Here is a 57,671-nt window from a genome sequence, read left to right as displayed (position 1 = left end):
CGCATAAAGACGCACCAGCTATTGAAAGTATTGTTCAACAATGGAGAAGTACATTACGTCTTAAACAACTTGAAAAACATGCTACCGATGAAGAACTACGTTTATTGCTCGATGACACTACACGCAAAATTGTTGAACAGCTCGAAGGACTATTCCCAATTCGTGAGCCCTTCAGCTTACTGATTTTAAAACATTTACTGCATCATCCTTCTGCTTCAGTACAAGATATTGAACAAGAAGTTTTCAAAGAATTCGCCTTATCGACGAATCACTCTTTTTCAAAGCGACCTATTATTCATCATCTTTTTAAACGCTGGTCTACTGCGTTTAAAAATGATCGTATTCAATTGCTAGATGCTGTATCAGAAGAGCGCTATCGCTTTTCAAATACTGTCGTCCAAGCACTTCAACAATCAACTGAATTACGTTCATATATGATGCATTTTATCCAAGCAGGTCTACTTGCATTTCATCAACTACCAGATCGAATTAATTGGTTGATCGAAGACCAGGCGTTTCTATTACATCAAACATACAATCGTTCTGTTATTCAACGTCTTCTCTGTTCACCAAGTCAGGAAGGTTCTTGGCGTGAAGGCGTAGCTCAAGCTGGTGACGACTACATTTTATTCGTGAATTTACACAAAGATGAAGCCATTGATGAGCAACTAAAATATAACGATTATTTCTTAGATCAATATCGTTTCCACTGGCAGTCTCAAAGTAATGCAACTGCTACAGGTAAAGCGGGTACTTTATATCAAAACCATGAGAGCGAAGGAATTCGTATTCATTTGTTTATGCGTAAAGCAGATAAAGAACAAGGAAAAGCGCTACCGTTCACATACTTTGGCCAGTTAAAGCATCTTCAAAGTACAGGTTCTAAACCGATTAGTGTGACTTGGTCACTTCATTCTCCACTATCAATTGAACTGTTTAAGGAGTGGCAAACTCTTTCTTAATGTACTCAACTGCAGGAATATCGGCAGGAGCCCAATCAAGCTGATCAAGGTCTGAAACAGACACCCAGCGAAGCTCTGCATGTTCTACGGCAATCGGTTCTCCTGTTACGATTTCAGCTTCAAACGTATGCAATGTAACAATAATAGCATCGTACTCGTAAGTCGTTTTTTCGATTGGTTGTTTGACCTTAATATTACATTTTAATTCTTCATTGATCTCGCGAACTAAAGACTGTGAAGGCGTTTCATGTAGCTCAATTTTCCCACCAGGAAACTCCCATAAGTTGGGTAATGACATTTGGCTACTACGAAGTGCACACAATATTTCATTATGATCATTGCGAATGACAGCCCCTACGACTTGAATATGTTTTTTCATTTTTATGTTTCACTCCAAATCATTATAGATTTTTCAGTTCTCTGCTTATCATAACAAAAACCGTTATTCCTTTGACTTATACAAAGAATAGCGGTTTTATTTATATCCAGTTATCCACATGTGGATAACCCCATTTATGGTATACTTATGGCACTTATCCACAAGTAGAAATGAGGAAATTAACATGCCCCGTGAACTTTATCCAGTTGTCGTCAAACCAGAATGGATTGAATCGATTCAAAGCGGGTATCCCGCGTTACGCAAGGAAATGTTCGAAGCTTTGCACCATGTCAAAGAGGCAGGCGGACTGCTTCATCTGATGACAGAACATAAAGAATACCTCGCGACCGGTTATTTTGGCAAGCAGGAAAAAGGTGTCGGTTGGACTCTCTCAATGGACGAGCAAGAAGCGATTGATGTCGCCTTCTTCAAACAACTTTTTGAAAAAGCGTTAGACAAACGAAATGAATTTTTTGAAGAGTATTCAGAAGCCTTCCGTATCTTTAACGGTGCTGGGGATGGTATTGGTGGTTTGACGATCGACTGTTATGATCATCATTACCTCATTACATTCGAAAATGAAGGCATCTATACATTCCGCCCACTGATTCTTGAGGCTCTTGAATCACTACTGAATTATAGAAGCATTTATGAAAAACGAGATTTCCTCGTCGATCTTCAACCGGTCAAAGGCGACGACTTTTTGAAGGGGGAACGAGGCGATTTTCCTGAAGTCGCACAAGAATATGGTGTGTTGTATGAGTATGACTTGGATGCTGGCATGCGGACTGGTTTTGAAATTGCCCAACGTGAACTACGCCGAATCCTTCTCGATTCCGTCGAACGAAAGACCGTACTTAACCTCTTTTCCGATACAGGAACGTTAACGGTAGCTGCCCTTTATGGTGAAGCTGCCCGAACGACAAGCGTTGATTTCTCGACACGTAGTCGAAATAAGACAAAAGATAATCTGATGTTGAACAGTTTTACTCCCGAAAAACAGAAGATTATAGTTCAGGATGCGTTCGACTACATCGAACAAGCGGATAAGAAGACTCGTTTTGACGTCGTCTTATTCCATCCGCCCGTACAAGTTAATACACGGACGCGTCAGTTTCGGACGGAACAGGATCTCGCCCTTTGGATCCAAAAAGTCATTCATCTGACGAATCGTGGAGGACTGCTTGCGATTACGACAGATAGTCCTGCTCTTGATGCCTCACAATTGAAAAAAGCTGTCGAGCAGGCATTCAACAAGTTGCGTCAAAAATTCGAAGTCGTATGGGAGCAACCGGAGCAGAAAGATTTCCCGACTCCTCCTTCCATGCCACAACTCGCTCCAAAAAACATTCTTGTTCGCCGTAAATGATCTGTTATATAAAAAATCCGCTACCGAATTTTTCAGTAGCGGATTTTTCATATTTTTAACAGGAAATGTAAAATGAATGGAGAATCATTTTTTAGGGGTTGGATATACACTCACCTTACCAAAATGTGATGTTTGATCAAATCGTTGATAGAGATCGTTTAACGCATCGCGTTCATAAGGAATCTGCTCTTCAATCCGAATCTCGATGACACCCTCTTCCACTAAATGAACGAGTTCTGATAAGTGACGTTGCTGTTGTTTCATCTCCTCTACTTTTCCTTTCAGTAACGGAAGCGCGACGAACACAGCTTCAAGGGACAAGGCTTTACTATGCATCATCGTTAAATCTTGTGTCGTCCGTGTCGCGATCGAAATGATACGTCCCCGCTCTTTTGCGAGTATGAACGATTCTTGTAAATGGTCACCACCGACTGTATCAATGATGACGTCGAATCCGTCCAGATCCAGTCGGTTTAATAACGCTTCAGCTGATTCTTTCTTGTACCGATGAACGCGAATCCCTTTCGCTTCTAGCCAAGCTGCCTTCTCGTCAGAAGAGGCGCTCGCTGTGACGTCGCATCCATAATGACGAGCAAGTTGCACGGTAAGATGTCCTACTCCACCCGTTCCACCTGCTACATATACACGAATGCCTGGAGTAATCGCGATTCGCTCTTTTAATATTTCCATCGCGGTCAACCCAATCACCGGTAAGCAACCAGCAACCTCAGCCGAGACCCCTTCCGGTCGGAAGACTGCCATCTGTTCAGGCACAAGCATTTCTTCCGCTAGCGCACCGGCACGTGTTCCAAGTCCACCGCCGAATGCGACGATGCGATCGCCGATAGAAAAAGACGTCACACTATCCCCAATCCCAATGACTTTCCCCGTTACATCCCCCTGGAGAATTCCAGTCGTCGAAGCCGCCGCCACATGTCCGAAGAACATCTTCGTATCAAGTGGATTGATGCTCGACCCCTCGATTTGAACCCGTAATTCGTGTTTCCCCGCTTTTTCAGGTGTGACGTCTTTTTCTGTAAGTGATGCGTCTTTTCCATACTGATCGACTACGAATGCTCTCATGAAAAATTCCCCCTTTTTCATTATTAGTCTATCATGATTCAGAATTCTCTCACATTATGCGTTCATGCTATGATGAAGGTATCTTATGACGAGAAGGGACGTTTTTGATTTGAAACAAGAATTGATTGATCGTCTAACTACATACGTGAAAGTCGATACACAGTCGAACTATGAGAGTACGACTGTTCCAACAACTGAAGGGCAATGGACACTAGCTCGTTTGCTCGTAGAAGAATTAAAGACCATTGGCATGGAAGAGGTCACGGTCGATGACAATGGTTATGTCATGGCGACGTTACCCGCTAATACAGATGCAGACATTCCGACAATTGGTTTTCTTGCTCACCTGGATACAGCAACGGACTTTACAGGTACGAATGTTCGTCCGCAACTCGTGGAAGCCTATGATGGAAATCCGATCACGTTAAGTGAAGTACCGTCCGTCATCCTGTCGCCAACTGATTTTCCGGCACTACACAACTATGTTGGTCATACCTTAATGACAACGGATGGTACGACATTACTCGGTGCCGATAATAAAGCCGGAATCGCAGAAATCATGACAGCCATGCATCATCTGATTTCACATCCAGAAATCAAGCATGGTCGCATTCGTGTTGCCTTTACGCCAGACGAAGAAATCGGTCGTGGACCACATCACTTCAATGTCGAAGCATTCGATGCCACGTATGCTTATACGGTTGACGGCGGTCCGCTGGGTGAACTCGAATACGAAAGCTTTAATGCGGCTGCAGCCAAAATCGTCTTCCACGGAACAAATGTCCATCCGGGAACAGCAAAAGATAAGATGGTCAATTCGCAGAAACATGCGATGGCATTCCACGATCGTCTTCCTGGAGAAGAGTCTCCTGAATTCACGGATGGTTTCGAAGGCTTCTTTCACCTGATTTCGTTTGATGGTTCTGTCGAAAAAACGACGCTCGACTATATCATTCGTGATTTTGATCGTGAGGCGTTCGAAGGACGGAAACACTTCTTATCTGCCCTTGTCGATGAGTGGAACAAAAAGTATGGCGCCGGCAGTGTCGAAATCGATTTACACGATCAGTACTACAACATGCGCGAAAAAATCGAACCCCATATGCACATCGTCGATATCGCTCATGCAGCGATGGAGTCGCTTGACATCACACCGATCATTAAACCAATTCGTGGTGGGACGGATGGATCACAACTTTCATACATGGGTCTTCCAACACCGAACATCTTTACCGGTGGCGAGAACTACCATGGCAAGTTTGAATTCATTTCGGTCAATAATATGGTCAAAGCAACACAAGTGATCATTACCATCGCTCAAGGATTTGAACAAGCTTCGCGCTAATCAAAAGCAGATTCTCAGCGCTGAGAATCTGCTTTTTTTCATGTCTGGCGTTGTTGTTTTTTCAAACGATAGATGTAACCAATCAGCAAAAAGATAATCAACGTCGAGGCAATCATGAGTTCCTTCGACCATTCACCGACGAAGGAGTTGGAATTTTCCTCAATCTCTCGCTCAGGCATCTGTTCTTTCATCTGGTCTGCTTGGCGCTTCGTGATTTTAAAGCTGTCTTTCCACTTCCACGTCTTTTCTTTTCCTTCAACACGGATATTAATTTGATACGTACCTGGTTCTAAGATTCCTGTCGTTTCAATCGGTGTTCTCATATAAATCGACGGAGCAAATCGAACTTCCGTCGCTTTCCGAACGACGACATTTTTGCCTTGCGTGACGACGGCTTCGAACTTCATAGGCTGACTGATCGTCGGTACCTGATTGGCTAGCTTAACAAAGACAGTCGGTCTAGAAAAAGACGACTTTGCCTCTACCCCTTCGTACGTAATCTCGGGCGCCAGGTCTTTAATCGAAGATCGGACTTTCAAACCGATGATGTAAGAGTGACGATTTTGAATACCGATTGTATTTTTTTCAGCTGTTTCTTTTTCTGGTTTCTTCTCGACCCGAACACCAGCTAACAAGGTACCGTCTAAATCGTTCACGATCTCAAGTGGTAAAGAAACGACTTTTGATTCGCCTCCCTTGATGAACGTCGATGTCGCGTTCGGTTGAATGAGATCCGTCAACGAAGTCGGAGCTAACGGGACCGGTTTCTTTTGATCGTAAACGATCAAACCATTATCGTTCGTCGTTGCATTCCGGATTGATGTCAAAAACGTATGATCATCAGGTCCGTGATTGAAAATCCGAACTTGAATGTTTGTCTTTTGTTTTGCCGTCATACGTAAGTCAAAGTACGAGACACCAGAATCCACTTGGTAGGCATTCGGAACGGCTTCAATCGAAAAATTGACGCGATCTTCTGCAAAACTAGTCGAAGGTATGACGCAGAATAACAATACATAAAGTAGTATAGCAAGACAACTGGCTCCCCATCGTTTCATCTTTGTCTTCACCTGCTTTCCAATCAATTCACGACATCCGTAAGCGTCCAGTCGAGTGTTGCGGTGTGTGTGCCTTGCACTTGAGAATTGATTGGTACATTGAGTTTGATGTAATCGTTATCGGTTCCATTACCCTTCCAGTAAATTTGCCAAGTTGAGAACGTTCCTTCTGGGGATGTTAATATCGTTTGCGCATCTCCTGCATTTCCTGGTGTCAATGTTATATCTCCTGTCGTAGGTGCCGCGAATCCTGATACATTCACTAATGTTTGAACAGTACCGGCATCAATGGATAACGTCGAACCTATTAACGAGGGCTTTCCACCTTCATCTATAAAGTCTCCCAACTTCACAGTTACTTCCCATTCTGTCCGATTAACCCGTCGATCCGTTACTTGGAGAAATGGTTTTTGATCAGTCGCCTTAAACTCAGCTTTATTGGAAAGCAATTCGTTTGATCCAAAATCAAAGTTAGGCGCATAGTCGAGTGTCAATGCTCCTGTATTTCCTGTAGGTGTATTTCCGCCGTTTTTGTCTGGTTCATATGGATTGTTCGGGTCCCGATCATCTGGATCCACGATGACCGGTGCTTCATTCGTCGTGAACGTAATTTTTGCCGTCGACTCGCCCGTAGAAGTCGCCGCCCATGCAGTGGTTGTTCCTAAAACCAAAGCTGTGCTCATCAATACCGTCGAAACAGCGAAACGTTTCTTCATTTCTGTTCTCTCCTTTTCATGGTGCATTGATTAAACTCCATTGAATGTCTGCGCTATACGATGAAGGTTTTGGATATTTGCCAGTTAAGTCGAGAATGATCCCTTCGTTTTCTGCGTAGGTTAACGGTGTCTGATTCGAGCTTGCCGACATCGTCCCTGTTGCGATTTCAATAGCAGTCGTTTGTAACAATTGGGTTTTCGAAGTGGTCTTAAAATAAAGAACATCGCTCAACACGTCATTGTCTGTACTCGTCAAAGGACGACTGAGACTTGCTTGTAACTTCCAGCTGTAACCTGTTGCATTTTCGTGCGAAATAGAAATCGTCATTGGGGACAAGCGAGGGATTATTTTCTCACGTCCTGTCAACTCATGACTTCCGAAATCTAGCGTATCCGGAACACTTAAGTTGAATGTAGGTCCGATTCCAAGTGTTGCTGTAGCCGTACCACTACTTAAAACATTCAAATCAACTAACCCATCTGCTAAAACACTCCGGAATGTATAGACTTTATCGACTCCGACTGGTAATTTTCCGACTTTGAAAGATAAGGTGAATCGATCGCTACTTAGAAGAGATAGCTTTAATAAAGAGCTAACATCAGCATAAATTTGGTTATTCGTTCGATCGATTATTGCTGTCGCATCTCTCGTTTGCGATCCAATCCCAAGTAATCCATTATAGCGATATTGAAGTTTGACGGAACTCGTTTCAATACTTTGCATCACTTCTGGTGGTAATCGAAAAATAATATATCCACTTGATAAATTTAAGCCCAACAATCCAGAAACAGTATTTTCTAATGTGATCGTTTTAGTCGTTCCATTATAAGAAGCATCTAAGCTTGATGTTCCGAGCAGTGCTACTCCAGCAAGCATCGGTACAACCGCTTGTTGCTTCTCTTGTCTTGGTTTAGGTGACGTTAGGACAGGAGTTTCGATTTCGTTCGGTGATTCTGCTTTACCAGAATCAGGTTGGTCGGGAATTTTGTTTTCCTCTTCATCAGTAGGTGCTGTCTCAGGTGTCAGTGGATCGTCATTCTCGGTTGGAGATGTCTCTGGTGTTGATGGGTCTTCACTTTCAGTTGGGGGTATCTCTGGTGTTGATGGATCTTCATTCTCAGTTGGAGGTATCTCGGGTGTTGGTGGATCTTCGCTCTCGGCTGGTACTGTCTCAGATGTTGGTGGGTCTTCGTTCTCAGTTGGAGGTGTCTCAGGTGTGGATGGGTCTTCGTTCTCAGTTGGAGGTGTCTCAGGTGTGGATGGGTCTTCGTTCTCAGTTGGAGGTGTCTCAGGTGTGGATGGGTCTTTACTCTCGGTTTGGGGTGTCTCGGGTGTTGGTGGGTCTTCACTCTCGGTTGATGGTGTCTTCTCTACTTCTACGAGTTCTTCGCATTGTTCAATTTCCTCTTTTTCCAACAAGTCCTTTTTCTTTGGATCATTCAACGTCTCTTCACAAAACGATGACGTCAAAGGGTCTGGAATCTCGAATTCCTCAGTCGTCGCATGACTGTGCGGAATCGGAAAGCTTGTTGCCAGTAAGATCATTAAGATGATAAAAAGATTTGGTGATCGATTTCGATACAATAAAATTCCTCCTTCAATTGGAACAATTCATTGACCTAGTTGATCTAAATGACTTTTCTTTACATCTTTTTCCTTCTAAATAAGTTAATTAAACCATTAATTTGGGATTTAAAAGATATAAAATATATCATTATTTATTGGTATATTAAAATTTAATGCCATAAGAGCATTAGTACAGTCATTTTATTATGATGAAATAAAAAAATGTGCTTGTCTCCAAGCACATCGAGATTTAATTCTTTTCTTCTGTCGTATCGTTTGGAATCGGTAATTGAACCATACTACCCGACCCACTGACGAGTGGTGACTTTCCGTCCCATTTCTTGACAGCTTCGTATTGAATCATCTCTTCTGTCAATGTCTTCTGTAGTTCTTTTTGAGCTTTTGCCAACCCTTGAGCTTCGATCAAACGGGCATCAGCTGCTCCTTTTGCCTCTACGCGAAGACGCTCTGCTTCTGCTTTAGCGATTTCAAGATCCGTCTTCTTTTTATCGAGTTCCTGCGACGCTTTGACACGCGCATCGATTGCTTCCTGTGTCTTCTCATCTGGTTTCGGCGCACCGAGTGCAACATCCTCGATGATGAAACCGATATCTTTGACGTCTTCTGCAAACTGCGTCTGAATGCTCGTTGAGACATTCCCTGATTTTTCACCGAATAGTTCAAGAACGGTGACTTTTGAGATTTGCTCACGCGATGCATCATAAAGTCGTTGTTTTAAATAACCTTTTGCGATCTCATCGATTTCGATCGGTCCGAACTTATTGAAGACTTTCGTCACCTTATCCGGTGAGACGGAGAAGCTGTATGTAAAGTCGACGACGATGTTCTTTCCATCCTTGGTCGCAAGCGTCATGTTTTCAAGCGCTTTTGTCTGTGTCCGAATCGGATACTCTGTCACCCGTGTAATCGGTGAAACGACATGCCAACCTTGCGATAACGTCTCATCTTTGACACCGCTTGATGGTGTATAGACGACACCAACTTGTCCAGGTTCGATTTGTTCAACGATGAACGGTGTTGTTGCAAGCAACGCTAGTACGAGCACACCAGCGATGATCATCGATGGGCGAATTTTTTTCTTCGGTTTGATTTCTCTCATTCTGAATCTCCTTTATCGATCTTTTCTTGGATATAACGGTAGAGTTCCATGCCAAGCAAAACGATGAGGGCGAAAAACAATAATGTGAAAAAGATGGCCATCTAACCCCTCCTCTAACGAATTCCTTACTTTCTTCTACGTATCTATCTGGAAAATGTTTCATTTTTTTAAATGTCTGGTTGCTTATTTTTAATTTCTGTCCTAATATGGAGGGAACTTTGCCTGCTCTACGACAGATCACGATTTGTGGTACACTCGAATGAGCACATCACTTACTAGAAACGAGGGTTCATCTCTATATGATTACAGTACAAAACGTCGGTCTTCGCTTTGCAGACCGAAAATTATTCGAAGACGTCAACATCAAGTTCACACCAGGTAACTGTTACGGTCTGATTGGTGCAAACGGTGCCGGTAAATCGACATTCCTGAAAATTCTCGCTGGTGACATCGAAGCACAACAAGGCGATGTCATCATCACACCAGGCGAACGTTTAGGCGTTCTCCGTCAGAACCATTACGAATACGAAGAATTCCAAGTCATCGAAACGGTCATGATGGGACACAAACGTCTCTATGAAGTCATGAAAGAAAAAGATGCGATCTATATGAAAGAAGATTTCTCGGACGAAGACGGCATGCGCGCTGCTGAACTCGAAGGTGAATTCGCTGAGATGAACGGTTGGGAAGCAGAGTCGGAAGCCGCAATGCTTCTTCAAGGACTCGGCATCAAAGAAGACCTTCACTCGAAAACGATGGCTGAGCTGACAGGATCGGAAAAGGTCAAAGTCTTGCTTGCACAAGCGTTGTTCGGCAAACCAGACATTCTCTTACTCGATGAGCCGACGAACGGACTTGATTTGAAAGCCGTCAAATGGCTCGAAGAATTCTTGATCGGATTCGAGAACACGGTCATCGTCATTTCCCACGACCGTCACTTCTTGAACAACGTCTGTACGCACATGGCGGATCTCGATTACGGTAAGATTCAATTGTATATCGGAAACTATGATTTCTGGTACGAGTCAAGTCAGCTTGCTTCGCGCATGGCAAGTGACCAAAACAAGAAAAAAGAAGAGAAAATCAAAGAACTTCAAGCCTTCATCGCGCGTTTCAGCTCAAACGCTTCAAAAGCGAAACAAGCGACGTCGCGGAAGAAATTGCTTGATAAAATCACACTCGACGACATTCGTCCATCGTCACGCCGTTATCCGTTCGTCGGTTTCACACCGGAACGCGAAATCGGAAATGACCTCTTGATGGTTGACGGTATCTCGAAGACGATTGATGGTGTCAAAGTCCTTGATAACGTCCGCTTCTCGTTGAACAAGACGGATAAAGTCGCGTTCATCAGTCAGAGCGATATCGCGATCACGACTCTCTTCAAGATCCTTATGGGTGAGATGGAACCGGATAGCGGTACGTTCAAATGGGGCGTCACGACTTCACAGTCGTACTTGCCAAAAGATAACTCGGAATTCTTCGAAGGCTCGGACAAGACGATCCTCGATTGGCTCCGTCAGTACTCACCGGCAGATGAGAGTGATACGTTCCTCCGTGGATTCCTCGGTCGGATGCTCTTCTCAGGAGAAGAAGTTATGAAAAAAGCCTCTGTCTTATCTGGGGGCGAAAAAGTCCGTTGTATGCTTTCAAAAGCAATGCTCAGCGGTGCTAACGTTCTCGTCCTCGACGATCCAACGAACCACTTGGATCTCGAATCGATCACAGCACTCAACGATGGCTTGATCGCTTACAAAGGTGCGATGCTCTTCAGCTCGCATGACCATCAGTTCGTCGAAACGATTGCGAACCGTATCATCGAGTTGACGCCAAACGGTATCGTCGATAAAGAAACGACATACGATGAGTACTTGAACAATGATACGATCCAACAGCAATTAACAGCGTTATACGCACAATGATGTCAAAAGAGACCGGAACTGTCGTTTCGGTCTCTTTTTTGAACACTTTGAAGGAGGAATGCGATATGCGTCATCGCGTATGTGCCGCGCTGATTGAAGAGCAACAGATCTTAATGGTTGAATTACACACGCCTTCCCGGACATTTTGGACGTTACCGGGCGGAGGTGTCGAGCGTGGTGAAACAAAAGAACAAGCCGTCGTGCGCGAAGTATTAGAGGAGACGCATCTTCACATCACAATCGAACGACAACTCTACGAGATTTCAATCGATCAGGGAATCGAGACATGTTTTCTCGTTCAACGCACCTCAGGTAGTTCTTCTGCACCTCGACTCGGGATTGATCCCGAACTTCCGCTTAATAAACAGGAATTACGAACCGTCCGTTTCCGACCACTAAAGGACCTTCAAGATGATTCACAGATTACTCGTTTGCTGAACTTACTGTAAAGGAAAGATTAACTAACTGAGATATAACTAACCAGGTTTCTTTACACTCCCTACATAATCGACTGAGTGAACTACTCACCACTTGTTTGCTTCGCAAATTGAAGTAGGAGCCTCTTGGGAAGACCGTACTTTTACAAGCTACGATTATTGACCAAGCTCATCGGGTGGTCCCCACCCTGAAGAATTTTCAGTATGCTAACATCAACAAGTTGATGCTCGCGTTGATGTCTCGATCATGAAGAGCACCACAAATACAGCTCCACTCGCGCACATCCATGGCTTTCTTCTTGCTTTTTATTCCGCAAGAAGAACAAATCTGTGTAGAGGCATACCATTGATCCGCTTTGATAAGTGTTCGCCCGTAGAATTTGCATTTGTATGCTAGCTGACGAACAAACTCATACCAACTGACATCCCCGATCGATTTGGCGATCTTATGGTTTTTCATCATGTTCTTCGACTTAAGTGTCTCAACGACTATGACTTGGTTATCGTCAACGATTCGTTTCGACAGCTTATGAAGAAAATCTTGACGTTGATTCGCAATCTTTTCATGCTTCTTGGAAAGGATCATCCTCGCCTTCTCTCGGTTCTTACTCCCAATTTTCTTGCGTGACAAGCCACGTTGCGCCTTCTTTATCTTATCTTCAGACTTTCGAAGAAAGCGCGGATTGGCAACTTTCTCAGAAAAATGTTTATCGTTTGTCAGGATGGCGAAGTGCTCCAAACCAAGATCAATCCCTACTTTATGTTTGGCGGGAATCCATTGCTCTTCGGCTTGATCGACGAGGATCGAGATGAAGAATTTTCGGGTCCTCGTCATCGAGATCGTCGCGGACTTGATCACACCTGTAAACGGACGATGTTGTTTCAACTTCACAAAACCAATCTTAGGAAGCTTCACCTGACATGCCTCGATTCGGATGCTTCCCTTCAGATTGTTCGTCGTGTAAGAGGCGCGGTCGTTGTGCTTCGATTTGAACTTGGGGAACCCAACAGACTTATCCCGAAAAAAGTTCTGGTATGCCTTATTCAAGTCCATCTGAGCGTTCGCTAGGGAAAGACTATCGACTTCTTTTAGGAAAGGGAATTCAGGTTTGTACTTTGCTGGGGTTGGGAGCTTCTGCTTCACGTCAGGGTCGAGCTTAGACTCTTTATACAATCGGATACGCTCTTCGAGCATCTTATTGTAAACGAAACGGACACAACCGAACGTCTTCACGAAATACTCTTGTTGGAACTTCGTCGGATAAAGTCGAAACTTGTACGCCTTCAGCAAGGAAATCACTCCTCTCCTTTTTTTCGATGTAGTGTCTGATGACATCGATCGTCGCATTTCCGGTCCTCACTAGACAATAACTTCGGGACCAAAACATTTCTTTTCAAAGTTGTGTTTTGACATGTGGAAAATCGTGGTTGATCAATCGACTACTGGTACTCTTATAAGCGTTCAGAAACTTGGACATTTCCGCGTTTGGGTGCGCTTTAAACAACACATCGATATAATCGTTGTCATGGTTCCACTCGATCAGTGTAATACGATATGACGTGCCTATTCGTTCGAACATCTGTCTCGCAAACGTCGAGATGGCGTCATCAATCACTTGTCTCCTGTATTTCACTACGAGGATAAGATCGTAATTCAGAAGAAAGACTGAATGCTTATCTGTGTTAAATTTTGTTTGTGTATCAATTCCTTTTATTGGTTGCACTGATTTCATCAAATGATTATAGTCTTATCGAAACGGGTGATTCATCTCCTACCTACGCTACACTTAGAGGTGGGAGTATTCTCGCCTGATTTTGATAAATCGTATACGAAGCGACAGGATACAAAAACGCGGGAATCCGTTTTTTCATGCGTTATTCTTCTTTTGTTTCGCCGCTTCTTCTTCGACACGTTGCAACAGCCCATGAACGATTTTCTCATTCTCTCGCTCTCCTCCAAGCGACAACAGACTCTTTCCAACAAAGTTCGCTCCCTCATTTTTTCCCGTATAGATCAACAGACAACGGTCATGGTCGATCGGTTTAAGTGTAAACGTCATCTCGATCTTGAATATTTTAGCCAATGTGAATCCAATCGTATTTTGTTTGAAGTCAGGCTCGTTCGTATAGGCTAAATCGGTCACGATATAGGTTTCAAGTCGATTACCCTGCATGTATGTTTGACGATACGTCGAACCGACGACACCCGGTTTTCGTTCAATCACCTCGTGCTGGACGACGTTTGGAATCAAACGCTGCAATCGCGTGTGATCAAACAAGTGCCATGCTTCCTCAATCGGAATATCGAGCTGTCGTTCTTCTCTCCACGTAATCATAGATCCGCCCCCTTTTCTATACAAATACCCTGTCATCCGGTCTTGTAACGTCCGGTGACAGGGCGAGAGCAGATTCTTATTTTACTGTGCTTGTTTCAAGGGCTGCACCGAGGAACTTCGCTAGTTCGAGCATACCGTAGCGTCCTGCAGCTGCCTCGGCATCCGAATTATAGTTCGTATTCGTATTGACGTCATACGTATAGATCGTACCTGACGCATCCTTAATGAACTCGATGCCTGCGACCGCGATTTGGTTCGCTTGGAGGAATGCTTCATACTTTTGGATGATCGGGTCATCGAAGCCTTCAACGATTTGGAACTTCATCGGTGTTTGCGGTGCTTCTTCACCGACTGGGCAGAACAAGTCGTCGATCACGCATGCATCCGCTGGGCAAAGCTCGAACCCTTCTGATGTATCGACTCGAACCGCGTAGACGAACTTTCCACCTACGAACTCACAACGTGTGATGTACGGTTCTGGTGCTTGAATATACTCTTGAATCAACGTGATGCCATCGACTGGTTCGTCGAATGTCGGACCGTCGAGATAAGCTTCAAGTGCTTCAATCGAGTGGAACAGCTGGACGCCGAGACCTTTTCCGGCACGGTTGTGTTTCGTGATGAATGACGAAACACCGATTTCTTTTGCTGCTTGTACGATTTGATCACGTCCGACGGCAGCCGTCGTCTTCGGTACACGAATCCCAGCCTTCCGCAACGCCGTATATTGATTGACTTTGCTGACTTCAAGACGGAGCGCACGCGTTCCGTTAAAGACGGTCCGGTCATGCTCTTCTAACCAAGCGAGGACCCCTTCCGTCAACTCCGGCGCGTAACGATGTCCCCGCGTATGCGAAGAAGCACTCATCCGGCTGTAAAAGACGCCTTCTGGCGGCAGTTCATCCAGCGGAACGATTCCTTCATTCAAGTGCCACTGTTCATACGGTAATTCGAGTTCTTCGAGACGTTTGATGAGATGGTCCGTCCATTCTTGGTTTTCGTGGAGAATATGAATTTTTGTCATGATTGTTGACCTACCTTTCGTTTCGCTTCGACCAGTGGCATTACGTCACGAGCAAAGCGTTCCATTTCTTCAAGTTGTGGTGAGAATTGTAACAAAAGTAACGTGACACCGACGGCTTCGAACGCTAGAATCCGTTCAGCGATTTGTTCTGGTGTCCCGATTAAATTCGGACGTAGACCACGGTTCGAGACAGAATAATCGTTCCGCTCGACCTGTTGCTCCAGTTGCGATTTACTAATGAAATCCTGATAACCGGCATAACCGGCGCTGTCTTCCTTGACGTCCGTGATCCGTTGCCATTCAAGAAGTGCTTCTTCTTCCGTATCCCGACAAATGATGTAGGCAGCAAGACCGAAGCTTTCGAGCGGCTTTTGTCCCGTCGCTTCCCGGCGTACTTTCATGTCGTCGATTTTATGGGCTACTTCTTCAACAGTGCCCCCGTGCATGACATAAGCGTCACAGTGTTCGACGATCGTTCGCTTTCCAGCTTCACTCTCTCCACCAGCGTAGAGCTTGATGCCTGGACGCTGGACTGGCTTCGGATGGAGTTCTGCTTGCTCGATCGTGTAGTGATGACCGGAGAAGCTATACGGTGACGCATCTGCCCACAGTCCCTTCATGACCGTGACGAACTCTTCCGTCCGAGCATAGCGTTCATCGTGCGCTGTGAAGATACCGTTGTATTGTTTCGCTTCCTCTGCCCACCACGCTGAAACGACGTTGAGCGTAAAGCGTCCACCACTCAACTGATCGATGTTTGCCGCCATCTTCGCCGTCGTCGCTGGATTATGGAACCCGGGACGAACCGCTGTCATGATCTCAAGGCGTTCTGTCGTTGCAGCAATCGCTGCTGCCGTCGTCCATGCCTCAAGACTCGGTTCCTTGATGCCTTTGATATCATTCAAGTTCAATTCCGCAATCAACGTCGTCGAGAAGCCGATTCGTTCTGCTGTTTGTGCGACTTGTTTCGCATAATCGAAGGTCGGTGGCATCTGTTCATCCTCGACGTTACGTAACCATCCCCCAAAAATCGGTAACCAAAAACCATACTCCACTCCATCGTCCCCCTTATCATAAAAAAACGCTCTTTTCGAAGTTCGAAAAGAGCGACGGTATCTTGTCCTGTCCGCTCTTATCTTCGGAAGGTATCCCTTCCTGGAAGTAGCACCTTCCGCCGTAGCGGGGTTGCTGAAGTGTCTTCGGGCCAGTCCCTCGACTTCTCTAGATAAGATGTGTTGCATTCATCGTACAAAATTCACTGAACTAAAGCAACCATTAAACCGTCTTTTCCAATCGGAATTATTTCACGCATAAAAAAATCCCGACGTCGTGTCGGGATTCGGTATTAATATGGTGCGACGAAATCTGATGTTGGCTCTGGCGCTTGTTCACCACGCACACGATCATAGAATTTTGCCATTGTGACGCTGAAGTATGGTCCAACCCATAAGACAGCAAGACCAAGTGTAACGATCACGAGTAATGCCCAACCAATGAATGATAGGAAGAGTAAGAATGCTTCCATTTTATGACCATCCATGAGTTGACGTGAACGTGTGATCGCCTCGAGGATACCGACCGATGGTTCATCTCGAAGGATGTAGAACGTCAACAGGTAAGAGAACGACTTGATGATCCCTGGAATGATCAAGAGTAATGTCCATAAGAATAAGAAGACCGCTTGCACAATCGAGACGCCGATGACTTTGCCGAAGATTTTATACGGCTCGAACAAATCAGCTACTTTGACTTCTTCATTGCGTGCGAACGACATCGCGACCCACGTCCAACCCGCTGCGATTGGGATCAATAAAATCGAAAGAATGATACTGACCGCACTCATCGCATTTAGATCTTCGTTAGGATCTGGTCCGATGAACGTCGGAACGCTCTGGATGATAGAAAACAGTACGAACATGAGGATGGCAAATCCCCAACGACCGCTGAGCGACTCCTTCGCTGCTTTTTTTAATTGAGATGACATGAGTAAGGTCCTCCTTGAAAAATAAGTTCTCACCTTACTTTACGGTCGAATTCTTCTAATGTTTCACTCTTTTTTCAATAATTTCCCGTCTCGTTGCTGGTTGAGCCAAGCACGCTCAAGTTGTCGTTCACACGCCGTGTATAACGATCGTCGACCGTCGAGCCGTTCCATCGCGAATGGAATACCATGCTTTTTCGCCTGCGCGATGACATGTGCACTCGCTGCATGAGAAACGCGACTCGTCACGACGACGATCGCGTCCGTCTTTTTGGCGAGACAGGCAATCTTTTTCGCGGACTGTGCGTCCCCTGCAAGATGAATCAATTCGATTCCCGTCGGCGCAAAGAACTCGCGATAGACAGCGGTCTGTTGTTCATTTCCGACGATGACGAGACGCATTCCTGTGAAGCGCGTGAAATCAAGTGGTGTCTTATCAACGAAATCCATCAATTGTCCAGGTACGGCTGTCGTCACGATCGGTTCAATCGTTCGCTCTTTTGGCATACGGACGCGACGCTGTGCTTTTTTAGCTTTCGGAACCGGTTGTCGTTTCATTTTTCGTGCATACCGATTTGACTTTTTCGTTGTCACAGACGTCTTCACTACCGGTTGCTCTACCTCTGATGGGCGGTTAGATGATGCGTTGATGATCGGCTCTTTATACGTGAATGGATGCTTCCAAGCAATCGTCAGTGTATCCTTCCGTTCCCGCCACATGACGAGATCGACGAGTTGACCTGCTTCTAGTCGGAAATAGCGCATGTCTTCTACCGGAACGACATAATAGAACGATCTGCCCGACTCATCTTGCAGTGGACCATTCACCGTTTCCTCAATGATTCCATGCGCCTTGACGATTGCTTGTTCAAACACGACACGTTCTGGATTCTCTCTCATTCGCTCCGTCGAGACGACGGCTTCGATACGGCATATCGTTTTTTGATCATCCTGACGATCGACACGGACACGGACTTCCATGCCGTGCTCGAGATTCCAATCGCGGACGTCTCGTTCAGAAATATGACTGCCCGACCATTCTAGTAAAGTACCACCTTTTAACCCCCGCTGAAACGTATAGGCATAACGTTGCTTGCGTACTGGCTCGATCGGTACTTGCGGTGGCATGACGATAGTCTGTTTCTCTAACTCCATCACTTCATCGATGACCGGTGTTTCTTGAACGTCGCGCGGTGCATAATACGCTGACATTTTGACCCATTCATCGATTCCGTTCACTTCGTCGAGCCAGAGTTGCCAATCTTCATACTGCTCCACGACCGCTAATTTCATCTGTACCAATTCAGTTGCTCGTTCCAACACCTGTTGCATCATCCGTAACCACTTCCTTTGCGTTTTTTTCACTATAGCAACGAAAAAACGCGGAAGTAGTCCAAAAAAATAACCAGGTTATTTTTTTGTTCAGGTACGTTGCTGAATTTCCACAGCCGGATCCTGACGCTTGTATTTCGCAACGATGACGATCAAAACCGTGATGATCACAAGCAGGAACCAAGAAGACAATTTTCCAAGATCAACGACTACCCAGCCTCCTTCCTGATGCGGATAGACCCAGCCTTTAAAGAACGTTACGATGTTCTCCGCGATCCAAATGAAAAAGGCAATCAGTAAAAAGGATAGAACGAGCGGCATCCGGTAGATCGTCTGCTCGATCGTAAAATGAACCCATGACTTATAGAAAACGAGGACGACGAGGACCATCAATAGCCAGCGTGCATCGAAGATCCAGTGGTGGGTGAAGAAGTTGAGATAGACGAGGCTGCCGACGCTGATCGCAAGCCAGGGGGGTGGAAATGCTATGAATCGTAAATGAAATCGCCGAAACGCCTGGCAGACATAACTCGCGACGCTTGCGTACATGAATCCTGCATACAAGGGAACACCAGCCACTTTCGTCAAAGCGTCTTCCGGATAACTCCAAGACCCGACGTTCACCTTGAACAGTTCAAGTGCTAGACCGATGACGTGAAACAATAAGATCAGTTTGAATTCCTCCATCGTTTCATACCGCGTGACGAGTAAGACGATTTGGACGAGAATACACCAGAGCAACAGGAGATCGTATCGTGCGATCGGTTCAGTAGGAAGATAACGTGAAAGAGCAAGCGCAGCGAAAATCATCACGGGAAAGACGCAACAGATCGCTTCTATATATGTAAAACGAATTAGGTGCCGGATCGCTTTCATTCGGTCATCTCCTTTTTCTTCAGTATACGTTTCTCTTTTGACCTTCCCCTCCTTCTTAAGATGGAAAAAACGGAAAATTTCGTCTTTCTTCTTCCACTTTCCTCATGATACAGTTAACGAATCAATTATTTTAAGAAATGAGGTGACAGACATGACGCGTCATCGCGCTTCCTGGTTGTTACGCGCTACGTTAAAGTGGGGACTCTTCCTGCTCGGTTTATTTTTACTCGCTCTTGGCTCATCGATGATGATCACGGCTGAACTCGGTGTCTCGACGTGGGATGTATTGCATCTTGGTCTCCAAAAGAAGACGCCACTATCCGTCGGAACGATCATCTTGCTTGTTGGTCTATTACTCGTTTTCGTTAAGTACGCATTAGACCGCGTCACACCGCAAATCGGAACGCTCGTCAACGCGATTTTCGTTGGTGTCTTCATGAATCTTGTGCTTGGTTCTCATCTCTTACCCTCTTTTGAATCGATCTGGTTGAATACGCTCTGGCTGATTTTCGGTATCTTCATCATTGGGATGGGCGCTGGTCTGTATGTCGCTGTCGGATACGGGGCTGGTCCACGAGATGGGTTAACGCTGACACTTGCAGAGCGCTTCGGAACGTCGATTCGTCTGATGCGGACGATCATGGAAGTCACGGCATGCGGCATCGGTTGGTTGCTTGGGGGACCTGTTTTCTTCGGTACGATCCTCTCGATTTTCCTGATTGGACCGTTTCTGCAATTTTGGTTGTTCTATTTCCGCCGGATCATTGCAGCGATTGATGCAAAAGGAATTCCAGCGTCTGAACGCCAAATTAGCTAAGTCGCCTGACTCGATATCATTCTGCGTGAATGATATCTTTTTTTATGTCAGAAGCAGATAAGTTGCGCCATCAAAATAAACACGTTATATTCGTTTACATATCAATCTTTGATACGTCAAAGGTTTCTTCGAACGAAGGGAAGGATGTGATGGATTGAGTATTTCCTGCACCGAAAAAGGACGTTTGATCTATGCACTCGTCTCCGTCAATAAGACGATTGCTCAAAAATTCGATCTCTGTACGGATGGTTTCAGTCAGACGCGAATGGACCTACTTGCTCAACTACAGGTCGATCAAACGATCAGTCAAAAAGAATTGCAAAAACGCGTCAATGTCGATCACGCGGCGGTGACCCGTCACCTCAAACACCTGGAATCGACAGGGATGATTGCTCGCGAACGGTCAGCCGCTGACAATCGGGTGATTCTTGTTTCCTTAACGGAACAAGGGGCGACGCGCATTGCACGATTACGCGAACAAAAAGATGAGTTCCTCGAGAACTTACTCGAAGGATTCTCTGCTGAAGAACAACGGACGTTAGCTGAGATGATTCAACGCATCGAAGCGAACGCCGACACATTACCTAAATTAAAAGAGGAGTCGATTTAATATGGCAACGCAAACTCAAACAGACTTCATGGAAATCGTCAAAGGACGCCGTTCGATCCGTAATTACGATACAGACGTGAAGATCTCAAAAGAAGAAATGACACAAATTCTTGAAGAAGCAACACTCGCACCTTCTTCTGTCAACATGCAACCATGGCGTTTCCTCGTCATCGATAGCGAAGAAGGCAAAGCGACACTCGCACCACTCGCGAAATTCAACCAAGTCCAAGTCGAGACATCTTCTGCTGTCATCGCGGTCTTCGGTGACATGAACGCTGTTGATCAACTCGAGAACATCTACGATACAGCTGTCGCAAAAGGGCTTATGCCACAAGAAGTACGCGATCGCCAAGTACCAGCGATTCAAGGTATGTACAGCAGCGTATCAGCAAACGACTTGAAAGACAGCATCTTGATTGACTCGGGTCTCGTCTCGATGCAATTGATGCTCGTCGCTCGTGCACACGGTTATGATACAAACCCAATCGGTGGTTACGAGAAAGATCAAATCGCGGAAGCATTCGGTCTTGAAAAAGATCGTTATGTACCGGTCATGTTGCTATCGATCGGTAAAGCGGTGGACGCTGGATATCCATCAGTTCGCCTACCAATCAACGACATCGCAGACTGGAAATAAGTTTTTTTACACTATAAAAAAAGAAAACACACACAAGGGAGATTGAATAATTATGACTACTCAAACAACAACGGACTTCATGGAAATCGTCAAAGGACGCCGCTCGATTCGTAACTACGACACAAACGTAAAAATTTCAAAAGAAGAAATGACACAAATCCTTGAAGAAGCAACACTTGCACCATCTTCAGTTAACATGCAACCATGGCGTTTCCTCGTCATCGATAGCGAAGAAGGTAAAGCGACACTCGCACCACTCGCAAAATTCAACCAAGTTCAAGTCGAGACATCTTCTGCTGTCATCGCTGTCTTCGGTGACATGAACGCGGTCGACAGCATCGAGACAATTTACGACATGGCTGTTGAAAAAGGTCTTATGCCACAAGAAGTACGTGATCGCCAAGTACCAGCCATCAAAGGTTTCTACCGTCCAGAAGACGTTGAAACATTACGTGATAGCATCTTGATCGACTCAGGTCTCGTTTCGATGCAATTGATGCTCGTCGCTCGTGCACACGGTTACGATACAAACCCAATCGGTGGTTACGAAAAAGACCAAATCGCAGAAGCATTCGGTCTTGAAAAAGAGCGTTACCTCCCAGTCATGTTGCTTTCAATCGGTAAAGCAGTGGACGCAGGATACCCATCGGTTCGTCTACCAATCGCTGACATCGCAGAGTGGAAATAAGCGATTTCACTCAGTCCGGATTCCTTTCATAGGAATCCGGCTTTTTTGTATACTCAAAGAAAAGGAGGCGTCAGTAATGTATGATGTGACGATTATCGGAGCCGGTGTGGCAGGAATTTTCCTCGCCCATCAGCTTGTTGAAGACGGGCAACGCGTCTTACTGCTCGATGCCGGAAAAACGATTCGCGAGCGCAAGGCAGAAGATGCGTATCTTGGATTTGCGGGGCTTGGCAAATCAGAAGGAAAGTTCAATTATGCGACAGGATTCGGCGGGGAACTCGTCTCAAAAATCGGTGAAGAGACGACACGACGACTGTTCCAAGAAGTCGATGATCTTTTATGTACATATGGTGGAGGTACAGTTGAGACCTATTCCACGCATTCCTCTACTGTAGCGTCTCGTGCCCGTCGCGCCGGTCTACATTCGGTCGAGACGACCGTCCGTCATTTAGGCACAGTACGGACAGCTGCTGTCTTCACGGCGTTTGAGGACGCCTTATTACCACGTCTCGATGCCCGATTCGAAACGACAATCGAGCAGATCACAAAATCAGAGCCGTTTACGATCAAAACAACGGACGAGATCTTCGTCAGTCAACGGATTGTGTTTGCGACAGGTCGTTCAGGTGCAGACTTTACGTTGCACCAATTAGCGACGCTTGGTGTCACCCCACAGCGGACCCGACTTGATCTCGGGGTGCGAATTGAGACGGATGAGGCGCTATTTCGGACATTGTTACAGGAGACGTTCGAGACGAAGCTCGGTTACGACTCGCCTTACGGTCAAGCCGTCACCTATTGCATGAATCCGCGCGGACGGATCATCCGCAAATATCAAGAAGGACTCGTCATGCCGGACGGTCAAAATGTCCACGAGACAGCAGACGGCTCGACGAATCTGAACTTTACACTATTTCTCCCGCGTTATTTTTCGACGCTAGCGAAAGCGAATGCGTATGCCACGCGCATCATTGGCGGAATCAACCAAGGTGGTGATCGCATTCTCGTTCAGCGACTCAGTGATTTCCGAGCATCGCGAGCGACGACACACGATCAATTGAGTCGTAACACCATTGTCCCTTCCCTAACCGCGTCCCCCGGTAATTTGCATGCAGAAGTACCTGCAGAAGACATGCTTGTCTTAGAAGGGTTTTTAGAGCGCCTTGAGCAACTCCTTGAAGTGGAACTTCCGGGAGATACGTTGCTTTACGGATTAGATGGCAAGTTTTACGCACCGATGCTTGAGACGTCAGAGACGTTTGAGACGACATGTCCCGGTGTCTATGCGATCGGGGATTGTTCCGGTGCCACACACTCGCTTGCCCAGGCAGCCGCTAGCGGACTCCATCTTGGGCATGCCTTGACGCAAAACAGCCGATCCCTCTTCGCTTAAGCGGAGAATGACCGGCTTGTCTTATTTCTTGAATGCTTCGTACACTTTCAATTGTTTCCCTTTGACCTTCGTCGTCTTCATCGCCCGGAGGACAAGCGGACCTTTCCCGTTGAGGATATCGACATACGTCAACGTATCCTGAATCGAGATGATGCCGATGTCGTCTGCTGTGACGCCTTCAATCTTCGCAATCGTTCCAACGAAGTCGACGGCACGGAGTTTTTTCTTTTTCCCGCCGTTAAAGAACAATTTCATGATGTCCGCATCAAGCTGCTCCGTTTTCGAAGAACGCGTATCTTCCGTCGCCATCTTCTCCTCAAATGCATCCGCTGTTCGCATCAAGTCCTTTTCCGTCGGTGCTTGGCGACGTGTCAGTTTCCCGTGATACTGCTCGATTTCCTTCAGGCGACGTTCGTCTGCCGGCGTGACGAGGCTGATTGCTTGTCCTGCTGCTCCTGCACGCCCCGTCCGACCGGTCCGGTGAACGTAGCTTTCTCGTTCGACAGGGAGATCATACTGGATGACGTGCGTGATGTTCTCGATATCGATCCCACGTGCCGCGACATCTGTTGCGACAAGAATTCGGAACTTCCCGGCACGGAAGGCTTTCATCGCATCGAGTCGATCGTCTTGTTCCATCCCACCATGGATCGCTTCAACCGGATAGTCATGTGCGCGTAGACCATTCGCGACGAAATCAACGTGTTCTTTCGTCCGACAGAAGATCATGCAGCGATCCGGGTTTTCAGCGACCAGGACATCTTTCAAAATCGCGAACTTCGTCTTGTCCGTCACCGGAATATAACTATGCGTAATCGTTGAGACGACGGTTTCACCCACTTCGATCCGTTTTGGTGCCTCCATGTAACGGTCACTCAACTGTTCGATGTCTTCTGGGAAGGTCGCAGAGAACAATAGTGTCATCCGCTCCTTCGGTAACTCAGACAAGATGGCATCGACTTGATCGAGGAAGCCCATGTTCAGCATTTCATCCGCTTCATCTAAAACGACGTAACGTACTTTCTCAAGTGATAACGTGCCCCGCTCGATATGATCGCGTACGCGTCCCGGTGTTCCGACGACGACGTGTGTCTTTTGTTTGAGCTCCGTGACTTGCCCGCGGAACGGTTGCTTGCCGAAGACGGCTGTCGCTTTGATCCGCTTATAGCGTCCGATGTTCATGATATCTTCTTTGACCTGTAAGGCAAGCTCACGTGTTGGCGTCAAGACTAAGACTTGTGGTTTATTTTCTTCCCACTCGACGAGTTCACACAGTGGAATCGCAAACGATGCCGTCTTTCCGCTCCCCGTCCGTGATTTGACGATGACGTCTTTTCCGGATAATACGACGGGGATGACCGATTGTTGGACTTCGGTTGGTGTCGTGTAACCGAGTTGCTCGATCGAATCGAGAATCGGTGTGCTTAAGTTAAAATCATTGAATCGTGTACGTGTCATAGAATGTCCTCATTTCTTATCGTAAAAAAAGCTTCCCACCGAAACGATGAGAAGCCCAACGAATTATTTGGATGCTACTTTATCTTTTTTGATTTGCTTACTACGTAATTGACCACACGCTGCATCGATGTCTGTTCCGTGCTCAAGACGAACACCACAGTTCAAGCCGTTCTTTTTCAACGTATCGTAGAACGTCGTGATATCTTCAGACGTACTACGCTGATATTGACCATGCTCATCGACCGGGTTGTACGGAATCAAGTTGACATACGTTAAGTGACGTTTGTCTTCGAACAGTTTTGCGAGTTCGACTGCGTGTTCCTTTTGGTCGTTGACGCCACGAAGCAAGATGTACTCGATCGTGATTTTACGATTCGTCGTTTGAACGTAATAATCGATCGCTGGCATCAATTTCTCAAGCGGGATCGCCCGGTTGATTTTCATGATTTGCGTACGCAATTCATTGTTTGGTGCGTGAAGCGAGATGGCTAAGTTGACTTGGAGTTTCAAGTCAGCGAACTTGTAGATCTTGTCTGCCAAACCACTTGTTGAAACTGTGATGTGACGTGCACCGATCGCAAGACCATTGTGGTCCTTGATGACGTTCAAGAAGTCAACCATGTTGTCGAAGTTATCGAACGGTTCACCGATACCCATGACGACGACGTGGCTGACACGTTCTTCGTTACCGACTGCATCGAGGTGATGTTGAACGTTCATGATCTGCTCAACGATTTCGCCTGCTGACAAGTCGCGGCTCTTCTTGATAAGACCACTTGCACAGAAGCTACAGCCGATGTTACAGCCGACCTGTGTCGTAACACAGACAGAAAGACCGTATTTATGACGCATCAAAACCGTTTCAATCAAGTTGCCATCATATAATTTGAAAAGGAACTTGATTGTTCCGTCTGCTGATTCTTGCTTGACCGCTTCTGTCATCGAGTCAATCGTAAAACTCTGATCTAACAACTCAAGGCAATCCTTGTTGACATTCGTCATTTCCGCGAAAGTCGTGACACGTTTACGGTAGAGCCAATCCCATACTTGTTTGGCACGGAATGGTTTGTGCCCTTGATTCGATAACCATTCTGTCATCTGCTCAAGCGTTAATCCATAAATGGATGGTTTATTCATTTCGAAAGACCTCATTTCTTTTTCCAGAACTACAACATTCCTTTATCTTAGTAAAAATCAGCGCGTGACGCAACGTTCAAATCCTAAATGTTCACTTTCTGTAAAGTTTTTGCGCCACTTTCGATCAAATCGACAGACTCCGACGTCCGAATTGAACGACTGCTCCGGTCAAGAACACGAGACAGAGGACGAGTAAAAGAATGGAATGAAGAAGAAAATGATCCGTTCCTTCTAGTAATTGCGTCGTATTGAATAAGGAGAAGACAGATAGATAACGAAGCCACTCCGTCTTGTCACTTAGTTCCGACAGAATCGTCAAGACGATCGATAGGACAAGCACACTACCAGCAAGCGAAAAAGCACGACGTTCTTCGTCAAATAACGTCGCAACGAATAACGTAAAGGCACCGATCGCCAAGAGTAACAATAGCGCATTGAGTTGAATCCGCCATAAGATGACGTCATTGATCGAAATATCTGTCATCCACCAGTCGGATACCATCAAGACGAGTCCATTCAGTCCTACGAGAACCATACTTGCGATACCCATGACGATCGCGACAGCAAACGTATACGCATTCCGTGTAATCGGGGCTGCAAGATAGACGATCAGCTCTCCGTTGTCGATCGGTCGCGCAACGAGGCGCGCTGCTAATGAGAGCAGGAATAGACTCGCAATGACTTGAAAGATCAGTCCATAATAGTTCCCCCCCAGCAGATCCAGTACATTCTCGAACCCTGTCACCTTATCGTATTGAAATGCTTTTAAGACTTCCGGAGGTAACGCTTCTAGCTTTGCTTCTAGTAAACCTGTCTTCATCATCGATGGATAAAGCAACGCAAGCATCAATAAGTAGAGACTCGTTCCAATCGCATAAGCAAGCACGGGCTTTCTAACCTGCTTGAATAAAGAGCGGATCAGCAATATCACGACGATTCCTCCTCTCCATAATAATGCAAGAAGACCTGTTCTAAATCATCTGCTGACGGACGAATCAGCCGCACATCATATTGGGTTAAATAAGCAATCGCCTGATTTAAGCTCAGCGTCTCGTCCGTTTGAAAACTGACTTCCAGCCGCTTCGGTTCAACACCGACTTGCATCGCGAACTGTGCTGCCTCCACCTCAGTTCGGAAGACGATCGTGTACGTCTTTCGACTCGATCGAACCAACTCATGAATATCCGATTCGACGATGATGCGCCCTGCTTTGATTAAAGCCGCTCGATCGCACGATTTTTCCATCTCCGGAAAGTGATGCGAACTCATCAGAATCGCTTTTCCAGCATGCTTCTCCTGTTCAATCCACTCTAAAAAACGCTCTTGCATCAAAGGATCGAGTCCACTGGTCGGCTCATCAAGTAGATAGACGGGTGCATCCTTCATGAAGCAACCGACAAGTGCCAATTTTTGTTTCATCCCTTTTGACATCTTGCGGATTTTCGTCTTCGTCTCAAAAGGAAATCGTTTCAACAACAGTTGTCGCCGTGCCGGATCGCTACCGTGTAGTCGTTGCATCAAATCCAGCATGTCTGCTCCCGTCATGTCTCCAGGTAAACTAATCTCCCCCGGCAAATAACCGACCAATTTCTTCACTTCTTTACTTTGCTTCCAGCAATCAAAACCACCGATCGTCGCCTTTCCACCATCCGCAGCCAATAGTCCCATCAAATGTCGGAGTGTCGTTGATTTTCCAGATCCGTTTGGTCCGATGAAACCGAATATCGTTCCCGGATCAACTGTAAAACTGACATCGAATATTCCACGCCCCGGTGCAAACTCTTTCGTGACATGCTCTAAACGGATCATCATCCGACCTCCTTATCTTTTATTTCTTTCCTCACTGTATTCATACCCGTTTTGAAGCAGTTTGTTCGGATCAAAGCGATAGATGACGAACCGCTCGTCATGATTTTTTTCATAGAGGTCTCGTAATCGAATCTCATCGACTTGCTCGAATACGGTATGGCGCTCCAAGTACTCCCGGTATTCATCGGTCGGGTAATACAAGATGAGATCAACCGAACGCGGGGAACGTTCGACCGAACTTAAAATGTGATCGATCACTTTCATGAAAATTTGTGAAGAGAATGGATTGAAGAAATAAAACTTATTCGTCTCATCCGGAATGGCATACTGCTCGGCATACGTCTGTTCAAATCGCAAACTTCCGGAACGCCGCTTCCGTCGACTTTGGTAGTTCGCCATATTCCGGAGTGCGTCCTCGTAAAATTGTCCGTTCATCTCGATTCCGATGACGGAACAATCGAATCGGTCGTGTAAGTAAAAGTTCAAACGCCCTTTCCCACACCCGAAATCAATGACCGTGTCCTGTTTTTGAAACAAATACGTTTCGCATAATTCGTCTAGTGCCGTATAAGGCGTTGGTTCATATCGATTGTAGTGACTAAACACACCATAAAGATGTTGCATCTCAATGGTCTCGATTCGTAATCGTTGATCGTATTCCTGTTCATTCATTGTCGTTTGTTCCTTCTTTCCGGCATTCTTGCCTTCATCGTACTATACTGAAGAAGTACGTTACTCGTTTTTTGAAAGGGGATTTTATGATGATCGTCGTTACGAACCGGATTAAAGTCAAAAAAGGGATGGCTGCAGCTCTCGCTCCTCGTTTTACGCGTCCAAGTGGACTTGATACGATGGACGGATTCATCCGCGTCGAGGTCTTATTGACGCAAAACATCGAAGAACATGATGAAATGAACGTCAACATGTATTGGGAAGACATGAAGAGTTTTCAAGCATGGCGGGAGAGTGACGATTTCAAAGCGTCACATAGTCGACCTGCGAGTAGTGAGGCAGGAGAATCGCCAATGCTCGGCAGCGAGATTCTGACATATGAAGTCGCTTCGGTCAAAGAACGCGCATGATGTACGAAAAGGACTCGTATCGAGTCCTTTTTTATATACCTATACACAAATAGTGAAAGGGTCGAATTGTCACAAATGGTATTATTTGTTATCATAATGCCATTACAGAGAGAGAGGGTCCTTCATGAATTCATTAACTATATTTGAACAAGCCATTCGTAGCTTACCTGACGATCGTACGTTACGACGTGATGAATTATGGACGGACGATTTTTTATTGCAACAGGAGAACGAGCTGACCGTCTATTACTCTCCGATTGGCGAATACGTCAATACTGAAGCAAAAGTCGTCATTATCGGGATCACACCAGGTTTTGAACAGATGCGAATCGCTTTCGAAGAAGCGACAGATGCCCTTCACCATGGTGTTTCATTAGAAGAGACGGCACGCCTCGTCAAATATACAGCAAGCTTTGCTGGAACGATGCGACGTAACCTCGTCCAGATGCTTGATACACTCGAACTTCCAGCATTGCTCGGAATCGAGACGACGGCTAGCTTATTTCATCAACATCAGAAATTATTGCATCCAACGTCACTGTTAAAGCAACCCGTCTTTTATCGCGAAAAGAATTACTCGGGTCATCAACCGAAGATCAATCGTAGCCCTTTATTAAGGCACTACGCGGAAGAACACTTCGTCGCTGAGATCAATCAGTTACAAAAACCAGCGTTATTAATTCCACTCGGTCGGGTCGTCGAGACGCAAGTCCGTGGATTGATTCATGATGGACGAATCGAACAGCATCAGCTTCTTTCCGGATTCCCCCACCCATCTGGCGCGAACGGTCATCGAAAAAAACAATTCGAGGAAAACCAAGCCTATTTGATGAAACAGCTCATTCAACATTTTGCTGAATAAACAACTTTATCTTAAATTATCAGAATATATGGTTGAATCGCTTCTGAAATACATGATAAAGTGTCCATAAGAACAGAATATGACTATTCTATCGATGAGGTAGAGGCGCGATTTCAATCAGTACTTGGTCCGAGGATGACAACGAAGACGACTACAGGAAAGGTGACATCGCCGAAATGACAGTATGTGTCGAGCATATCGTCGTTGGTCGATTCGGGAAACACCCGATCGATTGCCATACATAACAATTGTATGGAGCGCTCCAATTCGGCTAAGAAAGACGCATCCAGCGAGGGTGTCGGCTTTGTTGCCGGTGCCCTTGCTTTTTTTGTGCCGCGGGGTCTCATCTTTAAGCCATTTATTAAAGAGGAGGATATTTTTCATGGTCAACTATTCAGATTCCATCATTGCCCTTGTACCTGCTTTACTAGCTATCTTATTAGCCATCTTTACCCGAAAGGTCGTTCTTTCGTTAGGTGTCGGTATTCTCGTCGGTGCCCTGTTACTTCACCGTTTTAACCCGATCGATACGGTAACCTATCTCGGCAAGAACATCTTCAGCCTCTTTTGGGCAGACGGTGCCTTGAACGAGTGGAACGTCTTATTGCTTGTCTTCTTGTTATTGCTCGGCGTCCTTTCCACGCTCATTCAGACATCAGGTGGCGCTCGTGCCTTCGGTGAATGGGCTTCTACTCACGTCAAGACAGCGCGTGGTGCACGCTTAGTTGCCTTCGGACTCGGTATCTTGATTTTCATCGATGATTACTTCAACAGTCTCGCTGTCGGCAACGTCAGTCGTCCGTTAACGGATCGCCGTGGTGTCTCACGTGCAAAGCTTGCCTATTTGATTGACTCAACAGCTGCGCCTGTTTGTGTCATCAGTCCGCTTTCGAGTTGGGGCGCATTCATCATCTCCATCATCGCCGGTATCTTAACGACGCACTCGATTACGGATTACTCAGCGTTTAGTGCTTTCATGATGATCGTTCCAATGAACTTCTATGCGATTTTCGCGTTACTTTTAACACTTTACATCGCTTATTCTGGCGTCTCTGTCGGACCGATGAAACAGCATGAACGCCGTGCCGCGAATGGTGAACTTTTTGATGCGTCAAAAGGAACACCGATGGGGATGGCAAAAGAGGTCAACGAACATACGAACGGAAAAGTCCGGGATCTCGTCGTTCCGATCGTCGTTCTTGTCATTGCTACAATCAGTGCGTTACTCGGGACAGGTGCTCAGGCACTTGCAGCCGACAATCGCCCGTTTACTTTAATTGGAGCATTTGAGGCAACAGACGTCACACGTTCACTCGTCGCAGGTGTCGTCATCAGTTTAATCGTCGCTTTCCTGATGCTGATCGGACGAAAAATTCCGGGCCGCGATTACCGTGCAAGCATCGTTGCTGGTATGCGTTCGATGTGGCCAGCAGTCGTGATTCTGTTATTCGCTTGGACGATCATTGCTGTCATCGGTGATATGAAAACCGGTGATTATCTCGCGAGCTTCGTTAGCAACTCGATTTCTGCGTCGTACTTGCCGTTCTTGTTATTCTTGATTGCCGGCTTGATGGCATTCTCGACAGGAACAAGTTGGGGTACATTCGGGATCATGTTGCCAATCGGTGCGGATCTCGTCATGGCTGTCGATGCCTCACTCTTGTTACCGACACTTGCTGCTGTTCTTGCTGGATCTGTCTTCGGTGACCATTGTTCACCGATTTCCGATACGACAATCTTAAGTTCGACAGGGGCTGGATCCCATCATATCGATCACGTTACGACACAGTTACCGTATGCGCTAGTCGGTGCCGTCACTGCGGCAGTCGGTTATTTAGTCATCGGTTTCACGGAGTCTTCGGTATTCGGTTTCATCGGAGCTCTTGTCACATTCGTACTCTTCGTCGTCGTCTTGAACGTTCTCTCGAAAAAAGGCGAAACCGCTTCGGATTTACAAACGGATTGATGAAACACTTTATGAAAAAGGCATTGGATGCGCGCATCCAATGCCTTTTTCATATCTATTCGTTTCACACCATCAATAAACACACATCATTCGCGAACGCTACCGGATCCTCAAGTGGAAGCCCTTCGACAAGTAATGCTTGTTGATACATCAGTTTGGTATAGCGCTCGAATTTTGAACGATCGTTTTGATACGCCGTTTCAAGAGACTCGAACACTGCGTGTGACGGATTCAATTCAAGAATCTTGACCGCTTCTATCCCTTCGTTATTCGGCATCGCCTTCAGGATTTTCTCCATCTCGATCGAGACGGCGCCGTCCGTCGCAAAACAGACGGGATGCGATTTGAGACGCGTTGAGGCTTTGACTTCCTTGACTTGTCCACTTAGGACTTCCTGCATAGCTTGGAACATCTCTGCTTGTGCGTCCGTCGTCTCCGCTTCTGCTGCTTCAATCCCTAAATCGCTGCTTGTGACCGACTTGAACGTCTTCTCGTTATACGTCACGAGCATCTGAATCGCGAACTCATCGATCTCTTCCGTGAAGTACAAGATATCATACCCTTTATCACGAACGAGCTCGGATTGTGGTAATTTATCCAGACGATTCGTACTCTCACCAGCAGCGTAATAGATATGTGCCTGATCTTCCGGCATCGCTGCGACGTATTCTGCGAGTGTGATCAACTTCTTCTCCTTGGCTGAGTAGAAGAGGACGAGGTCCTGCACCTGTTCTTTATGCATGCCGTAATCATTATACATACCGAACTTCAGCTGACGTCCGAACGCTTGATAGAACGTTTCGTACTTCGTACGATCCTCGCGCAGAAGTGCTTCAAGTTGTGTCTTGATCTTACTTTGGATGTTTTTCGCGATCAATTTCAATTGACGATCGTGCTGCAGTAACTCACGCGAGATGTTGAGCGATAAGTCTTCCGAGTCGACCATCCCTTTGACGAAACTGAAGTGATCCGGCAACAAGTCGCTGCATTTTTCCATGATCAAGACACCGTTGGCATAGAGTTCAAGACCCTTTTCAAATTCCTTCGAATAATAATCGTACGGCGCTTGCTCCGGAATGAATAAGATCGATTGATAACGAACAGCGCCGTCGACACTGATATGAATGTGTTTCGCCGGTGTGTCGAAACCATACCGCTTCTCTTGGTAGAAGTTCGTATAGTCTTCGTCTGTCAGTTCCCGTTTGTTCTTCCGCCAGATCGGCACCATGCTGTTGATCGTCTTGACGACTTCGACCTCTTCCGTCTCGTCACTGCCTTCGATCGGCTGACGTTCGAGTTCCTTCATCTCGATCGGATAACGGATGAAATCCGAGTATTTTTTGATGATGCTACGTAGACGATATGTCTCGAGGTATTCGTCATACGATTCTTCTTCATCGTTCGCCTTGATGTGGAGTGTAATCTCCGTTCCGACGGTTTCCTTGTCGACTTCCTCGATCGTATAACCTTCGACACCACGCGATTCCCATTTATAAGCGACTGCACTGCCGAACGGTTTCGTAACGACGGTGACGACGTCTGCGACCATGAATGCAGAATAGAATCCGACACCGAATTGTCCGATGATATCATGACCATCTTGTGCTTCATTCTCTGCCTTGAAGGCAAGCGATCCACTCTTCGCGATCGTACCGAGATTCTCTTCTAGCTCGTCTTTCGTCATTCCGATTCCCGTATCACGAATGATCAGTTGACGTGCTTCTTTATTTGGTTCGATCGTAATTTTGTAGTGTTCCTTCTCGAACGAAATCGTCTCGTCCGTCAATGCTTTATAGTACATCTTATCCATGGCGTCACTTGCATTCGAGACCAATTCGCGCAGGAAAATCTCCTTATGCGTATAGATGGAATGAATCATCATCTCCAGCAATCGTTTTGATTCCGCCTTAAATTGTTTCGTTTCCATGCTCATTCTGCCTCCCCTTTTTTAGCACTCATTCATATAGAGTGCTAATTCATCTCCTATTATTAGGGAGTTCGAAATATCTGTCAATCTCCTTTTTCACTGTGTGTCGTGACTTTTTCAAGGACAATCATTCCAATTTGACGTAAGTGTTCTGCTGACCCGTAGGTGCCATGGCTAACGCCGTTTTCATCCTTTCGATTACCGAGACCGATGAACTGCTCACTCGGTTTGAAGTGGAGTCCGACGACGGGTACCTGAAATCGTGACGAGAAGCCAACTTGAAAAATCGCGTCTGGATAATCCGTTGGTCGATAGGTTGTCCAATCGATATCTGGTTCGAGCTTCGCAAATCGTTCCGTGTGTTCCTTACCGAGCAGGATGATTCCTTTTATCGAAAACAGTTCAAGCAGGCGTAACAAAAATGTCTGACCGAACGGACTATCTTCCAACACGCTGCGTTCTTTGATCGCTCCCATGTAATGGTGTGTCGGAAACGGGAAAAAATCCAAATGAATGACTGGATCAAACGTCTTTTCGTAAAACGACGCACCGAGTCCGTTCAAGAATCCTTCGAGCTTCCCCCCACCTGGTCGACCGAACCAGGTCCGGTACACATTTGGTTGTTTGAAGTAACGATTGAAGCGTCGGATCGAATCCGTCAGCGTTTTCTCCTGCAGATAATCCTCCCATGCCATCGACTTCGGACGTATGAAAAGCGGACCATGCTCGTCAAATCGTAATGTACCTGTTCGGTCTAAAAACTGCGATCGAGATGGGTTCGTCGCGATCGTCACCCAACTGCTACGTGTCGCATCACCAAACCAGAGGACCGGTGTCGTTTGGTCGATCAATTCCCTTGCGAATGCACTCTTCTCGAGTGTTATTTGGTACTGGACGGCTTCGTGTAATAATTTTTTGGCAAGTTGCCATTGATTGGATGTCAGCGTTCTCATCTCCCTCTATACAGCGATTGTGCTGTTGTAGATGTACCCCCTATCCTCTATTACTAGACGCATCGATGGGTTTAATCTCCATTTCTCCGGGAATGTTTCATAAGGTGAACGATACGACTTAGGAGGGATTTAACAATGGGTAGACTCGATCAAAAAGTAGCTGTCATTACCGGCTCGGCAACAGGGATTGGACAAGCGACTGCACTTGTCTTCGCAGAACAGGGAGCAACGGTCGTCTGTGCCGATGTCTCACTTGAAAAAGCACAACAAACAGTAGAACAGATTACACAACAAGGTGGGAAAGCAGAAGCCGTCCATGTCGATGTCTCAGACGTCGAGAGTGTCGAGCAACTTGCGAAGCACGTCAAAGAGACATACGGTACGATCGATGTCCTCTTCAACAATGCCGGAATCGATGAACAAGGCGGGAAAGTCCACGAGTATCCAATCGATCTCTTCGACCGGATCATCGCGGTCGACTTGCGCGGTACATTCCTCGTCAGTAAATTCTTGATTCCACTCATGCTTGATAACGGTGGTTCAATCATCAATACGTCATCGATGTCTGGTCGCGCAGCTGACTTGAACCGGTCCGGTTATAACGCAGCAAAAGGCGGGATCGCGAACTTCACGCGCGCGATGGCAATCGATTACGCGCGTCACGGCATTCGTGTCAACTCATTATCACCAGGAACGATCGAAACACCACTCATCGATACACTTGTCGGTGAAAAAGAAAAAGAGCAAGGCAAACAGTTCCGCGATGCGAACGCTTGGATCACACCACTCGGACGACTCGGTAAACCACGCGAGATGGCAACGGTCGCCCTCTTCCTTGCTTCTGACGACAGCTCATATGTTACAGGTGAGGATATCACAGCAGACGGTGGCATCATGGCTTATACATGGCCGGGAGAGATGTTAATCGATTCGAAGTGGAAAGACGAAGCAGAAAAAAGTGAATGAGCAAGGTACGGTGTAACCCTCTGGTTGCACCGTTTTCTTTTATCTCAAGACGTTCAGCTCCGTAAATTATTTTCCGAATTCGTTTACCTCCCTGAAGTATTTTTATCAGGGTACAGGATAGGTAAGGGGGGAAATACTTATGCAAACAGCAATTACTTACTTACAACGATGTCTTCAAATTCCAAGCGTTAATCCGACGGACGGAGAGGAAGCCGTCGCACGTTATGTGTACGATGTACTGATTGATCATCACATCTCGACAGAATGGATCGAAGTCTCACCGAAACGGATTTGTCTCGTCGCGACCGTTCCTGCGAGTGAAGAGGTTTCACGCCCTTCCGTACTCGGGCTATCTGGTCATCTCGATACGGTTCCTGTGCAAGGATACGGCTGGACGAAAGATCCATACGGTGGTGAAATCGAAGACGGACGCATTTATGGTCGTGGGGCTTCGGATATGAAGTCAGGTGTCATGGCGATGGTGCAAGCGCTCATTCAATACAAGGAACGTCAAAACCGTCCGAACACCGTCAAACTTCTGATTACATCCGATGAAGAAAATGGCATGACAGGAGCTCGGCATTTGACGGAACAAGGGCATGCGGATGATTTAGATGCTCTACTGATCACAGAACCGACGAGTGGGATGATCGGTTATGCACAAAAAGGGGTCGTTGGGATTGAAGTAACATGCCGTGGGAAAAGTGCACATAGCTCTGCCCCGCAACTTGGACGTAATGCGATTGATGACGTATATCGCGTCATCCAAGAAGTGAAGTCGGAGCGTTTTTCGATCACGACGAATCATCACTCGGCACTTGGTCCGGTCGTTGCATCGATCACCTCGATTTCAGGAGGCGAAGGACCAAACGTCGTTCCGAGTCAGGCTTCGTTTTATATGGACATCCGGACGATTCCGGGATTCGGTCGAGCGGACGTTCTTGCTGCCTTTACGGATATCGAGCGTCGACTTGTTGCAGAAGATCCTGACTTTGATATGAGCGTAACCGTCATCAAGGATATTCCTTCCTGTGAAACTGATGAACAAGCGCCTTTCTTGCAACAGGTCGCAGATACGATGGAGCAGGTCAGCGGCGTGACACCACGAAAAATCGCCATCCCAGGCGGAACAGATGGTGCAATGTTCAGCCAAGCAAAAAAAGCATTCCCGATCGCGATTGCTTCTTTCCATGATTTCCGTCTCGCGCATCAAGTCGATGAGTCGATTCCGTTATCCGAATATGAACAAACGATTGCGTTTTGCTTTAACTTGATCAACACACCATTACATCAATCACTTCCATCGCTTTAAATAAAAAAGGGACGACTTTTGGGTGCAATACCCAGAGTCGTCCCTTCTACTTTTACTGTGTTTAGTTTAGTACACACCAAGCTGTGCCAACGCCTCACTTAAATAACTTTGATCACTGCGAAACTGATGATTCGTTTGTCCGTCAGACCAACTGATGAAGACACGACCAAGCCGGTCATATCGTAAACAGAGACGAATCACGCCCTGCTCGAATACGACTTCACCGTGTAACGACTCATGGACGCGAGCAAAGTTACGGATGAACGCATCATATTGATTAAATGTAACTGAAAACTCGTGTTCACTATCTTCTCCCGTCATTTGAATCGTTAGTTCCTCTTGCTTTGGATATACGTGTAAGATGTCCCACGATACGCTGCTTTCTTCTCCTCGAAACACGATTCGATGCTTCATTCGATTTCCTCCTTTATGTACAAGGATTTTCGCTTTCTTTTCTCGAAAGTAACCGATATCTTCTTCATCTGAAAGGAGTCTGCTTATGTCTGATACGCCAAAGACAGGTCCTACTGAACAGTCCGTTGATGCCTTTCTGGCACAAGTCGAACCACCACTACGTCAAGCAGATGGTATCACGTTACGTCAGTTCTTCGAAGATGTCACGGGATACGAAGCCGTCATTTGGGGGTCTTCCTTGATTGGTTTTGGTGCCTATCATTATCGCTATGCCTCTGGTCACGAGGGCGACAGCTTTTATGTCGGCTTTTCTCCGCGCAAGACGAACCTCGTCCTTTACCTCGCCCTTGGTGAAGACGATGTATCGGAACGACTGCTTGCCACTCTCGGTACGTATCGACGCGGCAAGTCCTGCCTCTACGTAAAACGACTGACTGACATCGATTTAAACGTCCTTCGGGAAATGATTGAGCACTCGATTCGCACGTTAAGAGACATGTACCCGTCTTGATTTCAATCAAAAACAGCCGAAGCGGATTCGCTTCGGCTGTTTTTTGAAATTAATGTCCGCCTTCTGTCCGATCGATATGGCGAATGTGTTTGAGATTGACCCCGATGATGATGACGGATAAGAGGACAAAGCCACTTCCGACATAAAACGGTAAGTTTGCGTTGAAGATTTCAGCCAATTTACCGGCCATGAATGGCGCAATGGCTGCCCCGAGAAAACGTAGGAAACTGTATGCCGCAGATGCTGTCGAACGTTCAACAGGTGCTGCGTCCATGACAGCTGTCGTGATGAGCGTGTTGTTATTCCCAAGCACGGCTCCCGCCAAAATGACACAGACGATGACGACGGCTGGTGTTTCCGTAAAGATCCCCATTAACAGAAGCAAGATCGCGAATGTTATCAACATCATGACCATCGCTTTGATCGTTCCGAACCATTGTTTCAGTTTCGGAGCTGTTAGAACCGATGTGATGGCAAGCAACATCCCCCAGCCGAGGAAGACGAATCCGAGTCCTTGAGCTGGTAATTTCATGACGAATGGTGCATAGGCCATGATCGTAAAGAACCCAACGTTATAAAGTGCTGCAACGATCCCGAGCGTCAAGAGCGAACGATGCTTCATCGCTTGGAACGGTGCTTTTAACGACAACTTCTGTTTCGGTGCAGCAGATGCTGCTGGTTTTGGCATTAAGAAGAGCAAGACAAGGAACGCGATGACCATGATCGTCGCAACACCCATGAATGGGGCGCGCCATGTGATTGAACCGAGCGTTCCGCCTAATAGTGGTCCAATCGAAATCCCAAGACCAACGGCTGCTTCATATAAAATGATCGCTTTTGCTGTTCCGCCTGACGACAGAGAAACGATCGCAGCGAGTGCTGTTGCGACGAATAAGGCGTTCCCTAGTCCCCAACCACCGCGTAACGCGACGAGCGTCCAAATGCTGTCTGCTTGTGAAGCAAAACCAGCAACGATTGCGATGACGGCGATCCCGAGCATCAATGTTCCTTTTTGACCAATCCGTGATGAGATCGCGCCTGTAATTAACATCGCGAATGCCATGACGGCGTTATAACTTGTAAATAAGAGCGTTACTTCACTTTTTGACGCTTCTAAATTCTCGGCAATCGTCGGTAAGACGGGATTGACGAGACCCATTCCCATGAATGCTGTAATACTGGCGAAAAAAACTGCCCAGACAGCAACCGGTTGATGGAATAATCCATGTTTGCTTTCTGCTAATACCGTTTCCGGCTCAAGCGTCGTTGTTTTTTCAGCAAGTGCCATAGTGTCCCTTCTTTCTATTGAGTGTGTTACATGAACTGTTTAAACGAATGACGGATGACGTCGCCTCGACTAATGATCCCAACAAGTCGTCCTGCTTTCAGGATTGGAAGCTTTTTGATTCGTTTTGCGCCGAGCGTTGCTGCAATCTCTTCCATTTCTGTGTCAGCGTCCGCAGTTACGACTTTCCGGCGTGCCAGTTCCATAACAGGTCGATTCAAGATATGACGAATCCGATCTTCATAATCTTCTTCGTCTCCTTTGATGACATCTACATATAAGAATGTATCGACGATGATGTCCTTGTGTTTTCCGATCGCGCGCATGATATCTCCATCACTGATATACCCGACGACCTCCTGCTCAGCATTGATGACAGGAACGCCGCTAATACCAGATTGAATGAATCGTTCGATGACCGTCCGAATCAGATCTGTATCGTTTACCGTGATGACCTCTTGTTTCATCGACTCATAAGCTTTCATCTGAATTCTCCTTTGTCGTTCGTTTTTCATCTACGAAAGTTGTATGATACAATTAAAAGAACAAAAATGATTGTATAATACAACTACAACTCTGTCAAGCCTCCTGCTTTTCGCATTGACAGCTTATCCACATTGGGTAATCATGAGGGACAGAGAGACTTTTTTGAAAGGGGAGATACCCGATGTCTCAACAAGCACTCGAAACCATTGAATTGGAGTTAGCAATCCTGATCCGGCGCTTGACGACAGCGACGGCAGACAATCGTAATTTAGATCGTGCTTCCTACCTTTTACTGCGACAACTAGCAGATTCCGGCAACGTCGGTGTCAAAACACTTGCCCGTGAACTTCAGCTTGATGTCTCGACCGTCAGCCGCCAAGCTGCAGCGCTCGATCAGAAGCAACTTGTGGAAAAAGTAAAAGATCCGACAGATGGTCGTGCCTTCTTCTATCATATTACGGATAAAGGACAAGAAGAGCTCACGATTTACCGGACAGCGCGCCTCGCGAGCATCGAACGTCTCCTGACGGATTGGCCATCGGACGATGCCGAAGATTTTGGACGTCTATTGCAACAATTCAACCGTGCCTTGCGCGAGCGGTAACGAAATCACACCATTTAAAGGAACGGACGCGAAATCAATCGATTTCGCGTCCGTTTTTTCGTCATTCTTCATGATGTATGAGAAACCTGACAAACCGAACGAATTTGTGCGATGTGTTCGGGTGACGTTCGGCAACAACCGCCGATCAATCGTGCCCCTGCCTCATACCATGTCTTCGCGACGGTTTGGAACGACGTACACTGATTCGTACCTGACCACGTTTTTGCGACCGGATCATAGACCTCACCAGAGTTTGGATAGACGATGATTGGCACATCCGTCAACGCCTTGACGTGACGGATAAAGTCGGTCGCGTAAGATGCCGGAAAACAATTTGCACCGATTGCTGCGAGCTGTGGATGTTGTCCGACCGTTTCAATACACGTCGCAAGTGCCGTTCCTTCACTAATGTGCGTCGCATCTTGAAGCGAGAACGTCAGCCAAGCGGACACTTCCGGATACGCTTCGAGAATCCTGAACAATACGACAGCTTCCTCGAGCGACGGAATCGTCTCGAATGCCAGCAGATCAGCCCCCGCTTCAATCAACGCTTCGATTCGTGGTCTATGAAAGGCTTCTAGCACATCTGCTGACACCCCATAATGACCGCGATATTCAGAACCATCTGCTAAGTAGGCACCATAAGGACCCACTGATCCCGCGATCAATACGTCACTCTTTCCGCTACGCGTGCGTGCGTTTTGCGCCAAGGTGACCGTTTGTCGAATCAGCGCCTTTGCTTCCTCTGTCGTGATATGACGTTGCTTGAATCCTTCGATACTTGCTTGATAGCTTGAAGTGATCGCGACATCGGCACCTACTTCAAAGTAGTCACGATGGACGTGTTCGATCTGTTCTGGTGCTTCGATTAAGAGACGTGCTGACCAAAGCGGATCGTTCAGGTCGAATCCCTTCTGTTCAAGTTCGGTTGCAAGGGCACCATCTAAAATAAGAAAGGGAACTTCCTGTAATCGTTGATCAACTGGATTTTTGATTCGGGACATCTTCAACACTCCGTTTCTGAGAAGAATTCGTGAACGCATGAACGATATAACAGATCACGATGAATGGAATACCACAATACAAGGCAATTCGTTGTGTCGGATCAAATCCGATACCAATCAGAGAAATCAAACAAACGACGAAAGCGGCGATCGGTACAAATGGAAAGAGTGGTGTGCGATAGACCAATTCGTCGACCGTATGCCCTTCACGGAGGAATTGTTTCCGGAAACGATACTGGGCAACGCTGATACTCATCCAAACGACGACGACAGCGAGACCGGAAATCGAGACGAGCGCGATATAGACACTTCCTGCTGCATAGATGCTAGACAGCAAGGCAAGTCCTCCGCCAAGCATGCTGAACAATACGGCTCGAAGTGGAACCCCACTTGGCGTCACCTGGGCGAAGAAGCGTGGAATCATGCGTTCGTTCGCAAGCGACCAGAGCATCCGAGAGGCGGCGTAAAGTCCAGAATTCGCTGCCGACAAGATCGCTGTCAAAATGACGAAGTTCATCACGTCTGCCGCATACGGAATTCCGATCCGTTCAAACACGGCGACGAACGGACTTTCGAGTACACCTTTCCCATCCGTTGGTAATAAGACGGCTAACACGATGATCGTACCGACGAAAAAGAGGACGAGTCGCAAAATTGTCGTCCGGATCGCAAGCGGAATCGTCCGTTTCGGATCGACTGCTTCACCCGCTGCGACACCGATTAGTTCCGTTCCCGAGTAAGCAAAGTTCACGGCAAGCATCGTCATGAAGATGACGAAAGCGCCATTTGGGAACAACCCGCCTTCGGTTAACGAAGAAAAGAATGGAGCCGGGCTACCATCTTGCAGTGGAATGAAGCCGACGATTGCTCCCGCACCGAGTAAAATGAAAGCAATGATCGTCACGACCTTAATGGCGGAAAACCAAAACTCGACTTCAGCAAACACACGAACCTTCAAGACGTTGATACCAAGGATCATCGCAGCGAACAATGCGCTGAACACCCATACAGGAATCGACGGGAACCAACGTTGCATTAAAATGCCTGCTGCCGTGAATTCTGAACCAAGGGCGACCGTCCACGTCAGCCAGTAGAGCCAGGCCACTGTATAACCGGTGCCGGGCCCGATGTACTTCGTTGCGTATTTATGGAATGATCCGGTTTCCGGCATGTGCACGGCGAGTTCACCGAGACTTAACATGACTAAGTAAACGACGACGGCCCCAATCAAATACGATAAAATCGTTCCGACACGTCCTGCTTGTTCCAACGTATAACCTGTACTTAAAAATAATCCGGTTCCAATGACACCACCTAACGACAGCATGATCAAATGACGTGATTCCATCTTGCGTCGAAATGCTCCGCTCGTTTTCATGAATCCATTTCCTCCTCATTCCACCTATTTCAAACAAAAAACGCATCCTCACGGATGCGTCGGTCGACAATTCGGAAATCTTATCGATCGGGTGCAGCACCCGCAGGAATTAGCACAGTATCTTTCGACCTGTTGCTGAGGTTTCATAGGGCCAGTCCCTCCACCTCTCTGGATAAGTATGTAATTGTTCATAACCCTATCAAGTCTTTTTCAAATTGTCAACACAATTCAGAATACTTCTATCAAAAAAACATTCCGCATCGTATCGATCCGGAATGTTTAAAGGGTTACTTTTTAGCGAATAAATCCGCTGTTTTCAAGGCTGCACGAACCGCTTTCCGGTTCAATGTTCCTTGCTGATGCTTCATTTTCTTCGTTTGGGCAGCCAGTTGCGCTTTGAGTGCCGCAATCTCTTGATCCTTTTGAGCCGTTCCTGTTTGTTTCTGCAATGCTTTGATTTTCTTATCTTTTTCAGCTAATTGTGCTTTTGTTTGTTTTTGCGCATCCGCAATCTTCTTCTCTTGTTCCGGGAAGAACCGTTCAAAACGAGCGACTGCTTCCTCAAGACTTACGCCAGAAATCGGCTGGACTGGTGGGAGCAACTCGGTTTGCGCCATTTGACGGTCAAACGGTACATTCTCAGGATAGTTCGTCTCTTGATAAATATGCTCAAGATTGTTCACGTTCAAGAAGTCAACGAAGTTGTCGAAGTTACGCGCTTGAACACGTGCCGGACTTTGGAAGTCAGCATTTGCTACGACGTCGGATAATTGTGTATCCGCTTTGATGTCGTTCGCCCAAATGTGCGTCAACTGATGGTAATCCGTCAATTCGCGCATCCGTGCATCTTTTGGAATGAGGATACTCGGCGTACCCGCAAGTGTCGCTGTGATGTTTCCGTGTAAACGAGCTCCAAAACTGAGGTCTGCTTGACCGATAAAATCAAACCATGTCTGTGCGTTCAAGAAGAAACGAACCCGATCGTTCATATAAGCAGGATCCGACATCTTCACCGGATAGTTCGTCACTGAAAGATCTGCGATCGGGTGCGTCCCTGTATACGTCAACTTCAGTTCCTTCATCCACTGTGGAATGAAGTAGTGATTCGGATACTCTTCCATCCCGCGCGTAATGAAATCAAGAACGTTTTGTGGTGCCAAACGTGACGAGTTGACCGTAATCATCGACTCAGGTGTGATGTTCGTTTCACGGATGTGCAAATCACGACCGAACGCGTACATCGAAGGACATCCGATAACGCGATGATCAATCCCTTCGCGGAAACCAAGACGTGTTAAGTATTTCGACGTGATCTCCCCGCGAAGACCTAGCATGCTCGAGCGCTCGAGAACGGCACTGACGAACGCTTTGACATCTTCATCGAATGGGAATCCACCATCTAAGTCTGGTTCAAACGGTGCACGTAACCCTACACCGATGACGACGACTGGAATTTTTAATTTTTTGATGAGACGTGTATATTTCCGTAACGTCGGTACGAATTCTTTTCGGAATGCATCCGCTAACGGAATGACATAAAGATCAAAGTTGGCATTGATTTCGTCTGCCCGTTCTTCGTCGTAATAGTAATAGTCAGGTGTAATCGTCGTACCTTCTGTCATCAACGTCCGAAAGATACTGTATTGATAGATAAGATTTCCAACGTTTCCTCCAATGGAATTATGTTTCATCAAATAAGGAGCATCGAACTGTTCGAATGGTGTCATACCTGCACGAATAATAATACGTTTCATAATGGATAAACTTCCCCTCTCGTCTGCTTCATTCGTCCTTGCAAGAAAAAATACGGAAAAATATATTATCAGTTTTTTTCAATCTCATTAAGAATAGATGAACTTTATTTCGGAAGTCAACGATTCCTAAGGGAAACAGGTCTTTCGTCATCAAAACGAAACATTAGGACTACTCCATCATTTTTCTAAAATAGAAAAAAGTGACTATTTAATCGTTTCGAGATACATGCGTAGATTTGCTTCGACTAATTTCAATGCATTCATCTGATTTGTCGTAGAAGGCTTCAATAATGCACTGAAAAAATGTTCCACTTCGACGGGCTGACCCTTTTCCATGTCACGTAACATCGACGATTTCATCGTGTCTTCCATTGCATGCATCTGTTTCAACAGCACCGCTTCTACATCGTCATTAAAGACTGCGCCTTGTTCTTCCATCGCTTGTTTCGCTTCCGCCATGACGTCTAGGATCATCTGACGCCCGACAGACTCTTGTCGAATCGGACCGATCGCTGAACGAAATAAAGTCGTCACACCCGCGAACGTTGAAATGAAGAGATACTTTTGCCACATGTCATCCATGATGTGCATCGAGTACTTCATTGGTGCTTTCGCTTTCGCAAAACGCGCTGCGATTTTCTCTAGACACGCTGTTGGTTTACCGGTTCGTGAACCAAACAACAGCCGGTGCGAAGGGCTTGTCTGTAAAATGCGCCCTTCTGCATCAAGCGTCGACTCAATGAAGCAGAGCCCTCCAAGCACCCGATCTTCTCCGAAGACTTCTGTTAACCGTCGTATGTGCTGCATGCCGTTCAACAAAGGAATGATGTACGTCTCGTTCGAAACGAATGGCGCAATGTCCTGTAAGACGTCATCTAAGTGATAGGCTTTCGTCGAAAGCAAGATGACATCAAATGCGTGATCCGGTCGCATGTCTCGTGTTATCAACTGAGGCGTGATCGTCATATCGCCATGAGGACTAGTAATGTGCAGTCCTGTTTTTTGTAGTTGTTCATATCGATTCGAACGGACGAGGAATGTCACCTGCTCCCCTTGCTCAGCAAGACGACCTCCGAAATAGCCTCCAACTGCCCCTGCACCTACAACTAACATGTTCATATGTACTATCTCCTCCTTACCCGTTCTGTGCGTTGCTTACTCCTTCACCCTAACATATTTGGAACCGATTTCCTGATTTCTGCGTGGATCGTTCCGTTTTAAGTTAAGCGTTTGCATTTTAGAAAAAAACGTATATACTAACTTGTATACAAGTATACTCACTTTAGAAATCAGGTGATTCCATGTCAGAAATGTTATACCCCTTGAAGTGGTTATCAAAAGCTTCCGCCGGAGATCGTGTTGCACACGAGCTACGGATGCGCATCATTTCAGGAAGGATTGAAAGCGGTACCATCTTATCTGAAAACAAATTAGCCTCTGATTTTTCAGTCAGTCGCTCGCCTGTCCGTGATGCATTAAAGGTCCTTGCATCCGAACAATTGATTCGTCTCGAGCGGATGGGGGCAGTCGTCGTCGGTTTGTCTGAGCGCGACATTCAGGAAATCTATGATGTCCGGCTACTCATCGAAACGTTTGTCTTCGAACGACTCGTCAAAATCGAACGGGCAGAACTCGTCCGTGAACTCAGTAAGATTCTCGAAATGATGAAGGTTGCCATCAAATACAAGGATGCCGATGAATTCTCCTTCCAGGATGTACTGTTTCATGAAACGATCATCCGCTCGATTGATCATGGATATGTCAGCATGATTTGGCAAAATCTCAAACCGGTCATGGAAAGTTTCATCCTCCTATCGATGCGGGTACGATTCGAGGAAGACATCGAAGACTTCGAACGCATCCTCGCGAACCACGCCTTGTACATCGAAGCGATCGAGACAGGCGACCGTGAACGGATGGTTGCTTCCTTACATCAGAACTTTGATGACGTCCAGGAAGTCGAAGATCTCTGGAAAACGCAACAAATGATGTCGAAAGGAGTCGATTCACATGACTGAATACATGTTAGGCGTCGATATCGGAACGACGAGTACGAAAGCGGTCTTATTTACGACAAAAGGAGAGGTCATCGGACAAACGAACGTCGGTTACCCGCTCCATACACCAAATCGTTCGACGGCGGAGCAGGATCCGGAAGAAATTTTTGATGCTGTGCTCGAATCGATCCGTTTGATCACGAAACGTCATCCGAGCATGCCACCAAAGTTCGTCGCGTTCAGTAGTGCCATGCACAGCTTGATCGCAATGGACACACAGCATCAACCATTGACTGCCTGCATCACGTGGGCGGACAGCCGGAGTGAAGCATGGTCGAACAAGATCAAGGAACAATATGGTCTATCGATCTATCACCGGACCGGAACACCAATTCATCCGATGTCACCGCTCAGCAAAATCAGTTGGCTTGTCGAAGATCGTCCGGAGCTCCACGCTCAAACGAAAAAATATGTCGGGATCAAGGAATTCGTGTTCCAAAGACTGTTCGGCAGATATGTCATCGACCACTCTCTCGCTTCAGCGACCGGTCTCTTCAACATTCATGAATTAGGCTGGGATACAGGCGCGTTACACGTCGCAGGGATCGATGCAAGCTACTTATCGGAACCCGTACCGACGACGACGACATGTACCGAACTGAATGCTGATTACGCACGACAAATGGGACTCTCCGTCGATACGCCTTTCCTAGTCGGTGCCAGTGACGGTGTTCTTTCTAACTTAGGTGTCAACGCGATTCGCAAAGGGGAAATTGCGATCACGATCGGAACGAGCGGTGCCATCCGAACGATCATTGATCGTCCGCAGACCGATGAAAAGGGACGTACGTTCTGTTACGCGCTGACCGAGGACCACTGGGTCATCGGCGGACCCGTTAATAATGGTGGAATGGTCTTACGGTGGATCCGAGACGAACTCGCTTCAGCAGAAGTCGAGACAGCAAAACGCCTTGGCATCGATCCGTACGCTGTTTTGACGAAGATTGCCGAACGCGTCCGTCCTGGATCCGACGGGCTATTGTTCCATCCTTACTTGTCCGGTGAACGTGCGCCGCTTTGGAATCCGGATGTCAGCGGTTCGTTCTTCGGTTTGACACTTTCGCACAAAAAAGAGCATATGATCCGGGCGGCACTAGAAGGCGTCATCTACAATCTCTATACCGTCTTCCTCGCCCTAATCGAGTGCATGGACGGTCCCGTGACACGGATTCAGGCAACAGGTGGGTTTGCCCGGTCCGAAGTCTGGCGCCAAATGATGGCGGACATCTTTGAATCAGAAGTCGTCATTCCGGAAAGTTTTGAAAGTTCATGTCTTGGTGCTTGTATTCTTGGACTGTATGCGACAGGGGAAGTCGATTCGTTCGAAGTCGTCTCTGAGATGATCGGGGAAACGCATCGCCATGTACCAAATGAAGAAGCGATGCATGAATATCGTCAGCTCTTACCAATTTTCATTAGTCTAGCGCGGACATTGTCTGAGGATCACAAACGAATCGCTACGTATCAACGGAGCTTGATTCAAGAAGAAAACTAACTTAATCTTTTGGGGGAAGTCATCATGCCTTTAGTCATCGTAGGAATTGGGATTGTCGCGTTGCTCGTTCTCATCATGGGGTTGAAATTAAATACGTTCGTCTCACTCATCATCGTTTCCTTTGGCGTTGCACTACTACTCGGCATGCCGCTCGATCAGATCGTCAAGACGATCGAAGCCGGTATCGGAGGAACGCTTGGTCACTTGGCACTGATCTTTGGTCTCGGTGCCATGCTTGGAAAGCTGATTGCTGACGCCGGGGGGGCGCAGCGAATCGCCATGACGCTTGTCGCCCGATTCGGGGAAAAGAACATCCAGTGGGCGGTTGTCGTCGCTTCGTTCATCATCGGGATCGCCCTCTTCTTCGAAGTCGGACTCGTTTTGTTGATTCCAATCGTCTTTGCGATTTCACGTCAGCTCCGCGTCTCGATCCTGTATCTCGGGATCCCGATGGTCGCAGCACTATCTGTCACGCACGGCTTCTTACCACCTCACCCGGGTCCGACCGTCATCGCCGGGGAGTATAAAGCCAATATCGGGGAAGTCTTATTGTATGGTTTCATCGTTGCTGTTCCGACCGTCATCATCGCCGGTCCTATCTTTACGAAAATCGCCAAACGACTCGTTCCTGAATCGTTTACACGGACAGGAAACATCGCGTCACTCGGGGAACAAAAAGAATTTGATTTAGACGAGACACCAGGCTTCGGCATCAGTGTCTTCACGGCGATGCTACCGGTCCTCTTGATGTCGGTCGCAACAATCTTCACGCTTTTACAAGAAACACTCGGTTGGGGTGAAAACAGTGTCATCTCGGCAATCGAGTTCATCGGGAACGCCTCGACGGCGATGTTGATTTCGTTACTCGTCGCGGTCTACACGATGGGGATCGCGCGTAAGATTCCGATGCAAACGGTCATGGAATCTTGTACGACGGCGATCGCCCAAATCGGGATGATGCTATTGATCATCGGTGGTGGCGGTGCCTTCAAACAAGTCTTGATTGACGGTGGTGTTGGAAATTACGTCGCGCACTTATTTGAGGGGTCGGCGTTATCCCCGATTCTACTCGCTTGGTTGATCGCTGCGATTCTGCGGATCTCACTCGGTTCCGCGACAGTCGCTGCCCTATCAACGGCAGGTCTCGTCATTCCGTTACTAGAGCAATCCGACGTCAACTTAGCGCTCGTCGTTCTCGCGACTGGTGCGGGTAGTCTGATCGCTTCACACGTCAATGATGCGGGCTTCTGGATGTTTAAAGAGTATTTCGGATTATCATTAAAAGAAACGTTTGCGACATGGACTGTGCTTGAGACGATCATTTCCGTTTGTGGACTTGGGTTCGTTCTTCTCCTCAGCCTCGTCGTCTAAGAAAAGGAGTCGTTCTACTTATGCAACATTCTATCGGAGTCATCGGGCTTGGCGTCATGGGACGCAACCTGGCACTGAATATGGCGAGTCATCAAGAAGAAGTCGCCATCTATAACTACACACGTGATTTAACGGACGATCTCGTCGCACATGATGAAGGACTACCTCTTCATCCGTACTACGACATTGAAGCATTCGTTCAATCACTCGCTCGCCCACGTAAAATCTTCATGATGGTCACAGCCGGTAGCGCGATTGATTCAGTCATCGAATCGTTGCTTCCGCATCTCGAAACAGGCGATATCATCATGGATGGCGGAAACTCTCACTTCCTCGATACAGAGCGTCGTTTCGACGAGTTACAACGCCACGGGATCGAATACATCGGTGTCGGTGTATCGGGTGGTGAAGTCGGTGCGCGGACCGGCCCTGCGATCATGCCGGGTGGATCGAAAGAAGCTTACGAACATGTCGCACCAATCTTGACGAAGATCGCCGCTCACGTCGAAGGAGATCCATGTTGTGTTTATATTGGTCCGAAGGGCGCTGGTCACTTCGTTAAGATGGTCCATAACGGAATCGAGTATGCGGACATGCAACTGATCGCTGAAGCGTATAGCTTCCTCCGTTTCCGTCTCGGACTCGACGTCACGGAAGTCGCGGATATCTTCGCTGAGTGGAACGCGGGTGAACTGAAAAGTTACCTGATTGAGATCACAGCGGACATTCTCCGAAAAACGGATGACGAGACAGGGCAACCGTTGATTGATGTCATTCTCGATCAAGCCGGTCAAAAAGGAACTGGAAAATGGACGAGCCTGCAAGCCATTGATAATGGGATCGCCTCTTCAATCATTACAGAAGCTCTGTTCGCGCGTTACCTTTCAGCTATTAAAGAAGAACGCGTCGCAGCGTCTGTTGTCTTAAAGGGACCCGAAGACTTGTCGACGCTTGAGCGAGACGCGTGGGTCGAACGAATTCGTCAAGCGCTTTATATGGGGAAAGTTGCCGCATACGCGCAAGGCTTCACCCAGTACCGAACGTCGTCTGAGTTGTATGACTGGAACTTACGCCTTGAGGAGATCGCCTTGATCTTCCGTGGTGGATGTATCATCCGGGCCGACTTCTTGAACGTCATCAGTGAAGCGTTCAAAAATGATGCGAACCTCTCGAACTTGATGCTCGCCCCGTTCTTCGCTGAGAAAGTACAGGCGTATCAAGAATCGTTACGTCACGTCGTTGCCGAGGGTGCGTTATCTGGTTTTGCACTCCCATCTCTATCGACGTCACTGACGTATTACGATAGCTACCGGACAGCGAATTCGAATGCCAACATGTTGCAAGCACAACGCGATTATTTTGGTGCTCATACGTATGCTCGGACAGACCGCGAAGGGATCTTCCACACGGACTGGCAATAAAGAATACAGCTCCCGACTCCTGTTTCATTTAGGAGTCGGGATTTCTTTTTTTGTTCACACAATCTTTCCTGAAATAAGAAATTACCGATTATACCTTGACAAAAGTGTTGGTCTATATGAAATTAGTATTAGATTAGAATTATTCTAGTGTGATAAATACAGATTGTTTGTATGCACTAGAACAGATTCTAAAAATAGAACCCTTGAGGAGGATTTTTATCATGTCTTTAATCGGAAGTGAAGTAAAACCATTCAGTGCATCAGCATTCCACAACGGAGAATTCGTTGACCTAACGGATGCTAACCTTCGCGGTAAATGGAGTGTCGTATGTTTCTACCCTGCAGACTTTACATTCGTTTGCCCGACAGAACTCGAAGATCTCCAAAACCAATACGAAACCCTCAAAGCGCTTGACGTTGAAGTTTACTCTGTCTCAACAGATACGCATTTCACACATAAAGCATGGCACGAAACATCAGAAACAATCGGTAAAATCGAGTACGTCATGATCGGTGACCCATCACACGTCATCTCACGTAACTTCGAAGTCTTGAACGAACAAGATGGTCTTGCTGACCGCGGTACGTTCATCATCGACCCAGACGGCGTCATCCAAACAGTTGAGATCAACGCAGGCGGTATCGGTCGCGATGCAAGCACGCTCGTCAACAAAATCAAAGCAGCACAATACGTACGTAACAATCCAGGCGAAGTCTGCCCAGCGAAATGGGAAGAAGGCTCTGCAACACTCACACCAAGCCTTGACCTCGTCGGAAAAATTTAAGGAGCGGATTCGCGATGGCTTTAGCACCAGACATTAAAGCACAACTCGCGCAATACCTCGAGCTTCTCGAAGGCGATCTCGTCCTAGCGGTTAGCGCTGGGACAGACGCCGTCTCGCTTGAGATGAGCGCACTCGTCGAAGAGATCGCAAGCATGACACCACGCATCTCCGTCGAGCAGGCAAGCCTTCCCCGGACACCAAGTTTCACAGTCAACCGTGTCGGTGAGACAAGCGGCATCACGTTCGCGGGAATACCACTCGGTCATGAATTCACGTCCCTCGTTCTCGCTCTGCTACAAGTCAGCGGTCGAGCACCGAAGGTCGATGCGGACGTCATCAAGCAGATTCAAGGCATTCAAGAAACGTACCACTTCGAGTCGTACATCAGCTTGAGCTGCCACAACTGTCCAGATGTCGTACAAGCATTGAACGTCATGAGCGTCCTCAACCCGAACATCAGTCACACGATGATTGATGGCGCGGCATTTAAGGAAGAAGTCGAACAAAAAGAGATCATGGCTGTTCCGACGGTCTTCGTCAACGGCGAAGCATTCGGTAACGGACGGATGTCACTTGAAGAAATCTTGGCGAAGCTTGGCACAGGTGCCGATGCTTCTGATTTCGCTGATAAAGATCCATACGATGTCCTCGTCGTCGGTGGTGGTCCAGCTGGATCGAGTGCTGCCATCTATGCAGCCCGTAAAGGCATCCGGACAGGAATCGTCGCAGAGCGCTTCGGTGGACAAGTCATGGATACGATGAGCATCGAAAACTTCATCAGCATGAAGTACACGGAAGGACCAAAACTCGTCGCAAGTCTTGAGGAGCACGTCAAGGAGTATGGCATTGATGTCATGAACCTGCAGCGGGCAACTCGTCTTGAGAAGAAAGACCTCCTCGAGCTCGAGCTTGAGAACGGTGCTGTCTTGAAGACGAAGAGTTTGATCCTTTCAACAGGTGCACGCTGGCGTAACGTTGGTGTCCCAGGCGAACTCGAATTCAAGAACAAAGGCGTCGCCTACTGTCCACACTGTGATGGTCCGTTGTTCGAAGGAAAACGTGTCGCAGTCATCGGTGGCGGAAACTCAGGGATCGAAGCAGCCATCGATCTCGCGGGAATCGTCAAGCATGTCACGGTCCTTGAATTCGCACCGGAACTAAAAGCGGATGCTGTTCTTCAAGAACGCCTCGCTTCGCTTCCGAACGTCACGGTCGTCGTCAACGCACAGACGAAGGAAATCACAGGAACGGACAAAGTGAACGGTATCACGTACATCGAGCGCGAAACGAACGTCGAGCGTCACGTTGAGCTCGAAGGTGTCTTCGTCCAGATCGGTCTCGTACCGAACACGGACTGGCTCGGTGAAACGGTGAGCCGTAACAAGTTCGGTGAAGTCCAAGTCGATCGCCACGGCGCAACGAACGTACCAGGCGTTTTCGCTGCAGGAGACTGCACAGATAGCGCGTATAAACAGATCATCATCTCGATGGGATCTGGTGCAACAGCTGCACTGGGTGCTTTCGATCACTTGATCCGGAATTAAACGAAAAGAGCGAAACTCAAACGAGTTTTGCTCTTTTTCTATTTCAATAGTAGATTTCACCAACGGATGAACAATGAAATTCTTTTGTGATGTGGTGCTTTGTTAAGATGCCTTGCTTCGCGTATGTACCACTGACCGTTACGACCATCGTTTGTCCTGCATCGATTGGTCTACCGACAAATTCAGTTTGCGTCCATCTTCCATCATCGATCGCAAGAGACGTCATCGAAAAGACATCGGATAATCGTTGGCGTTTACTCTGTTCCAAGAGTTCTGTCTCGAAATTCCCGATAATCCGGACTTCGTTTCCACGTTGCGTGCGTTCGAGCGTCCGTTCACTATCCCACTCGAAGCTCGTTTGGACACGTAACGGCTTCAACCGTTTGACTGCTCGTTCCTGAAAACGTTTCGGCGAAACCCAGTCCTCGTCTGCGAATTGATTTGCTGCAAGCAACGTGACGTCCGCATTTTCATGTGTCCGATTTATTTTCTGCACGATTTTTTCATATGCCGCGTAATAACGTTGATGTTGTGTCGTCTGGTCCTTTGCCTCCGATATGACTGGTGACAATGAAGCGAATAAAAAAACAGCTGTCGCGATCTGATATTTCATTAACTTCCCCTTCCTTTCGCTGTTCATTGTACAGAAAAAACAAAAAGTAGATTCAAAAACGACAACCGTTTTGGAGATTTTTTCATTTAAGACTGTATGAATAGATTAAACTCTTTTGGAATTAAGAACGAATGACGACTTTTTAGTCAATCTGACCCCTATAAATAATTCAAAGTTGACACTTTTGACTAGTCCAGTCATCTGATAGATTAAAGCTATCTTAAAATCTATCATAAAGAAGGTTAGCCACATGCAAAAAGCAGCACCGTATTCTAGCACTCGTACTCGCCAGCTCGTCATCACTGCGATGTCAATCGCACTTGTTCTTGTCGCGACACTATTCATCAATATCAAATTGCCAATCGCTTCAAGCGGTGGTCTCGTTCATATGGGAACAGCGATGCTCTTTCTCATCGCGATTTTATTCGGTCCACGGACAGCACTGATTGCCGGAGCAATCGGCATGGGATTATTTGATCTTATCAGTGGATGGACACTCTGGGCTCCATTTACAATCGTAGCTCGAGGACTCCAAGGATATATTGTCGGGCGTATCGCCTGGTCTTCGCGATACAAAGGAGACAATCCAGGCTTAAATATTTTCGCAATGATTGTTTCTGCTCCCGTCATGCTTGCTGTTTACTATGTTTGTGAAGGTATCCTTTACAGCAACTGGGTCGCACCAGTCGCTTCAATTCCAGGAAACATCACACAAAACGTCGTCGGAATCCTCGTTGCGATTCCAGTCGGGATTGCATTAAAGAAAACACGTTTCTTCCGTAACTTCCGCTAAATCAAAACACCGTCCGGCTCCTTGTGGAGTCGGACGGTTTTCGTTTAGCGAATCGGTTGACCTTGTTCAAGCTCGAGCGTTTTAGCTGTTTCGGCATGGATCTGTTCGAACAGCTCCGGATTTTCAACGAGTGAGATCCCGTAAGACGGAATCATCTCCTTGATTTTTGCTTCCCACGCCGGTAATTCGGACGGGAAACATTTCGCGAGTACTTCGAGCATGACGGGAACTGCTGTTGAGGCACCTGGTGACGCCCCGAGTAAGGCAGCGACAGATCCGTCGGCTGCACTAATGACCTCTGTTCCGAACTGGAGTGTCCCTTTTCCTTGTGGTGTATCCTTGATGACTTGGACACGTTGACCAGCGACGACGACATCCCAGTCTTCTGTCTTCGCATTCGGAATGAACTCTCGTAATTCGTTCATCCGTTGTTCCGTCGACAAGAGGACTTGTTCGATCAGATACTTCGTCAATCCCATCTCTTTAGCTCCCGCAGCAAGCATCGTCAAGACGTTGTTCGGTTTGACAGACGCGATCAAATCAAGATTTGATCCTGTCTTTAGGAACTTCGGTGAGAAGCCAGCAAACGGTCCGAAGAGGAGTGATTTCTTCCCATCGATGTATCGTGTATCTAAGTGCGGTACTGACATCGGCGGTGCTCCGACTTTCGCTTTTCCGTAGACTTTCGCATGGTGCTGTTCGATGATCTCAGGATTTTTACAAACGAGGAATAAACCACTGACCGGGAAACCACCGATTTGCTTCGATTCCTCGATGCCTGTTTTTTGGAGCAACGGCAGACTACCGCCGCCACCTCCGATGAAGACGAACTGCGCCGTATGATGCTCGATCCGGTGATCGCGCTCATTCTTCACTTTGACTTCCCAACCCCCGTCAACACGCTTCAAATCCTCGACACCATGCTGATAGTTGATCGCTACATCGTGTTGTGCGAGATATTCAAACAGGATTCGTGTCAACGCACCAAAGTTGACGTCCGTTCCTGAATCGATTTTTGTCGCAGCGATCGGCTCTGGTGACGTCCGACCGTTCATGATGAGTGGAATCCACTCGGCTAATTTCGCTGGATCCTCTGAATATTCCATTCCCGCAAACAACGGATTCGCTGATAGCGCTTCCAATCGTTTTTTCAGGAATTCGACGTTTTTCGTTCCTTCAACCATGCTCATATGTGGAATCGGCATGATGAATTCTTTCGGATTCGGCAAGACACCTTCCTTGACGAGATGCGACCAGAATTGACGTGACAGTTGGAACTGTTCGTTTACTTTGACCGCTTTACTGATATCGATCGAACCATCGGCATTTTCCGTCGTATAGTTCAGTTCGCATAGTGCGGCGTGACCTGTTCCTGCATTGTTCCACTCGTTCGAGCTCTCTTCCCCGGCACTCGCGAGTTTCTCGAATACCTTGATGTTGATCTCAGGCGCGAGTTCTTTTAATAAGACCCCTAACGTCGCGCTCATGACTCCGGCACCAATTAAAATAACGTCTGTTTTTTTAGGCATACTGCTCATGATATCCTTCCTATCCCCGTTGATATTATGGACTACCTGTCATGAAAAACTTCCCCCTCATGACGACAACTTACCTTTCCATTATAACCCTATCATAGCTTGCACAGAAAGGAACTTCTTTTACATTCAGAAATGTGTAAAAGCGACGATTCAGGTAAGAAGATTTTCGTCAGCCGGCATACAATCAGGCATGACTTTGACGAAAAACGGTAATCATATAACGAAAGTAAAAGGAGGAACACTCATGGCGACACGCTGGATATTCGGCAATCAATTGAATCACGATCTCCCTTTATTGAAGGAAGCAAACAAACAAGACGACGTCATCCTGATGGTCGAAGCGACCTCACGCTCCAAGTGGAAGACGTACCATAAACAAAAACTTGTCCTCGTCTTCTCAGCGATGCGACATTTTGCGGAAGAACTGCGCGAAAAAGGCTTCACCGTCGATTACCGGGAAGCTGATTCGTTCGATCAGGCATTTAAGGCGCACCGGAAAGATCATGATCCGGATCATGTATTCTATACGGCGATCACGGACGAACCGATGCGAAAGGCGATGCACAAGTGGCAAGACGCTTTACCGAAGAAAATCAAGGTCGAGGTCTGTTCCGACGTGCCGTTGTTTTTACTGACACAGGAAGAAGCGGTCGAAGCAATCGGCGACAAGCCCTACAAGATGGACCGTTTTTATCGCAAACTGCGCAAGGAACGAAACGTTCTCATGAACGGCTCCAAACCGATTGGTGGAAAGTGGTCGTTTGACGCCGAGAACCGAAAACCGGCGAAGTCCGGGACGACGTTCCCCGATCCGATTCAGTTTCGTCCCGATCGCATCACAAAGGATGTCATCGACAAGGTCGAACGTGATTTTTCCAATCATCCGGGAGCACTTGATTCCTTCCATTGGCCCGTCACGCGCAAGGAAGCGACGCGGGCTCTTCATCGTTTCATCGAAGAACGACTTGAGACGTTCGGAACGTATCAAGACGCCATGCTGACCGGTGAAGATACGTTATCGCATTCGCTCTTATCAGCAGCAATCAATCTCGGATTGCTGACACCGGAAGAGGTCATTCGTCAAGTTGAAGCCGCCCTCGAAGATCAAGATGCTCCGCTCAATGCGGTCGAAGGTTTTATTCGACAAATCCTCGGCTGGCGCGAGTACATGCGTGCCGTCTATCTAGCCGAGATGCCAGACTATGCTTCCGTCAATGCGCTACGTCATGAAGCGGATTTACCGGACTTTTTCTGGACCGGGAAGACGAACATGAACTGTGTCGCTGAATCGTTACGTCCTGTTGTCGAGCATGCGCACAATCACCATATCCAGCGCTTGATGGTGCTCGGGAATTTCGCTAATCTGTTTGCGATCTCGCCGCAACAGACGGCAGATTGGTTCAACGAGATGTACATCGATGCCTATGACTGGGTCGTCTTACCGAACGTCCTCGGGATGGCGCTTCATGCTGATGGCGGAACGTTATCGACGAA

The 57,671-nt window shown here is 47.0% G+C and carries 54 protein-coding genes, 1 pseudogene and 3 riboswitches (2 of these 58 cut by a window edge); of the genes and pseudogenes, 25 read left to right on the top strand and 30 right to left on the bottom strand.

Going from position 1 to position 57,671, the window contains the following annotated elements; all coding sequences use genetic code 11:
* Positions 1 to 962, top strand: the final stretch of a protein-coding gene (locus KNQ18_RS13660; protein WP_215085183.1) for a DEAD/DEAH box helicase. Its footprint begins 2,203 nt before the window's first position; the window shows 962 of its 3,165 coding nt (coding positions 2,204–3,165); the start codon falls outside the window, past its left edge; its stop codon occupies positions 960 to 962.
* Here KNQ18_RS13660 and mutT read toward each other — a convergent pair.
* Complete coding sequence (gene mutT, locus KNQ18_RS13655; protein ID WP_214806151.1) at positions 937 to 1,341, bottom strand: 8-oxo-dGTP diphosphatase MutT; 405 nt, start codon at positions 1,339 to 1,341, stop codon at positions 937 to 939. The two genes, KNQ18_RS13660 and mutT, sit on opposite strands and share 26 nt — an antisense overlap.
* 184 nt (positions 1,342 to 1,525) lie before the next feature.
* On the opposite strand from mutT, the gene KNQ18_RS13650 reads away from it, so the two are divergent.
* Positions 1,526 to 2,710 carry a class I SAM-dependent rRNA methyltransferase gene (locus tag KNQ18_RS13650; RefSeq protein WP_215085181.1) on the top strand — a complete coding sequence of 395 codons (1,185 nt, stop codon included), beginning with the start codon at positions 1,526 to 1,528 and terminating at the stop codon, positions 2,708 to 2,710.
* A gap of 84 nt (positions 2,711 to 2,794) precedes the next feature.
* Here the strand turns inward: KNQ18_RS13650 and KNQ18_RS13645 are convergent, their stop codons facing one another.
* A complete protein-coding gene (locus KNQ18_RS13645) occupies positions 2,795 to 3,793 on the bottom strand; it encodes a zinc-binding dehydrogenase (RefSeq protein ID WP_149428039.1) in 999 nt (332 codons plus the stop codon).
* A gap of 109 nt (positions 3,794 to 3,902) precedes the next feature.
* Here KNQ18_RS13645 and pepT point away from each other — a divergent pair, with 109 nt between their 5' ends.
* Positions 3,903 to 5,138 carry a peptidase T gene (pepT, locus tag KNQ18_RS13640; protein WP_215085179.1) on the top strand — a complete coding sequence of 412 codons (1,236 nt, stop codon included), beginning with the start codon at positions 3,903 to 3,905 and terminating at the stop codon, positions 5,136 to 5,138.
* Positions 5,139 to 5,176: 38 nt separating this feature from the next.
* Here pepT and KNQ18_RS13635 read toward each other — a convergent pair whose 3' ends face one another.
* From KNQ18_RS13635 to KNQ18_RS13620, 4 genes are all read right to left on the bottom strand, one after another.
* Positions 5,177 to 6,196: a WxLIP family cell surface protein gene (locus tag KNQ18_RS13635; RefSeq protein WP_215085177.1), complete on the bottom strand. Its 1,020-nt coding sequence runs from the start codon at positions 6,194 to 6,196 to the stop codon at positions 5,177 to 5,179.
* A 23-nt stretch (positions 6,197 to 6,219) separates the two neighbouring features.
* A complete protein-coding gene (locus KNQ18_RS13630; RefSeq protein ID WP_167507595.1) occupies positions 6,220 to 6,912 on the bottom strand; it encodes a WxL domain-containing protein in 693 nt (230 codons plus the stop codon).
* A 16-nt stretch (positions 6,913 to 6,928) separates the two neighbouring features.
* A complete protein-coding gene (locus KNQ18_RS13625) occupies positions 6,929 to 8,497 on the bottom strand; it encodes a hypothetical protein (RefSeq protein ID WP_215085175.1) in 1,569 nt (522 codons plus the stop codon).
* A gap of 232 nt (positions 8,498 to 8,729) precedes the next feature.
* Complete coding sequence (locus KNQ18_RS13620) at positions 8,730 to 9,599, bottom strand: prohibitin family protein (protein ID WP_149428044.1); 870 nt, start codon at positions 9,597 to 9,599, stop codon at positions 8,730 to 8,732.
* Positions 9,600 to 9,898: 299 nt separating this feature from the next.
* Here KNQ18_RS13620 and KNQ18_RS13615 point away from each other — a divergent pair, with 299 nt between their 5' ends.
* Both KNQ18_RS13615 and KNQ18_RS13610 read left to right on the top strand, forming a co-directional pair.
* Positions 9,899 to 11,521 carry an ABC-F family ATP-binding cassette domain-containing protein gene (locus KNQ18_RS13615; protein WP_023469778.1) on the top strand — a complete coding sequence of 541 codons (1,623 nt, stop codon included), beginning with the start codon at positions 9,899 to 9,901 and terminating at the stop codon, positions 11,519 to 11,521.
* Positions 11,522 to 11,586: 65 nt separating this feature from the next.
* Positions 11,587 to 11,970, top strand: a complete 384-nt coding sequence (locus tag KNQ18_RS13610; protein WP_214725162.1) for an NUDIX domain-containing protein — start codon at positions 11,587 to 11,589, stop codon at positions 11,968 to 11,970.
* A gap of 187 nt (positions 11,971 to 12,157) precedes the next feature.
* On the opposite strand, the gene tnpB is transcribed toward KNQ18_RS13610, so the two are convergent.
* The 8 genes and pseudogenes from tnpB to KNQ18_RS13570 all read right to left on the bottom strand — a co-directional run bounded on the left by tnpB (position 12,158) and on the right by KNQ18_RS13570 (position 19,507).
* The gene (tnpB, locus tag KNQ18_RS13605; RefSeq protein WP_215085173.1) at positions 12,158 to 13,249 is read right to left on the bottom strand and encodes an IS200/IS605 family element RNA-guided endonuclease TnpB; all 1,092 of its coding nucleotides are present in this window, start codon (positions 13,247 to 13,249) and stop codon (positions 12,158 to 12,160) included.
* 16 nt (positions 13,250 to 13,265) lie between these two features.
* Positions 13,266 to 13,691 (bottom strand): annotated as a pseudogene (gene tnpA / locus KNQ18_RS13600) (IS200/IS605 family transposase); the annotation flags it as partial.
* 135 nt (positions 13,692 to 13,826) lie between these two features.
* On the bottom strand, positions 13,827 to 14,294 hold the full coding sequence (locus tag KNQ18_RS13595) for an SRPBCC family protein (RefSeq protein WP_023469781.1): 468 nt from the start codon (positions 14,292 to 14,294) through the stop codon (positions 13,827 to 13,829).
* Positions 14,295 to 14,370: 76 nt separating this feature from the next.
* Positions 14,371 to 15,318 carry an ATP-grasp domain-containing protein gene (locus KNQ18_RS13590; protein WP_050678782.1) on the bottom strand — a complete coding sequence of 316 codons (948 nt, stop codon included), beginning with the start codon at positions 15,316 to 15,318 and terminating at the stop codon, positions 14,371 to 14,373.
* The gene (locus KNQ18_RS13585; RefSeq protein ID WP_149428047.1) at positions 15,315 to 16,373 is read right to left on the bottom strand and encodes an LLM class flavin-dependent oxidoreductase; all 1,059 of its coding nucleotides are present in this window, start codon (positions 16,371 to 16,373) and stop codon (positions 15,315 to 15,317) included. Before KNQ18_RS13585 ends, KNQ18_RS13590 begins: the two co-directional genes overlap by 4 nt.
* Before the next feature lie 74 nt (positions 16,374 to 16,447).
* Positions 16,448 to 16,550, bottom strand: a riboswitch (SAM riboswitch).
* Positions 16,551 to 16,663: 113 nt separating this feature from the next.
* Positions 16,664 to 17,302 carry a DUF975 family protein gene (locus tag KNQ18_RS13580; protein WP_050678780.1) on the bottom strand — a complete coding sequence of 213 codons (639 nt, stop codon included), beginning with the start codon at positions 17,300 to 17,302 and terminating at the stop codon, positions 16,664 to 16,666.
* 63 nt (positions 17,303 to 17,365) lie between these two features.
* Complete coding sequence (locus tag KNQ18_RS13575) at positions 17,366 to 18,634, bottom strand: DUF2325 domain-containing protein (protein WP_215085171.1); 1,269 nt, start codon at positions 18,632 to 18,634, stop codon at positions 17,366 to 17,368.
* An 87-nt stretch (positions 18,635 to 18,721) separates the two neighbouring features.
* Positions 18,722 to 19,507: a DUF817 domain-containing protein gene (locus KNQ18_RS13570; protein WP_214772321.1), complete on the bottom strand. Its 786-nt coding sequence runs from the start codon at positions 19,505 to 19,507 to the stop codon at positions 18,722 to 18,724.
* Between the two features lie 151 nt (positions 19,508 to 19,658).
* Here KNQ18_RS13570 and KNQ18_RS13565 point away from each other — a divergent pair, with 151 nt between their 5' ends.
* The 5 genes from KNQ18_RS13565 to KNQ18_RS13545 all read left to right on the top strand — a co-directional run bounded on the left by KNQ18_RS13565 (position 19,659) and on the right by KNQ18_RS13545 (position 23,652).
* The gene (locus tag KNQ18_RS13565) at positions 19,659 to 20,324 is read left to right on the top strand and encodes a YczE/YyaS/YitT family protein (protein WP_023469787.1); all 666 of its coding nucleotides are present in this window, start codon (positions 19,659 to 19,661) and stop codon (positions 20,322 to 20,324) included.
* A gap of 154 nt (positions 20,325 to 20,478) precedes the next feature.
* Entirely contained in the window at positions 20,479 to 20,934 is a 456-nt protein-coding gene (locus KNQ18_RS13560; protein WP_023469788.1) for a MarR family winged helix-turn-helix transcriptional regulator, read from the top strand.
* Between the two features lies 1 nt (position 20,935).
* Positions 20,936 to 21,571 carry a nitroreductase family protein gene (locus KNQ18_RS13555; protein WP_023469789.1) on the top strand — a complete coding sequence of 212 codons (636 nt, stop codon included), beginning with the start codon at positions 20,936 to 20,938 and terminating at the stop codon, positions 21,569 to 21,571.
* A gap of 52 nt (positions 21,572 to 21,623) precedes the next feature.
* On the top strand, positions 21,624 to 22,259 hold the full coding sequence (locus tag KNQ18_RS13550; protein WP_023469790.1) for a nitroreductase family protein: 636 nt from the start codon (positions 21,624 to 21,626) through the stop codon (positions 22,257 to 22,259).
* 76 nt (positions 22,260 to 22,335) lie between these two features.
* Entirely contained in the window at positions 22,336 to 23,652 is a 1,317-nt protein-coding gene (locus KNQ18_RS13545; protein ID WP_215085169.1) for an NAD(P)/FAD-dependent oxidoreductase, read from the top strand.
* Between the two features lie 21 nt (positions 23,653 to 23,673).
* Here KNQ18_RS13545 and KNQ18_RS13540 read toward each other — a convergent pair whose 3' ends face one another.
* From KNQ18_RS13540 to KNQ18_RS13520, 5 genes are all read right to left on the bottom strand, one after another.
* A complete protein-coding gene (locus tag KNQ18_RS13540) occupies positions 23,674 to 25,110 on the bottom strand; it encodes a DEAD/DEAH box helicase (RefSeq protein WP_214748867.1) in 1,437 nt (478 codons plus the stop codon).
* 63 nt (positions 25,111 to 25,173) lie between these two features.
* The gene (rlmN, locus tag KNQ18_RS13535; protein WP_023469793.1) at positions 25,174 to 26,247 is read right to left on the bottom strand and encodes a dual-specificity RNA methyltransferase RlmN; all 1,074 of its coding nucleotides are present in this window, start codon (positions 26,245 to 26,247) and stop codon (positions 25,174 to 25,176) included.
* A 124-nt stretch (positions 26,248 to 26,371) separates the two neighbouring features.
* The gene (locus KNQ18_RS13530) at positions 26,372 to 27,178 is read right to left on the bottom strand and encodes an ABC transporter permease subunit (protein WP_350468480.1); all 807 of its coding nucleotides are present in this window, start codon (positions 27,176 to 27,178) and stop codon (positions 26,372 to 26,374) included.
* Positions 27,175 to 28,056 (bottom strand): ABC transporter ATP-binding protein, encoded by an 882-nt coding sequence (locus KNQ18_RS13525; protein ID WP_050678773.1) that lies wholly within the window; start codon positions 28,054 to 28,056, stop codon positions 27,175 to 27,177. The genes KNQ18_RS13530 and KNQ18_RS13525 overlap by 4 nt, the downstream gene beginning before the upstream one ends.
* A gap of 12 nt (positions 28,057 to 28,068) precedes the next feature.
* Positions 28,069 to 28,728, bottom strand: a complete 660-nt coding sequence (locus KNQ18_RS13520; RefSeq protein WP_215085167.1) for a class I SAM-dependent methyltransferase — start codon at positions 28,726 to 28,728, stop codon at positions 28,069 to 28,071.
* 89 nt (positions 28,729 to 28,817) lie between these two features.
* On the opposite strand from KNQ18_RS13520, the gene KNQ18_RS13515 reads away from it, so the two are divergent.
* The 3 genes from KNQ18_RS13515 to KNQ18_RS13505 all read left to right on the top strand — a co-directional run bounded on the left by KNQ18_RS13515 (position 28,818) and on the right by KNQ18_RS13505 (position 31,966).
* Positions 28,818 to 29,138: a heme oxygenase gene (locus KNQ18_RS13515; RefSeq protein ID WP_023469797.1), complete on the top strand. Its 321-nt coding sequence runs from the start codon at positions 28,818 to 28,820 to the stop codon at positions 29,136 to 29,138.
* A gap of 124 nt (positions 29,139 to 29,262) precedes the next feature.
* Entirely contained in the window at positions 29,263 to 30,000 is a 738-nt protein-coding gene (locus tag KNQ18_RS13510; RefSeq protein WP_149428055.1) for a uracil-DNA glycosylase family protein, read from the top strand.
* A 92-nt stretch (positions 30,001 to 30,092) separates the two neighbouring features.
* Positions 30,093 to 30,271, top strand: a riboswitch (Lysine riboswitch).
* Between the two features lie 111 nt (positions 30,272 to 30,382).
* Complete coding sequence (locus KNQ18_RS13505; protein WP_214725178.1) at positions 30,383 to 31,966, top strand: Na+/H+ antiporter NhaC family protein; 1,584 nt, start codon at positions 30,383 to 30,385, stop codon at positions 31,964 to 31,966.
* A 64-nt stretch (positions 31,967 to 32,030) separates the two neighbouring features.
* On the opposite strand, the gene htpG is transcribed toward KNQ18_RS13505, so the two are convergent.
* The gene (gene htpG, locus KNQ18_RS13500) at positions 32,031 to 33,893 is read right to left on the bottom strand and encodes a molecular chaperone HtpG (protein ID WP_215085165.1); all 1,863 of its coding nucleotides are present in this window, start codon (positions 33,891 to 33,893) and stop codon (positions 32,031 to 32,033) included.
* Positions 33,894 to 33,976: 83 nt separating this feature from the next.
* On the bottom strand, positions 33,977 to 34,846 hold the full coding sequence (locus KNQ18_RS13495; protein ID WP_215085163.1) for a PDZ domain-containing protein: 870 nt from the start codon (positions 34,844 to 34,846) through the stop codon (positions 33,977 to 33,979).
* A gap of 135 nt (positions 34,847 to 34,981) precedes the next feature.
* On the opposite strand from KNQ18_RS13495, the gene KNQ18_RS13490 reads away from it, so the two are divergent.
* Entirely contained in the window at positions 34,982 to 35,812 is an 831-nt protein-coding gene (locus KNQ18_RS13490; protein WP_023469801.1) for an SDR family oxidoreductase, read from the top strand.
* A gap of 139 nt (positions 35,813 to 35,951) precedes the next feature.
* Positions 35,952 to 37,124, top strand: a complete 1,173-nt coding sequence (locus tag KNQ18_RS13485) for a M20 family metallopeptidase (protein ID WP_215085161.1) — start codon at positions 35,952 to 35,954, stop codon at positions 37,122 to 37,124.
* Between the two features lie 66 nt (positions 37,125 to 37,190).
* On the opposite strand, the gene KNQ18_RS13480 is transcribed toward KNQ18_RS13485, so the two are convergent.
* Entirely contained in the window at positions 37,191 to 37,538 is a 348-nt protein-coding gene (locus KNQ18_RS13480; RefSeq protein WP_215085159.1) for a hypothetical protein, read from the bottom strand.
* Between the two features lie 85 nt (positions 37,539 to 37,623).
* Here KNQ18_RS13480 and KNQ18_RS13475 point away from each other — a divergent pair, with 85 nt between their 5' ends.
* Positions 37,624 to 38,049, top strand: a complete 426-nt coding sequence (locus KNQ18_RS13475; RefSeq protein WP_149428061.1) for a DUF1801 domain-containing protein — start codon at positions 37,624 to 37,626, stop codon at positions 38,047 to 38,049.
* Between the two features lie 49 nt (positions 38,050 to 38,098).
* Here KNQ18_RS13475 and KNQ18_RS13470 read toward each other — a convergent pair whose 3' ends face one another.
* Both KNQ18_RS13470 and KNQ18_RS13465 read right to left on the bottom strand, forming a co-directional pair.
* On the bottom strand, positions 38,099 to 39,337 hold the full coding sequence (locus KNQ18_RS13470) for an MFS transporter (protein ID WP_050678549.1): 1,239 nt from the start codon (positions 39,335 to 39,337) through the stop codon (positions 38,099 to 38,101).
* Between the two features lie 26 nt (positions 39,338 to 39,363).
* Positions 39,364 to 39,819, bottom strand: coding sequence for a CBS domain-containing protein (locus KNQ18_RS13465; RefSeq protein WP_035395501.1), 456 nt, complete (start codon positions 39,817 to 39,819; stop codon positions 39,364 to 39,366).
* A gap of 182 nt (positions 39,820 to 40,001) precedes the next feature.
* Here KNQ18_RS13465 and KNQ18_RS13460 point away from each other — a divergent pair, with 182 nt between their 5' ends.
* Positions 40,002 to 40,424 (top strand): MarR family winged helix-turn-helix transcriptional regulator, encoded by a 423-nt coding sequence (locus KNQ18_RS13460; RefSeq protein WP_035395500.1) that lies wholly within the window; start codon positions 40,002 to 40,004, stop codon positions 40,422 to 40,424.
* 68 nt (positions 40,425 to 40,492) lie between these two features.
* On the opposite strand, the gene mmuM is transcribed toward KNQ18_RS13460, so the two are convergent.
* The 4 genes from mmuM to KNQ18_RS13440 all read right to left on the bottom strand — a co-directional run bounded on the left by mmuM (position 40,493) and on the right by KNQ18_RS13440 (position 45,679).
* Positions 40,493 to 41,428: a homocysteine S-methyltransferase gene (gene mmuM, locus KNQ18_RS13455; protein WP_215085157.1), complete on the bottom strand. Its 936-nt coding sequence runs from the start codon at positions 41,426 to 41,428 to the stop codon at positions 40,493 to 40,495.
* A complete protein-coding gene (locus KNQ18_RS13450; RefSeq protein ID WP_058265628.1) occupies positions 41,403 to 42,806 on the bottom strand; it encodes an amino acid permease in 1,404 nt (467 codons plus the stop codon). The genes mmuM and KNQ18_RS13450 overlap by 26 nt, the downstream gene beginning before the upstream one ends.
* A 77-nt stretch (positions 42,807 to 42,883) precedes the next feature.
* A riboswitch (SAM riboswitch) is annotated at positions 42,884 to 42,985 on the bottom strand.
* Between the two features lie 108 nt (positions 42,986 to 43,093).
* Positions 43,094 to 44,560, bottom strand: a complete 1,467-nt coding sequence (locus KNQ18_RS13445; RefSeq protein ID WP_214806131.1) for a polysaccharide pyruvyl transferase family protein — start codon at positions 44,558 to 44,560, stop codon at positions 43,094 to 43,096.
* Positions 44,561 to 44,764: 204 nt separating this feature from the next.
* The gene (locus tag KNQ18_RS13440) at positions 44,765 to 45,679 is read right to left on the bottom strand and encodes a ketopantoate reductase family protein (protein ID WP_214725196.1); all 915 of its coding nucleotides are present in this window, start codon (positions 45,677 to 45,679) and stop codon (positions 44,765 to 44,767) included.
* Between the two features lie 182 nt (positions 45,680 to 45,861).
* On the opposite strand from KNQ18_RS13440, the gene KNQ18_RS13435 reads away from it, so the two are divergent.
* From KNQ18_RS13435 to ahpF, 6 genes are all read left to right on the top strand, one after another.
* Positions 45,862 to 46,578: a GntR family transcriptional regulator gene (locus tag KNQ18_RS13435; protein ID WP_064300753.1), complete on the top strand. Its 717-nt coding sequence runs from the start codon at positions 45,862 to 45,864 to the stop codon at positions 46,576 to 46,578.
* Positions 46,571 to 48,112 (top strand): gluconokinase, encoded by a 1,542-nt coding sequence (gntK, locus tag KNQ18_RS13430; RefSeq protein ID WP_215085155.1) that lies wholly within the window; start codon positions 46,571 to 46,573, stop codon positions 48,110 to 48,112. Before KNQ18_RS13435 ends, gntK begins: the two co-directional genes overlap by 8 nt.
* Before the next feature lie 24 nt (positions 48,113 to 48,136).
* Positions 48,137 to 49,483, top strand: a complete 1,347-nt coding sequence (locus tag KNQ18_RS13425; RefSeq protein ID WP_215085153.1) for a GntP family permease — start codon at positions 48,137 to 48,139, stop codon at positions 49,481 to 49,483.
* Between the two features lie 20 nt (positions 49,484 to 49,503).
* Complete coding sequence (gnd, locus tag KNQ18_RS13420; RefSeq protein ID WP_215085151.1) at positions 49,504 to 50,904, top strand: decarboxylating NADP(+)-dependent phosphogluconate dehydrogenase; 1,401 nt, start codon at positions 49,504 to 49,506, stop codon at positions 50,902 to 50,904.
* Between the two features lie 221 nt (positions 50,905 to 51,125).
* On the top strand, positions 51,126 to 51,689 hold the full coding sequence (gene ahpC, locus KNQ18_RS13415; protein WP_023469815.1) for an alkyl hydroperoxide reductase subunit C: 564 nt from the start codon (positions 51,126 to 51,128) through the stop codon (positions 51,687 to 51,689).
* Positions 51,690 to 51,703: 14 nt separating this feature from the next.
* Entirely contained in the window at positions 51,704 to 53,233 is a 1,530-nt protein-coding gene (ahpF, locus tag KNQ18_RS13410; protein ID WP_149428068.1) for an alkyl hydroperoxide reductase subunit F, read from the top strand.
* 43 nt (positions 53,234 to 53,276) lie between these two features.
* Here ahpF and KNQ18_RS13405 read toward each other — a convergent pair whose 3' ends face one another.
* Entirely contained in the window at positions 53,277 to 53,846 is a 570-nt protein-coding gene (locus KNQ18_RS13405; protein ID WP_149428069.1) for a hypothetical protein, read from the bottom strand.
* A gap of 250 nt (positions 53,847 to 54,096) precedes the next feature.
* Between KNQ18_RS13405 and KNQ18_RS13400 the strand changes: the two genes are divergently transcribed.
* Positions 54,097 to 54,639: an ECF transporter S component gene (locus KNQ18_RS13400; RefSeq protein ID WP_069940113.1), complete on the top strand. Its 543-nt coding sequence runs from the start codon at positions 54,097 to 54,099 to the stop codon at positions 54,637 to 54,639.
* A 44-nt stretch (positions 54,640 to 54,683) separates the two neighbouring features.
* On the opposite strand, the gene KNQ18_RS13395 is transcribed toward KNQ18_RS13400, so the two are convergent.
* A complete protein-coding gene (locus KNQ18_RS13395) occupies positions 54,684 to 56,177 on the bottom strand; it encodes a malate:quinone oxidoreductase (protein WP_149428070.1) in 1,494 nt (497 codons plus the stop codon).
* A gap of 244 nt (positions 56,178 to 56,421) precedes the next feature.
* Between KNQ18_RS13395 and KNQ18_RS13390 the strand changes: the two genes are divergently transcribed.
* A protein-coding gene (locus KNQ18_RS13390; RefSeq protein ID WP_214858867.1) for a cryptochrome/photolyase family protein crosses the window boundary here: on the top strand, positions 56,422 to 57,671 show its 5' portion. The gene runs 280 nt beyond the window's last position; the window shows 1,250 of its 1,530 coding nt (coding positions 1–1,250); the start codon lies at positions 56,422 to 56,424; its stop codon lies beyond the right edge, outside the window.

Origin of the sequence: Exiguobacterium sp. s78 (genome assembly GCF_018618985.1) — a bacterium.
GTDB lineage: Bacteria > Bacillota > Bacilli > Exiguobacteriales > Exiguobacteriaceae > Exiguobacterium_A > Exiguobacterium_A abrahamii.
Note: the sequence above shows the minus strand (reverse complement) of the source record. Positions and strands in the feature narration are given on the sequence as shown.

What these genes read in the sequence shown, in the direction of transcription:
- mutT (WP_214806151.1), bottom strand. Translation starts at nt 1,341, where the DNA reads ATGAAAAAACATATTCAAGTCGTAGGGGCTGTCATTCGCAATGATCAT.
- KNQ18_RS13650 (WP_215085181.1), top strand. Translation starts at nt 1,526, where the DNA reads ATGCCCCGTGAACTTTATCCAGTTGTCGTCAAACCAGAATGGATTGAA.
- KNQ18_RS13645 (WP_149428039.1), bottom strand. Translation starts at nt 3,793, where the DNA reads ATGAGAGCATTCGTAGTCGATCAGTATGGAAAAGACGCATCACTTACA.
- KNQ18_RS13635 (WP_215085177.1), bottom strand. Translation starts at nt 6,196, where the DNA reads ATGAAACGATGGGGAGCCAGTTGTCTTGCTATACTACTTTATGTATTG.
- KNQ18_RS13630 (WP_167507595.1), bottom strand. Translation starts at nt 6,912, where the DNA reads ATGAAGAAACGTTTCGCTGTTTCGACGGTATTGATGAGCACAGCTTTG.
- KNQ18_RS13620 (WP_149428044.1), bottom strand. Translation starts at nt 9,599, where the DNA reads ATGAGAGAAATCAAACCGAAGAAAAAAATTCGCCCATCGATGATCATC.
- KNQ18_RS13615 (WP_023469778.1), top strand. Translation starts at nt 9,899, where the DNA reads ATGATTACAGTACAAAACGTCGGTCTTCGCTTTGCAGACCGAAAATTA.
- KNQ18_RS13610 (WP_214725162.1), top strand. Translation starts at nt 11,587, where the DNA reads ATGCGTCATCGCGTATGTGCCGCGCTGATTGAAGAGCAACAGATCTTA.
- KNQ18_RS13595 (WP_023469781.1), bottom strand. Translation starts at nt 14,294, where the DNA reads ATGATTACGTGGAGAGAAGAACGACAGCTCGATATTCCGATTGAGGAA.
- KNQ18_RS13590 (WP_050678782.1), bottom strand. Translation starts at nt 15,318, where the DNA reads ATGACAAAAATTCATATTCTCCACGAAAACCAAGAATGGACGGACCAT.
- KNQ18_RS13580 (WP_050678780.1), bottom strand. Translation starts at nt 17,302, where the DNA reads ATGTCATCTCAATTAAAAAAAGCAGCGAAGGAGTCGCTCAGCGGTCGT.
- KNQ18_RS13575 (WP_215085171.1), bottom strand. Translation starts at nt 18,634, where the DNA reads ATGATGCAACAGGTGTTGGAACGAGCAACTGAATTGGTACAGATGAAA.
- KNQ18_RS13570 (WP_214772321.1), bottom strand. Translation starts at nt 19,507, where the DNA reads ATGAAAGCGATCCGGCACCTAATTCGTTTTACATATATAGAAGCGATC.
- KNQ18_RS13565 (WP_023469787.1), top strand. Translation starts at nt 19,659, where the DNA reads ATGACGCGTCATCGCGCTTCCTGGTTGTTACGCGCTACGTTAAAGTGG.
- KNQ18_RS13555 (WP_023469789.1), top strand. Translation starts at nt 20,936, where the DNA reads ATGGCAACGCAAACTCAAACAGACTTCATGGAAATCGTCAAAGGACGC.
- KNQ18_RS13550 (WP_023469790.1), top strand. Translation starts at nt 21,624, where the DNA reads ATGACTACTCAAACAACAACGGACTTCATGGAAATCGTCAAAGGACGC.
- KNQ18_RS13545 (WP_215085169.1), top strand. Translation starts at nt 22,336, where the DNA reads ATGTATGATGTGACGATTATCGGAGCCGGTGTGGCAGGAATTTTCCTC.
- KNQ18_RS13540 (WP_214748867.1), bottom strand. Translation starts at nt 25,110, where the DNA reads ATGACACGTACACGATTCAATGATTTTAACTTAAGCACACCGATTCTC.
- rlmN (WP_023469793.1), bottom strand. Translation starts at nt 26,247, where the DNA reads ATGAATAAACCATCCATTTATGGATTAACGCTTGAGCAGATGACAGAA.
- KNQ18_RS13525 (WP_050678773.1), bottom strand. Translation starts at nt 28,056, where the DNA reads ATGATCCGTTTAGAGCATGTCACGAAAGAGTTTGCACCGGGGCGTGGA.
- KNQ18_RS13520 (WP_215085167.1), bottom strand. Translation starts at nt 28,728, where the DNA reads ATGAATGAACAGGAATACGATCAACGATTACGAATCGAGACCATTGAG.
- KNQ18_RS13515 (WP_023469797.1), top strand. Translation starts at nt 28,818, where the DNA reads ATGATCGTCGTTACGAACCGGATTAAAGTCAAAAAAGGGATGGCTGCA.
- KNQ18_RS13510 (WP_149428055.1), top strand. Translation starts at nt 29,263, where the DNA reads ATGAATTCATTAACTATATTTGAACAAGCCATTCGTAGCTTACCTGAC.
- KNQ18_RS13505 (WP_214725178.1), top strand. Translation starts at nt 30,383, where the DNA reads ATGGTCAACTATTCAGATTCCATCATTGCCCTTGTACCTGCTTTACTA.
- htpG (WP_215085165.1), bottom strand. Translation starts at nt 33,893, where the DNA reads ATGGAAACGAAACAATTTAAGGCGGAATCAAAACGATTGCTGGAGATG.
- KNQ18_RS13495 (WP_215085163.1), bottom strand. Translation starts at nt 34,846, where the DNA reads ATGAGAACGCTGACATCCAATCAATGGCAACTTGCCAAAAAATTATTA.
- KNQ18_RS13490 (WP_023469801.1), top strand. Translation starts at nt 34,982, where the DNA reads ATGGGTAGACTCGATCAAAAAGTAGCTGTCATTACCGGCTCGGCAACA.
- KNQ18_RS13485 (WP_215085161.1), top strand. Translation starts at nt 35,952, where the DNA reads ATGCAAACAGCAATTACTTACTTACAACGATGTCTTCAAATTCCAAGC.
- KNQ18_RS13480 (WP_215085159.1), bottom strand. Translation starts at nt 37,538, where the DNA reads ATGAAGCATCGAATCGTGTTTCGAGGAGAAGAAAGCAGCGTATCGTGG.
- KNQ18_RS13475 (WP_149428061.1), top strand. Translation starts at nt 37,624, where the DNA reads ATGTCTGATACGCCAAAGACAGGTCCTACTGAACAGTCCGTTGATGCC.
- KNQ18_RS13470 (WP_050678549.1), bottom strand. Translation starts at nt 39,337, where the DNA reads ATGGCACTTGCTGAAAAAACAACGACGCTTGAGCCGGAAACGGTATTA.
- KNQ18_RS13465 (WP_035395501.1), bottom strand. Translation starts at nt 39,819, where the DNA reads ATGAAAGCTTATGAGTCGATGAAACAAGAGGTCATCACGGTAAACGAT.
- KNQ18_RS13460 (WP_035395500.1), top strand. Translation starts at nt 40,002, where the DNA reads ATGTCTCAACAAGCACTCGAAACCATTGAATTGGAGTTAGCAATCCTG.
- mmuM (WP_215085157.1), bottom strand. Translation starts at nt 41,428, where the DNA reads ATGTCCCGAATCAAAAATCCAGTTGATCAACGATTACAGGAAGTTCCC.
- KNQ18_RS13450 (WP_058265628.1), bottom strand. Translation starts at nt 42,806, where the DNA reads ATGAAAACGAGCGGAGCATTTCGACGCAAGATGGAATCACGTCATTTG.
- KNQ18_RS13445 (WP_214806131.1), bottom strand. Translation starts at nt 44,560, where the DNA reads ATGAAACGTATTATTATTCGTGCAGGTATGACACCATTCGAACAGTTC.
- KNQ18_RS13440 (WP_214725196.1), bottom strand. Translation starts at nt 45,679, where the DNA reads ATGAACATGTTAGTTGTAGGTGCAGGGGCAGTTGGAGGCTATTTCGGA.
- KNQ18_RS13435 (WP_064300753.1), top strand. Translation starts at nt 45,862, where the DNA reads ATGTCAGAAATGTTATACCCCTTGAAGTGGTTATCAAAAGCTTCCGCC.
- gntK (WP_215085155.1), top strand. Translation starts at nt 46,571, where the DNA reads ATGACTGAATACATGTTAGGCGTCGATATCGGAACGACGAGTACGAAA.
- KNQ18_RS13425 (WP_215085153.1), top strand. Translation starts at nt 48,137, where the DNA reads ATGCCTTTAGTCATCGTAGGAATTGGGATTGTCGCGTTGCTCGTTCTC.
- gnd (WP_215085151.1), top strand. Translation starts at nt 49,504, where the DNA reads ATGCAACATTCTATCGGAGTCATCGGGCTTGGCGTCATGGGACGCAAC.
- ahpC (WP_023469815.1), top strand. Translation starts at nt 51,126, where the DNA reads ATGTCTTTAATCGGAAGTGAAGTAAAACCATTCAGTGCATCAGCATTC.
- ahpF (WP_149428068.1), top strand. Translation starts at nt 51,704, where the DNA reads ATGGCTTTAGCACCAGACATTAAAGCACAACTCGCGCAATACCTCGAG.
- KNQ18_RS13405 (WP_149428069.1), bottom strand. Translation starts at nt 53,846, where the DNA reads ATGAAATATCAGATCGCGACAGCTGTTTTTTTATTCGCTTCATTGTCA.
- KNQ18_RS13400 (WP_069940113.1), top strand. Translation starts at nt 54,097, where the DNA reads ATGCAAAAAGCAGCACCGTATTCTAGCACTCGTACTCGCCAGCTCGTC.
- KNQ18_RS13395 (WP_149428070.1), bottom strand. Translation starts at nt 56,177, where the DNA reads ATGAGCAGTATGCCTAAAAAAACAGACGTTATTTTAATTGGTGCCGGA.